Below are 56,536 nucleotides of genomic sequence, written 5' to 3' on the forward strand. Positions count from 1 at the left end.
ATGAGCCTGCCGCGCGCCCGGCGCACGACACTCGCGGCCACTCGTTCCAGCAGGTAGGTGCCCCACGCGGCCGAGAGCGCGCTGAGGAAGAGTGGTTTTTCGCAGGTGGACGCGAAGGGATCTCGCAATGGTCCGGGCGAGGCCGCGTTTGTAGCGTCGACCGGTGCCCATATTCAAGATCACAAATGGCCCGTTCCCCAAGCGCCTCGCGAGCGGCCTCCCGGCGGCCCGCGCCCTCACGCTCGCGACGCCCCTCCTCGCGGCGATAACGACCTTCGCGGGAACACCCCCGCCGTCCACGACCTCACCACCTGCGGCGCAGGCGTCCGTGATCCAGACATCCGTGTCGCGGACATCCCCGATCCAGACGCCCGTGGCGCGAACGTCCGTGGTTCAGACGCCGGTGGTTCAGACGCCGGTGGCACAGACCTCCATGACGCGAACATCCGTGGCGCGAGCATCCGTGGTCCAGACGCCGGTGACGCAGACCTCTGCGGTGCGAGCATCCGTGGCGCGAGCGTCGTTCGCCTCGGCGGCCTTCACAAAGACGGATCTCACCGCCGGGGAGATCGGCCCCGCGTCCGTCGACCGTTTCGTGAACGCCTACCGGGAGGCGACCGGCCTGCCGGGGGTCGCGGTCGCCATCACCAAGGGGGACAAAGTCATCCACGTCGCGGGTTACGGCCGTACCGCCTCCGGTGACCCCGTCACGGCGGACACGCCCATGGCGATCGCGTCGCTCAGCAAGTCCTTCACCTCCCTGGCCGTCATGCAGCTGGTGGAGAAGGGGACGGTCAAGCTCGACGAGCCGGTGCGCGTCCGGCTCCCCGAGTTCGTGATGGCCGACCCGCGAGCGGCTCGCATCACCGTCCGCCAACTGCTGGACCAGACCTCGGGCATGGCCGACGAGACCTTTCCCGAGAGGAGCCTGCCCCAGCCCGGCACGCTCCGCGAGGCCGTCGCGCGGCTGAGGGGAGCGAGACTGGCCGCCGACCCCGGTACACGGTGGAGCTACCACAACACCAACTTCCAGGTCGCCGCGCGACTGGTCGAGGTGGCGAGCGGCATGCCCTTCGCCGCTTACCTCGAAAAGCACGTGTTCGGACCGCTCGGCATGCGGAACAGCACCACGATCGACACCGAGCGCGACCTCCCCGCGAGCGCGCGGGGTCATCTCCACCTGCTCGGCGCCGCGCTCGCCCTTTCCGAGCCCCCGGGCTTCGGCAACGGCTCCGGCGGAGTGATCAGCAGCGCGAGGGACATGGCCCAGTGGATGATCATGCAGAGCGGTGAGGGGGCCGGTCCCGGCGGCGTCCGCGTCGTCTCCGCCGCGAGCGTCGCGGAGATGCGCACCCCGTCCAGGATCGACGACTCCTACGCCCTGGGCTGGTCGATCGGCACGACCGCGAAGGGCTCCCCGGTCGTCGAACACGGCGGCGACCTGCTCACCGCGACGGCCCAGCAGACACTCCTGCCCAGGTCGGGGTACGGCATCGTGGTCATGGCCAACACCGGCACGGCGTACGCCGACAGCGACACCATCGCGGACGCGCTGGTCGCCATGGCCGAGGGAGAGGAGCCCGAGCCCCTCTCGACCTCCCCGACCCTGATCATCGATCTCGCCATGGCACTGGCCGCCGTCGTGACACTCCTCCTCGCGGGCCGTGGGCTGGCCCGTTCCCGCCGATGGGCGGCCCGGCACGCCGGTCGCCCGGCGTGGCGCGCGGCGGCGCGACTGCTGCCGTACGCGGCACCGGGGGTGCTGTGCCTGACGATCACCGATGTCTTCGGGGTACTGGCCAGAGGGAAGGACGTCACCTGGATGCAGGTGGCCTACCTCTACCTGTCCTTCATGATCTGGCTCGTGCTCGCCACCGTCGCCTGCGCGGCCCTGATCCTCGTACGGACCGTCCACCTGGCACGGACGCACCGGGTGTCCTCACCCGACACCGGGTGAGGACACCGTCCCTTGACGTGGGCGCGGCCGGGTCCCCGAAGCGGCCGGGCCCTTGGCACGGGCACGGGCGGGTCCCCGACGCGGACGCAGGTGGGTTCCCTGACGCGGGCAGGTCCCCGACGCAGGCGCGACAGACAGCAGAACCGGGCTCCGGGCTCCGGGCTCCGGGCTCCGGGCTCCGGGCTCCGGGCTCCGGGCTCCGGGCTCCGGGCTCCGGGCTCCGGGCTCCGGGCTCCGGGGAAAGGCGATCACAGCGCCGTTCAGCCGTCCAGATAGCGCAGGATGGCCAGGACGCGCCTGCTGTAGCCGGGGGTGCGGGACAGCCCGAACTTGTCGAAGATCGCGTTGACGTGCTTCTCCACCGTGCTCTGCGATACGTGCAGCCGCTCGGCGATCGCGGCGTTGACCAGGCCCTGGGCCAGCTGCTCCAGCACCTGGGTCTCCCGCCGGGTGAGCCTGCCCAGCGGGTCGGCGCGGGTGGTACGGGCGAGCAGCCGCCTGACCACCTCCGGGTCGAAGACCGCCCCGCCCGCGCGGATCCGCTCCAGGGCCTCCAGGAACTCGCCCACCTCGGTCACCCGGTCCTTGAGCAGGTATCCCAGCCCTTCGGGGGCTCCGGCGAGCAACTGGGCGGCGTAGGCCGTCTCGACGTACTGCGACAGCACGAGCACGCCGACGTCCGGCCAGCGCTCCCGGATCGTCAGCGAGGCCCGCAGCCCCTCACCGGCCTGGCCCGGCGGCATGCGCACGTCCACGATCGCCACGTCGGGGCGGTGCTCGTCCACGGCTCTGAGCAACCCTTCGGAGTCACCCGCCGTCGCCACCATCTCGTGGCCCGCCTCCTCCAGGAGACGGACCAGGCCCTCGCGGAACAGTACGGAATCATCGGCCAGGATCAGGCGCACGGCCGCTCCTCGCGTTCGGACCCGGTTCGGGGCAGTGTCGCCGTGACCCTGGTCGGGCCACCCGGGGGGCTGTCCACCTCGAAGGCGCCGTCCAGCGCCAGGACCCGCCGCTCCAGCCCGGACAGCCCGCCACCGGCGGGATCCGCCCCGCCCCGGCCGTCGTCGGTGATCTCCGCGGTCACCGTGTGCCCGTCCTCGCTCAGGACCACCAGGACGCCCCGGGCACCCGCGTGCTTCGCGGCGTTGGCGATGGCCTCACGGGCCACGAAGTAGACGGCCGTCTCGATCTCGGAGACCGGGCGTTCCGTGAGGCCGTAGCGGACGGTCACCGGCACGCCCGCCCGTTCCGCCACCCCGGCCAGGGCCGCGCGCAGGCCCAGCTCGTCCAGGTCGGCCGGGTAGACCCGCCAGGCCACACCGCGCAGCTCGTCGAGGAGGCGGCGCGACTCCGCGTACGCCTGGTCCACGAGGGCGGCGACCGCGGCCGGGTCGGTACCGTGCCGCGCCCGGCCCAGCAGCATCCCCAGGGCCACGCCCCTCTGCTGGACGCCGTCGTGCAGGTCGCGCTCGATGCGCCGCCGCTCGTCGTCGACGGCCCGCACGATGCCGCTGCGGGTGGTGGTCAGCTCCGCGATGCGGCGGCGCATCACCTCCCGCTCTCCCGGACCGGCGAAGTACGCGGCCAGCCGCCGCTCCGCGGCCACCGTCGCCGCCCCCCACAGCGCGGACATGCTCAGCAGGGCCAGCCCGTAGGCGGTACCCAGCGGCCCACTGTCGACCGTCAGGCGCACACCGGGATACCTCAGCGGGACAAGGTACGACGCGCCGGAGAGCAGTCCCCCGACGCCACCGGCCAGGAACAGCAGTCCGACGAAGAGCCCGGCGAAGGTCAGGTAGCTCGCGAACGTGCCGAACGTCGCCCGCAGCGCGAGGTAGCCGTACGCGTCCCCCACCGGCACCCCGCCGGTGTCGTGGTCGAACCACGTCGCCAGCCGGGCGCGTTCCAGCGCGACCAGCCGTGCCGTCCCCGCCGCCGCGAACCGCCGGGCGGTGCGACGGCCCGCGGGCCACGCCGCCAGGACCGCGAACAGCCCGCCCGCGACGCACAGGAAGCCGAACCCCGCGACGCCCGTCACGGCCCCCGCGGCCAGGCCGACGACGCGCCGGGCGGCCCGCACGACCGGTGCCCCGGCTTGCGCGGGCCGGGGCACCGGTCGCGGCATGGCGTTTGTCCTCGGCGTCGTCGACATCGGACAAATTCTATTGACCTTTCTTCACCCCTCGAAGAACCCCGGGAAACGGCATTGACCACCGAAATGCAGGTGAGCCCCTCCGGTTCGGAGGCCGCAGGAACCCCGGCCCGGGAAAACGGTGAGACGTGACACCGGCCCAGCCCCCCCAGGGCCCCAGGGCATGGAGGCATGTAGGTCCAAAACCCACCGCCCCCGGAGGCCGAAGCCCTCCAAGCCTTCGGAACCCCCAAACCCTCGGAACCACGGGAACCCCCGGGACCCTCGGAAAACCAAGGACCCCTCCGGACCCGGAGGCCAAGGCCCCGCGAAGTTTCCGGAACGCCGAAAACCTCCGAAACCCCGGAGCCCTCACATCTCCCGGACCCGAAGGTCAAAGCCTCAGGAGCCCCTTGAACCCCCGGGCCCGGACGCCATGCGGATGATCGTTGACGGGCCTAATACCTGCCCAAAACCTCTAAAAGGCCGCCCTGGAAGCGAATTTACGTTGACCAGCCACCGGGGATTGGTCATATTTGCGCAATGATTCGTCTACGTCCCCTCGCGGGAGCGATCCTCGCGTCCATTCTGCTGACCGGCTCCGTCGTCGCCCCCGCAACGGCCTCGACCAGGGAAACCGTCGCCGTCTCCTCGACCGAGGCCGCCGCGCGACCGGGTAACGGAAAGATCCTCTACGACCGCATCAGCGGCGGGCGGGGCAAGCTCAAGGTCAAGAACGGCACCAGCAGGGACTCCGTCGTCACGCTGGTCCGTGGCAGGTCCAAGGCGATCAGCATTTACATCCGCGCCCGGTCCACCGCCTCCATCACCGACGTCAGGGACGGCACCTACACCATCTTCTTCACCTCCGGCTCCGGCTTCAGCACCTCCAGGGGCCGGTTCACCCGCACTCCCTCCTACGAGCGCTTCACCACCCGGTTGAGGTTCACCACGACCTCGACCAGCTCGACCATCTGGACCCTGACCCTCAACCCCGTCAGGGGCGGCAACGCCCGGACGACCGGCGTCAACCCGAACGACTTCCCGGCCTGATCCGGTCCGATCCAACCCGATCCAGCCTGATCCGGCTCGTTTCAGCCTGATCCAGCGAGGTCAGGCAAGGTCAGATCCCCGCTCCCCCACCCCGTACGCCCATCGTCACGGCAACGCCCGCAGCGTCGCCGGAAGAGCCGCCGGACCGTCCTCCCCAGCGGGGAGGGCGGCCCGGCGGCCACTCGGCGGCGGAACGGGACGGTCGCGCCCCTCACGAGAGCCTCAACCGGCGGAGGCTCTCCGCTCCCAGCGAAGGACGCGACGGCGAGCCAGGCGCCACAGCACACCGTCGCGGGACGTACCTTGAACTGCACAGGTTGTTGTATCTGACCAGACCTGGGGAAGGTGTGAACGCCATGGAAGCCGCCACCGTGGAAGGCACCGTCGAAGTCGTCGAGGCCGAGGAAGAAGAGCTCGTCCTGACCGACGACGACGAGGCTCCCGCAGCCCTGGAAGCGAGTGTCGGAGCGAGCACCGACCCGGTCAAGGACTATCTCAAGCAGATCGGCAGGATCCCCCTCCTCAACGCCGAGCAGGAGGTCGAGCTCGCCCGGCGCATCGAGGCCGGGCTGTTCGCCACCGAGCGGCTCAACGACGGCGACCGGCTCCAGCCCGACGTTCGCGCGGAGCTCGAATGGCTCGCCGAGGACGGCCACCGGGCCAAGAACCACCTGCTGGAGGCCAACCTGCGCCTGGTGGTGTCGCTGGCCAAGCGCCACACCGGCCGGGGCATGCTGTTCCTGGACCTGATCCAGGAGGGCAACCTGGGGCTGATCCGCGCCGTGGAGAAGTTCGACTACACCAAGGGGTTCAAGTTCTCCACGTACGCCACCTGGTGGATCAAGCAGGCGATCACCCGGGCGCTCGCCGACCAGGCCCGCACCATCCGCATCCCCGTGCACATGGTCGAAGTGATCAACAAGCTGGCGCGCGTGCACCGGCAGATGACGACCGACCTGGGCCGCGAGCCCACCCCGGAGGAGCTGGCCGTGGAGCTGGAGATGACCCCGGAGCGGGTCGTCGAGGTCCAGGGGTACGGGCGGGAGCCGATCTCCCTGCACAGCCCGCTGGGCACCGAGGGCGACAGCGAGTTCGGCGACCTCATCGAGGACTCCGAGGCGATCACCCCCGAGGACGCGGTGGCCTCCGCGCTGCTGCAGGAGCAGCTGCACACGATCCTGGAGGCGCTGTCCGAGCGTGAGGCCGGGGTGGTGGCGATGCGGTTCGGGCTCGGCGACGGGCGGCCCAAGACCCTGGAGGAGATCGGACGCGCCTACGGGGTGACCCGCGAGCGCATCCGGCAGATCGAGTCCAAGACCATGACGAAGCTGCGCCACCCCTCGCGCTCGCGAGCCCTGCGCGACTATCTGACCTGATCGCCCTCCGGCCCCCGCCGAAGCGCCACACGGGGAGGACCCGCCCTGATCACTCCCCTGCCCCGCTGAAACACCGCACGGGGAAACCTCCGACGAACCCACCCTGACCGCTCCCCGACCTCACCGAGCACCACACGGGGAGAATCTCCGACGAACCCACCCTGATCGCTCCCAGGCCCCACCGAAGCACCGCACGGGAAAAACCTCTGACGAACCCACCCTGATCGGTCCCCGGCCTCCGTACGCACCCGCTGAAGCGCCGCGCGGGGAGAACGCCTGGCGAACCCGCCCTGATCATCCCCGTCGGCCCCGAGCCGACCCGTGTTCGGACCGTACGGCCGGTGACGCTAGCCAGCCGTACGGGCGATGAGGGCGGTGACCGTCTCCTCCAGGCCGGATGGCGGCCGGTCCAGCAGGCGCGCGAGGTCGGGGCCGGTCGCGGTGAGGGCACCGGCGCGCACCGCCGGGAACACGGCGCCCAGCCAACCGGCCTCCGCATCGGTGACCTCCCGATGCTCGACGGGCCTGCCCAGCACGCGGGTGAGGACCTCGGCGAGCTCCGGATAGGTCCAGAGCGGGCCGCGCAACTCGTAGGTCGCGTTCTCGTGCCCGGAGCCGGTCAGGGCGGCACTCGCCGCCAGCGCCAGGTCACGGAACCTCGCGGTGTTGAGCGGCTGCCCTTCGGAGGAGGAGGTGATCTCACCGCTCTGCCCCGCCTGGGCCAGCGCGGCGCCCAGGAACGCCTCGGAGTAGAGGGCGTTGCGCAACACGGTGTAGTCCGGCCCCGCCTCGCGGAGCGCCCTCTCCGTCACCGTGTGGTCGGCGACGGGGCCCCGGCCGTCCTCCGCGCCCGCGCCGCTGGTGTAGACGACGCGGCGCACCCCCGCCCGGACGGCGGCGTCGACGACGGTGCGGTGCTGCCGTACGCGGACCCCGGGCGTCATGTCCGACCCGGACACCAGGAGCAGCACGTCCACCCCGGCGAGCGCGGCGTCGACGGACGCGGCGTCGTCATGATCGCAGTGCCGCACCTCGACGCCACGGCCCGGCAGGTCCCCCGCCTTCTCCGGGGTACGGGCGAGCGCGACGAGATCACGGGGAGGAATCCTGGTGAGCAGGTCCTCGATGACGAGGCGTCCGAGATTGCCCGTGACACCGGTCACAGCGATCATGGTCAATGGTGTTCCCTTCTCTATCCGCGGCGGCCCGGTGGCCTTCCCGTGGGTCCCCCGCGAGCTTCCCGCCGTTCCGTACCGGATGCCGTCCCGGTCGGCGCGGGCGCCCCGTCGGCGACGGCGAAAAGACGCCCGGGGAGCGTACCGACGAAGGCCCACCGGCCGCCTCAGATTTAATTCCCACCACCGCGGACACCTCGGCCCCCTCGACACGAGGCCCGAGACACGACCCTGCGACCCTGCGACCAGGGGACCCCGCGAGCCTCGCGAAACATATACTTCCGGGCGCCAGCGCTTCGACGAGTATCACGCCAGACCTGCCAGGGGTTACATGCCGGTCCAGCTGAGATCCTGGTCGGCGTGCTCTCGCTGAAGATGAACGATGCGGCGGTCAAGACCCTTGGTGTCCTGACGGGACTCGGTGGGGTGGAGCCGCCCGGAGGCCTGGCGCCGGGCCTGCAAGAATGGGCGGCCCGCGGTATCACCCATCATGGAGAAGTGCTGACCTGGGCCGACTCCACCGGGGTTGAAAACGCACGGTTGTTCCTCGACGATCTCAACCGGTGGGAATGCCACGACAGTTCCCTCCACCTGGAGGACTTCGTCCCGGTGGATATCACGACCGTCGACGACGCTCCAGTGATCACCGAGGATGACCAGCGGATCCTGCTCCTGCATGCGGTCGCGTTCGCTCTGGAGTTCTCCAAGCTCGTCTACGCCCTCGAACCGCTCACTCCGGTGCGCTGCATCATCTCGGCGGGCGATACCAACGCAACATTCAGGTTCCATCAAATCCGCCCAGACCAAGGCTGGTACACGCACCTGGACCGCTTCCGCCAGGAGAAAATGATTGTCCTGGACGTCGAGCCCTTCCAAGGATGAGGCCCGCGAGATTCCTCGCTCTGGGTTAGTGCAGAGAAGCATCTTTGCCTCCGGTGGTCAGGAGGCGTTCTTCGAAGGACACGTCCACGCTTTCAGAGTGCTGGGCGGGGTGCCAAGCGGCAAGGTCCACTACGACAATCTCAAGGCCGCAGTCGCCCAAGTGCTGGGGTTTTCCCGAGCGCGGGTGGAGACCGAGCGGTGGACGGCGTTTCGCTCTCACTACGGGCTGGAGGCCTTCTACTGCCAGCCGGGCAAGGACGGCGCCCATGAGAAAGGCGGGGTGGAGGGCGACATCTGCTGGTTTCGCCGCAACCACCTCGTCCCCGTCCCCGAGGTCGATTCCCTGGCGGAGCTGAACGCGATGATCGAGCTTTGGGATGAACAAGATGAGGCTCGCCGAATCGGGAGCCGACCGCGGACGGTGGGCGAGCATTTCGCCATCGAGCGGCCGTTACTCAAGCCGGTGCCCGACGAGCCGTTCGAGACCGGCCTGCTGCTGTCGGCGCGGGTGGACCGCTACAGCCAGATCAGCGTGCGCACCAACCGCTACTCGGTACCGGCGCGGTTGATCGGCCGCAAGGTCCCGGTAATGCTGCACGCCTCTGAGCTGGTGGTCTACAACGGACAGGAGGAGGTTGCCCGGCACGAGCGGCTGATGGCCAAGGCCTCCTGCCGCCTGGAGCTGGATCATTACCTGGAGGTGCTGGTCCGCGAGCCCGGCGCGCTGCCCGGGGCGCCCGCGCTGGAGCAGGCGCGTGCGGCGGGCAAGTTCACCCCCGTGCACGACAGTTGGTGGGCGGCGGCCTGCAAAGCCCACGGCGACAAAGACAGCACCCGGGCGTTGATCGAAGTGCTGCTGCTGGGTCGGCACATGACGCACGAGCACCTCGTCGCCGGTCAGGCCTCAGCACTGCGCGTTGGCGCGCTGAGCGCTGATGCCGTCGCCCTGGAAGCCCGCAAAGCAGCAGAAGCTGACGAGCTTGCTTCTACCGAGTTCTGTGACCAGTCGCAGGAAAAGGCGTTGCCGGACGGCGCGACGGTGACGTTCTTGACCGAACGGCGGCTGACGCGGCTGCCGTCCGATACCCGGCCGCTGCTCTCGGTGGCGGTTTATGACCAGCTGCTGCGACGCACCCGCTCTGGCGCCGGGCGTCTCGAATACGAGGGAGAGATGCCGTGACCGTTCAACGTCACCGCGGGCTGACTGAGCAAGCTGCCACCGCCGCCGTCGATTCCGTCTGCCGGATGTTGCGCCTGCCCACCATCCGCGCCCAGTTTCCCGAACTCGCCGATGCCACTGCCCGCGAGCAGATGTCCTATCTCGGGTTCCTGGCAGAACTGCTGATGGCCGAGTGCGACGACCGTGCCCGCCGTCGCTCCGAGCGCCGGATCAAAGCCGCCGCTTTTCCCGAGACAAGTCATTGCGAGCCTTCGGCTTCGACGCCAACCCTAATATCGACCCGGCCGTGATCCACACCCTGGCCACCTGCGAGTGGGTGAAGAAAGCCAGCCGCTGTGCTTGATCGGCGACTCGGGCACCGGCAAGTCCCACCTGCTGATCGCGCTGGGCGCGGAGGCCGCGATGAAGGGGTTCCGGGTCCGCTATGTCCTGGCCACCAAGCTGGTCAACGAGTTGGTCGAAGCCGCCGATGACAAGCAGCTGACCAAGACCATTGCCCGCTACGGCCGTGTCGATCTCCTTTGCATTGACAAGCTGGGCTACATGGAACTTGACCGGCGCGGCGCTGAGCTGCTGTTTCAGGTTCTGACCGAGCGAGAGGAGAAAAACAGCGTCGCCATCGCCTCCAATGACAGCTTCGGCGGTTGGACCAAGACCTTCACCGACCCCCGCCTCTGCGCGGCCATCGTCGACCGGCTCACCTTCGGCGGCAACATCATCGAGACCGGCACCGGCTCCTATCGGCTGGCCCAGACCCGCGCCCGCGCTGAGCAACACGTCGCGGGCCGACGACCAGCACGGGGCATTCCCGGCCAGGCCGTGTCTGGGGCGATCATACGAGTCGTCGACAAGCCCTAGTATGAGGTGGCTCCAGACCCCACGAGGAGGTTGATCATGTCGTTCCCACCGCCCGGCATGGTTCTCGGCGACGCCTCGGCGCGCACTTCCTCGCGGGAGGCCGCCACAGGCTGATCTGCCGCGACGAAGTGCTCTTCATGACCATCACTGGTTCAATCATGAGGAGCCTGAGTGCTCGAGATCTGCTGGACCGAAGACGGCGAAACCCGGTCCGCCCGCTGGCGTTCCGAGAACGGCTCGCCGCCACCTGCCCGCGTGGTGATCGCCGATGACCACTTCACCGCCGACGCCGCCTACCGCCTGACCTGTGAGGGCACCGCGCTGTTGTGGCGCGGCGATTTCTATAACGCCCGTCAGCTCCTGCGCGCCATGGCACGGCGCGCCGAACGCCGTCCGCGCGGCCCCGCCCTGTCGCCGGCCCAGGCCTTCCATCGGCACCGTCAGGCACGCTCCCAGCGCGCCCGCACGCTGGGCAGGCTGCTGGTGCCGCTCGACCACGACTACACCGTTCCCCTCCGACGCGCCCCGGACATGCGACAGGCCTGCGCGGAGGTCTACGGTCCCGCAGCGGGACCGTCGGTGACCTCGCTACGCGAACTGCTGGGCATCGCCGGGGCATACGAATGGCGCGACAAAGGCATCGACGTGCCCGCACTGGGCGGTCGCATCCATCCGCACTACGGCGTCTTCTCGCCGATCCGCGGTGAGTATGTCGACCTGGTGGCCCGGGCGCCGCTGGTCTCGCGCTCCAGGGCGTTCGACATCGGCACCGGAACCGGCGTGCTCGCCGCGGTCCTCGCTCGCAGGGGCGTCGAGCGCCTCGTGGCCACCGATCAGGACCCGCGCGCCCTGGCCTGCGCCCGTGACAACCTCCAACGGCTGGAACTGGTCGGCAGGGTCGACGTCATACACGCAGATCTCTTCCCACCCGGCCGCGCGCCACTCATCGTCTGCAACCCGCCGTGGATCCCGGCCAAGCCCGCCTCACCCCTCGACCACGCGGTCTACGACCCCGGCGGCCGCATGCTTGGCGGCTTCCTTAACGGTCTGGCCGAACATTTGGAACCGGACGGAGAGGGTTGGCTGATTCTGTCGGACCTGGCCGAACATCTCGCGCTGCGGACCCGCGCCGAGCTTCTGTTCGCCTTCGCAACCGCAGGCCTGCGGGTCGTGGACCGGCTGCAGGTGCGACCGAGACACCCGCGTGCCCTCGATGAGACTGACCCTCTCCACGCGGCCCGCGCCGCTGAGGTCACATCCCTATGGCGGCTCGGCCAGGCCTGAGTCGCCGAATCTGTCACCGCAAAAACGGGTCAAGGTGGAGCATCTGCAGGTGAAGGCTGCCAGCCGAACCACCTTGGCCCGTGATGAAGGACGACCGTCATCACGACGTCGAGGGAGGCATCCGCGCCGTCGAGTGCTGTTGAAACTCAGCAATATTTTTTGGCTCACAGACCCGCTATCGCTGTCCGAACTCACTGATAAGTGCTGTCACCTGTCATCAACAGAGCCACCCTTGCACCGCACCGCCACGAGCAACCCCAGATCTGGCACGAAGCGCCGGGCCGGTAGGTGACGGCGCGCCCCCAGCGCACCGCACCGCCCACGGGGTAACTCCCAGGACAAACAACAGCCACCCGGGCCTGCCCGCCCAGAACGCCGTCGCGGCGTACTTGGCGGCTCAGGTGCCCCTGACACATCCTGCGGACCGCCATCACCGGCGGCAGCGGAGAAGCTCAAGCATGGCGAGCCATCACCACGCGCTTCGACAGGCTCGCCAGCCGCTATCTCGCGGGCGGTACCCCGGCATCCCGCCATATTCTGGCTTCGCCACTCCACATTGTCAGACAATCCCTAGTGAGGGACGTGCGGGCCGCGCTCGAAGAAGCTTTCCAGCACCATGATGGTCCGCGTTCCGGCCACGCCCTCGATCTCGAAGATCCTGCGCAGTACGTCCTGCAGTTCTCGCGTGCTCGCCGTGCGTACCTTGGCCAGCAGTGACGCCGGGCCCGCGACGACGTGTGCCTCCTCGATCTCGGGAATCGCCAGCAGCGCCCCGCCCGTCGCGCCCATCCACACCTTCCCCTCCACGAGGACGAACGACAACACTCCCCTGCCCGCGGCGACGGGATCGACCTCGATGGTCGTCCGCCGGATCAGCCCGCTTTCGCGCAGTTTGCGCACCCGTTCGTGCGCGGCGCCACTCGACAACCCCACCGCGGCGCCGAGCGCGGCGTAGGACTGACCGGCGTCGGCCTGGAGGAGACCGATCAACATCTTGTCTATATTGTCCATAGCCGTATCATATTCTGTGATCAAGGAGGTTTACATGATGGAATCCATTCCAGCGGAGTTCGAGGTGCTCGACGAGCGATTCGTCGGCGTCGGGGGCGACGAGTGGATCGAGCGGATCTATCACGGTTGCCGATGGGCCGAAGGCCCCACCTACGTCCCGGCGGGCCGCTACCTGCTGTGGAGCGACATCCCCAACGACAGGATGCTCCGATGGGATGAGATGACCGGGAACGTGGGCCCCTTCCGCGTCCCCGCGGGCTACAGCAACGGTCACACCCTCGACCGGCAGGGCCGGCTGATCTCCTGCGAGCAGGGCAACCGGCGGGTGACCCGCACCGAGCACGACGGCTCCATCACCGTCGTCGCCGACAGCTGGCAGGGCAAGCGTCTCAACAGCCCCAACGACGTGGTGGTCAGGTCGGACGACTCGATCTGGTTCACCGACCCCAGCTACGGCATCAACAGCGACTACGAGGGGTACCGCGCCGAGAGCGAGATCGGCGGTGACCAGGTCTACCGTGTCGATCCCGGCACCGGGAAGGTCACGGTGGTGGCCGACGACTTCGTCCGCCCCAACGGCCTCGCCTTCTCGCCCGACGAGTCCCTGCTCTACATCGCCGACACCTACCGCAAGCACCTGCGGGTCTTCGACGTGCGCGGCGACGCGCTGGAGAACGGCAGGGTGCTCGCGGAGTGCTCGGCGGGCAGCTTCGACGGGATCAGGCTCGACACCACCGGCCGGATCTGGGCGGCGACGCAGGAGGGAGTGCACTGCTTCGACCCGGACGGTACGTTGATCGGCAAGCTCAGGCTTCCCGAGAAGACCTCCAACCTGGTCTTCGGCGGTCTCAAGCGCAACTGGCTGTTCATGACGGCCACCAGCTCGGTCTACGCGATCATGACCAACGTCCGCGGAGTGTGATCCCTCCTCGCCCACCGCGCGCGGCCGTACGAGCGCGTCCCGGGTCCGAGCCCGCTCACGTCGCCGGGGTGCCGGAAGACGCGGCTCTCACCGAGGGATGCGGATGGAGCGCGAGGTCGAGACGCTCCGCGCCCACCTGCCCGTACGCCGGGACCGGCCGGACCGGTTCCGGCGTACGGTCGTGCCGGACGAGGATCAGCCGCCCCGCCGGTCCACCAGACCGGCCAGCCGCTCCAGGCTGTCGTCGAGCGCCCGGTCGGCGGCGTCCCCCGGCGGGGCGTGCTCCTCGTTGAAGAAGGACAGGTGGATCGTCACCTCGCTCTCGGCGTCGCCGATGCCCGCCACCTGGAGCCATCCGGCGTAGCTGCCGTCGTCGCGGGTGCCCCACTCCATTCGGAGCTGGTCGCGCTCGGCGCGCAGCAGCGCGCGGGCGTCCTGCCCGGTGGCGTCCTCGCGCACCGTCACCGCGGGCGGCTCCCCCGGCTGTACGTGCAGGTCGTGCGGGAGCCACTCGTCAAGGCTGTCCAGGTCGCTCGCCCGATCGAACGCCACCTCCGGCGGCGCGGCGATCGTACGGGAACGCTGGTATTCGCTCATCTCGATCCCTCCGGTGTGGAGACTCCGGCTTCGGCCCCGGGAAGGTTGCCCGCCGGTCGTGGACGTTGATCGACGACCTACCCCACCCCACGGGGTCCATCCACAAAACCCCAGGTCAAACCAGATCCGAAGCGCCCAGGCCCCCGTACCCCTCGAAAGGGAACGACGCGAAGCCGAGGCTCTTACCGGGCACTCGTGGCGTCCGCGGGAGAAACGGCGCGGGGCCGAGACGCCCGAGAAAGGAGCGGCGCGAAGCCGGGTCCCTCACCAGACGTCCCCGGCACCCTTGGGACGAAACCGGATATCTTCGGCACTCTCTGGACGAAACCAAGCGTCCCCGGCCCCCGGTGTGGAACCGAACGGCGCCGGGTGTCGTTGTGCGGGGAGGGGTACCGAGATCGCGGGAGGAGCGTCGAGCGCGATGAGGCGCGTCCCACCCGCCGACCTCATAAGCTCCGTGAATCCATCGAAACGGAATGAAGCCATGCACGTCCCCCAGGACCCCCGGCCCTCGGCGGGGCCCCTCCAACCTCCCGGCCCGCCCGATGCCTTCGGCGTACCCATGGAGCACGTCCCGCCTCCGCCGAGGCACAACCCCTGGCTGGTGCCCGCACCGCCCGGCAGCCGCTACGACCGGCTGGCGCGTACCCGCCTGCACTCCTGGTGGCGGCCGGTGCTGGGCACGGTCGCGGGTATCGCGGGCCTCATGCTGGCCGGACTCGCCGTCATCATGGGCGGCGTGACGCTCGGCGTGGTCGTGGGCGCCAAGACGGGCGGATCCGACGGGCAGATCTTCACCGATCCGGTGCTCGACCTGGGGATCAACCTGCTGTCGATCGCGGCCGTCCTGCCGGTCGTGTACGGCGTGGCGGCGTGGATCCAGCGGCGCCCGCCCGGCACCCTCTCCTCGGTCACGGGCCGTCTGCGGTGGCGATGGATGGCGCGGTGCGCGGCGGTGGCGCTCGGCGCCGTGGTGCTGGGCCAGGCCGCGGTCGCCGTCACCTACGTCGCCACCGGGGAGGACCTCGGCGACCTGTTCGGCTGGGTCGGCTGGGAACGCTTCCTGCCCGCCCTGGTCGTCACCCTGCTCCTGGTGCCCTTCCAGGCCGCCGCCGAGGAGTACGTCTTCCGGGGGTGGCTGATCCAGGCGTTCGGCGCCTTCCTCTCCAATCCCTGGCCGGGCATCCTGCTGAGCACCGCCGGTTTCACGGCGGTGCACGCCTATATCGACTGGGGCATTCTTGACGTTTTCGCCTTCGGGTTGCTGATGGGCTGGCTGGCGGTGCGGACCGGCGGCCTGGAGGCCGCCATCGCCCTGCACGTGGTCAACAACGTGCTGGCGTTCGGGGTCAGCGGCGCCGACGGGAGCCTCTCGGACGCGCTGAAGCAGGGGTCGGTGCCGTGGCAGACCCTGGCGGGGACGGTGGTGCAGCTCGGCCTCTACGCCGTCGTGGTGCCGGTCATGGCCAGGAGGCGGAGGATCGAGACAGTCTCCCGCTGACGTTCTCCCCGGATCGTCCTCCGCGCCCGAGGGCGTGCGGGAGAACCTCCCCGGCGTCTCACAGCAGCCGCCTTTGCACGACATCGGCGATGACCGTGGTCACGACCCTGTCGACGGCTCCGGCCTCCGGCGGGACGCCCGTCCGTCCGGCGAACAGCAGGTGCCCGCCCCCGACCAGTGAGAGCGCGAGCGAGTCGACGTCAGCGTCGACCGCGATGCGGCCCAGCTCGCACTCGTCGGTGAGGTAGGAGGCGATCATGGCCGCGGCCTCCGACAGGACCGGGACGCCGTGGGCAGGCCCGGTTCGGCGTAGCCGGGCGCGCAGCTCGTCCCGGAAGATGACGAGACCGACGATCGCCACGGCGACCGCGTCGAACAGGCCCACCAGCGCGCCGGTGAGGTTGCCCGCCACGGTGCCGGTCCCGGCGGAGCCGCGCAGGGCGGTGGCCTGGTCACCGATCCGGGCGATGCGCTCCCGTACGAGCTCGGCGAGGAAGTCGTCGAAGTCGGCGAAGTGCCGGTGCAGGACACCCTTGGCGACGTCCGCCTCGGTGGTGACCGCGCGGCTGGTCAGCGCGTTCGGCCCGTCCCGGAGCAGGACGCGCTCGGCGGCGTCGAACAGCTGCCGTCGCGCGTCGCGGATGTGCACCCCGGTCGGCACAGCGTGTCCCTCCGTCCCTCGGCGGCCCCCACCCGATTATTGACGAGTGGGCATCCGCCCATTACAGTGGGCGCATGCCCACTATATCGCGAGAGCAATCACACCCCTCCGGGAACGAGCCGCACAGGGCCAGGGGGGTGGCGGAGTCGTTCGGGGTGGACGCCGAACGCTACGACCAGACCCGGCCCCGCTACCCCGACGCCCTGGTGGAGCGGATCGTCGCCGCCGCCCCCGGGCGCGACGTCCTCGACGTCGGCTGCGGCACCGGCATCGCGGCCCGGCAGTTCCAGGCGGCCGGCTGCCGGGTGCTCGGGGTCGAGCCCGACGCGCGGATGGCCGGGTTCGCCCGGCACAGCGGGGTCGAGGTCGAGGTGGCGACGTTCGAATCCTGGGAAAGCGCGGGCCGGACGTTCGACGCGGTCGTCGCGGGCCAGGCCTGGCACTGGGTGGACCCGGTCGCCGGCGCGGCCAAGGCGGCGCGGGTGCTGCGCCCCGGCGGCCGGCTGGTGGCGTTCTCGCACGTGTTCGACCTCCCGCCCGTCGTCGCGGAGGCCTTCGCCACGGTCTACCGGCGGGTGGCGCCCGACTCTCCGCTCAACCTCCAGCCGCCGGGCGGCGACCGGACGCCGAGGCAGGCCGAGACCCTCTACCGGGCGATGTTCTCCGGGTTCGCCGACGGGATCCGGGAGGCGGGCGGGTTCGGCGACCCTGAGCAGTGGCGATTCGACGGCGAGTGGTCCTACACCCGCGACGAGTGGCTGGACCTGGCGCCCACCACCGGCGCCCTCACACAGCTTCCGCCGGACAAGCTGGCCGAGGTGCTGGAGGGCGTCGGAGCCGCCATCGACGCGATCGGCGGCGGCTTCACCGTGCCGCACACCACCCTGGCGGTCACCGCCGTACGACCATGACCTGACACCACGCAGGTCCACGGGTCCGTACGACCATGATCCGACACCACGCGGATCCACAGGTCCGTACGACACCGCCACACGATCATGACCTGACGCCACGCGGATCCGTACGACGCCCGCACGACCATGGCCCGACAGGTCCGTGTGGCGATGACTCGACGCCGTGCGAGCCCGCACGGCCATGGCCCGGCACCGCGCGGGTTCGTCGAGAGGCGCGGCGGGGGCGGGACGCGGGCCGGACCCGGCTCAGCCGCAGGTGCCCCAGGACTTCCAGCGAGCCGTGGCGACGGCGGCGGCGTCGCGCCCGTCGTCCCAGATCGTGCCGGAGTACTTGACGCACCGGCCCCTGCCGTAGACCTTCACCGGGCCCAGGTAGTGCTTGACCTGGCGGCCCTCGTTCTTGCCGCCCGCGCGTGAGCGCGTCTGCGTCGTGATCGCGGCCGAGACGAAGGTGGCGACGCCGACGTTCGAGGTCTTGATCGTGGTGGCGCAGTTGTAGCCGGTCCTGCGGTTGTACAGCAGGTAGACGTGACCGAACACCTTCCCCGAGGGGGTCTTCACGGCCTGCTTGCTGTGGGCGACCCGGGCGAAGCCGGAGCCGCACACCCGCTCCGGAGTGAGGGCGGCGGCCGCGTGCGCGGGACTGGCGACGATCCCCCCGGTCGACAGTGCCGCGGCGAGGAGGATCGTCTTCGTGAACCCGCGCATTCGGTCATCCCTTTCCAGCCGTCTCCCGCCTTCCGGGGGACCAACGGTTGATCATTCTGCCGAAGGATTCGACAGCAAATGACCGAAATGGTCAAAGCCGGAGGAGGGATCCGTTGTGCCCGGACGATGTCACCGGGCCGTCGGTCAGGACCGCCGGATCGCGGCGACGGCGAACTCCAGCGTCACCTTCTCGCCGATCAGCACCCCGGTCGCGGCGTTCCAGTTCACTCCCCGTCCCTGCGGCCGACCGTGACAGTGCCCTCGAAGCCGCACCGCAGATTGCCCAGCGGATCGTTCTCCGCGCCGGGCAGCCACAGAAAGGAGCCCAGCGGTCACGGCCCCGGCGACCGTCACCAGGCGTCACCAGCCCTCATCAGGCGCAGCTCGCGGCGTGCCCGGTGACGGCTGCGGCGACGCTCTTCGCGGCGAAAACGGGCCCCTCCCGGCCCGCGTGGCCGTACCCGAACAGGTAGTAGGCGTGGGCCGTGACGCTCCTCGGACACGTTCGATTCGCCCATGAGGTCCTGGTCAGACGTAGAGCTGACCAGGATTCTTCTTTTGCTGGGATGATAGGTCAGCCGAACGCCGAGCCCGGCGTACAGCCGGGCCTTCCTGACCGGCTCAGCCTTTCCCAGAAGCCGTACCGCGTCACCCATGGTGTTCATCACCTTCGCAAGATCGTCTCGGGTGAGCTGCCGCCTGCGGTTCGGTTCACGGCGTAGCTGTGCTTCGGCTCGGATCTTCTTGGCCTGTTCCTCTCGGATCCAGCCGGCGACCACGGCAGGGCCCGCGCCCGCCTCCAGCGCGGCGCGATGCTGGGCGAGCTTTCGATCGCATCCAGCCAGTTGACGCCGCGCCACGGCGAGGCTCTCATGCTCCGACGGCTCGATCCGCTGGGCTTCGACCAGAAGGCCGAGCGTCTCATCGACTCGATGAGGAACGAACAACCTCCCCAGCCAGCGATCAAGCTTCGGAACGATCGCGTCCTCTCGGATGTAGACGTTGCGAGGGTGCATGACCCGATTCGCCAAGGCGTACTCCTCGGGAAAGCGGCACCGGTAGTACGGCGCCTCGTTGGACCAGTTGCCCTGCATCCGTCGATCACATACCCCGCAGAAGAGCAGCCCTCGGAGGATGTACGTGTGGCTCGCGGCCTTGAGGCCGCGGCCGGTCTGCCGCCCCCCGCGCCCGGCGAGCAACTCCTGGACGACCTCGAAGTCCTCTGCGGTCACGATCGGCGGTTGCGCGATCTCGTCGGACCACACCCACTCCTCGCGCCTGTTCCAGCGGAGCTTGGTGGCGTGGCCGAGGCCGACGTCGTCGACGTCGATGAGGACCTCGTCCTTTCTCTGCCGGTTCCAGACCTGGCGGCCGGTTTAGCGAGGATTGATGATGATGGCCCGTATTGCGCTCTTGGACCATGCGATCCCGGATCTGTGACGGTTGCGGCCCGGGTCATGGGCCGAAGGGCAGGGAACGCCGTCGACGCTCAGACGTTCGGCGATGGCGTAGAGACCACGGCCTTCCAGGAACTCATCGAAGATCCGGGCCACGACGGCAGCGGCGAACTCGTCGAGTTCCAATCGGTGCTGTCGCTTGCCTTCGGCCGCCTTGGCGGGATTGGGATGGGGGCTGGCATCAGCCAAGCGATAGCCGTACGGCGGCCTGCCCCCGAGGAAGCGGCCTTCCACCTGGGCTTGGGCCTTCATGGCGCTGCGCACGCGGATCTTGATGCGGTTGCGTTCGCCCTTGCTCATCCCGGCGAACACGCTCATGACCAGGTCATGGGCCTCGTTGTTCGGGTCGATGGGGCCGCCCACCTCGGGCACCCAGAGCGGAACCCTGAAGTGCTCGAAGACGGGGAAGGTCAGGCCGTACTGGTTGCCGTAGAAGGCTCGTTGCGGCTCGCCGATCATCACCGCGTCGAAGCCGCGGTCGGGGTTGCGTAGTTCGGCGAGCAGCGCCGCCGCGTGCGGGCGGCGCTGCCAGGGGATCGAGCGGGACTTGTCGACGTCGAAGAACTCGGTGACGATCACGCCCCCGCGCGACTCGATGAGCGCGCGGGAGCGGGTGATCTGCCAGCCTCGCGAGGACTGGGGATCCTGCTTGTCCTCGGTGGAGACCCGGCCGTAGAAGGCGAAGCGGATGGTGTTCATGGGTCCTATGCGACGTTGGGGCGGTTGACGAGCATGGTTTGGTGAGCCTCCAGCAGGATGGCGAGCAGTTCCGTGGCGGCGCTGGGCGTCAGGCGGGGCGGTCCACTTGGTAAGACGATGTGCGGAGTCCGCTGTTTACGAGTGGTGGATGTGGTCATGATGAGAGGCGCTCCTATGCGTTCGTTGCTGGCGGGTAGGGGTACGGCCCCGGTGACGTGCTTGGCGGTACTGGAGTCGGGGCCGCTTTGCCGCCGTACCTTGGCGTAGATCCGCACGTTGCGGCTGGCACCTCGGCAGGGCGGCGGGTCGGATGTTTCCGTGACGTCGAAAGCGCAGGCTGCCTGCGGTGCTTTCTCAAGCAGGACAGTGCTTTGCGTCTTGGTCATGACGCAGGTCTCTTAGCCACGAGTGGGTGGCACGCCGGGCAGCGCGCCATAGTGTTGTCGCGAATTTCTATCTGCCGGGTGCGCTCGTCACAGTGACCGCACCAGTCTGGGGTGATCCTCAGCGACGGACTGGGCTCGACGCCCTCGATCGCAGGGCTCAGGACAGGCGCCGCTCAGGAGGGAAAGATCCGGGCTGACCTGGCGCCGCGGCGGCCATCGAGAACCGGTGGTTTGCTTTCTACGGCGAATAACATGCCGTCGGCTACCGGCCCGTTTCCCGTCTGCGGGAGGCGGGCCGTAGCTGTCGGGTTGTCCACCGCCGCTTGGACGCTGGGGTGCCGCTGGCCGACGTCTAAGAGCTCCTCGATCACGCCTCCCCGGTCACCACCCAGCGCCACAACCGGGGACGGCGCAAACTCGACTCCCACGCCGCCAGCACACCGTGACCCGGTTCACCGCGATGTGGTCACTGGGTTCGTCTCTGGCCCGGTTCCTGTACTGACCCTCACCGAGCAGAAGCATGGCTTAGAAAGTCGAGGACGACATGAGCGCCCGCTACAGCGCCGCCCAGGTCTACGACATGGCCACCCATATCCGTACCTGCCGCGTCTGCGGAGACGGCGGGCAGGACCCCGAAATCACCAAAAGCTTGACCGAGGACTTCTCGCCCGAGGACATGGCCGACTTCATCAGCACCGGCCACCACCCGGCCTGGCTGGCTCTGATGACCCATGCGATCTGAAGCGATGACGCAGGGCGATGACGAGCGCTACGCCGACGCGGCACTCCTGGCCCTGTGGGATGGCCTGAGCCGCAACACAACCATGCGCAACGGGGTGCTGGCGGAGATGGACCCGGCCGCCCGCGAGGACATCTAGCATCAGGTCGCCGAAGCTCGCGGACGCATTGCCAAGCGCACCCGGCAGGGATAGTCCCGCCACCGGCGAACAAGGGCTTGAAAGCCGGGGGAGGGCCAGACGGGCGGCAAGGTCGCCATTGTTGACCAGCAGGGCAGGTTCTCCTCATCAGGATCGTCGATGGCCTGCTGCTGTGGCCCGTCGAAGCGCCCGGCCAGCACCAGTTCGCCGTGGTGACCTACTGCCCCGACCAGCCGTACGAGCCGCGCCCAACCCTCAATCGGGTCGTGCACAGCCCAGATGAGCGACCGGTCTCCGGGCCGGAGCGGGGCCGGATCCGGGAGATCGTGGCGCTGTGCGGCGCCACGATCTCCAGGGCGGTGAGTCTTGGTGCTGACTCAGTACACCGTTCCGTTGGCGCGCTGGCCAGGCGACCGCGTCAGCGAGCTGATCGTGTTGTGCTTGACCCACGTGCCGGTCGCCGAGCCGTCAGGGCTCCGGTTGATCGAGACGCCATCAGAGCTCGCCTGGCTTGAGGTGTAGGTCATCGACTGGACCGTCGCACCGGCCGCATTCCGGAGGGTCACCTGGTCACCGCTGTTGGCCAGGTTGAGGTCACCGGTGCTCGCCGCCACGGCCACGATGCCTCCGGGGATGCTGGAGGCTCCCCCGAACACGGTGATCGCCTTGCCTGGCTGCAGCGTCGTGCCGGCCGCGAAGGTGTGTCGTAGGGCCGTGCCGTCTCGGACCGTCCAGCCCGCGATGGAGATTGCGGTGCCACCGATGTTCACGATCTCGACGGCCTCGCCGGCGGTGCCGCTCCCCGGCTCGTTGGCGAGGACCTCGTTGATGATGACGTTGGCCGGAGTGCCGCCGCCCGCGGTGACCGTGACGTTCTGGGTCGTCGTGTGCGTGGCGCCGTCGTTGTCGGTCACGGTAAGGCTCACCGGGTAGGTGCCCGCCGCGGCGTAGGTGACCGAGGGGTTCGTCGCTGTCGAGGTCTGGCCGTCGCCGAAGGTCCAGCTGCGGCCCGCGATCGTGCCGTCAGCGTCGGTGCTGGCGTCGGTGAAGGTGCACGTGAGGTTGGTGCAGGAGCGCGTGAACGCGGCCGTGGGCGGCTGGTTGGTGCCGCCTCCGCCGCCGAGGGTGAAGTTGTACCGGGCCAGCACCGGGTAGTGATCGCTGGTCGTGGTCGCGTAGTTCGGAACGTAGGCCTGGGGCTGGAACGCGGTCGCCGAGCCCGCGACGTACTTCGCGTTGACCTCGTTGGTGTTGAGCTGGTGGTCGATGAAGTCCGGGTAGCCTGTGGTCGAGGCGACTCCGGCCAAGGACAGCGCCCGCGTCGGGAAGCCGTAACGCGCCGTGTTGTTCACGAAGTTGGCGTACGGCGACGCGTTCCCGGTCGTGATGGACGTGTCGACGTCGTCGTTCCAGTCGCCGATCACGAAGACGTCCTGCGTCGGGTACGTCGAGTCGAGGTAGGACTTGAGGGCCTGGGACGCGGGGTTGCGCAGGTTCCAATCGCCCTGGGTGGAGCCGGCCTTCGCGTGCAAGACGATGAAGACGAGGTCACGGGTCGCGCCGTCGAAGGTGCCGCGCAGCGTGAACTCGACCGGCGGGCGACCGGCGAAGTTGCTGTTCTGGCTCGTCAGGATGACCTTCGCGCTCACCAGGCTGGCCATGCTGCTGCGCCAGACGAGCGCGACCTTCTGCTCGGCGTTGCTGAAGTCGGAGTAGTACTGCGGCCCGTTCGTCACGACCGGGTTGTTGGCCAGGACACCGGTGAAGCCGGGCATACCAGAGACAAGGGTGGTGAACGCGGACGTGCTGACGACCTCGGACAGGCCCCAGACATCCATGTCGGCACCGGCCATGACGTCGCGAACGTTGGCCTGCTGCAGCGCCTCGTTGGTCGGGCCGGAGCCCGTGTCGCCGAACCACTCGACATTCCAGTTGCCAACGTCGAGCTGAGTGGCGGACCCTTGCGACGGCACGGTGGCGGCGTGCGCCGCCGGGGCGAAGCTGATCGGCAACGCCACGAAGACGACGATCGCCCCCATGAACGCGCGGAGACTGGTCTTGATCAACAGGCAACCCTTCGAGTAGGCGTGCTGGACGGGGTCCCGCCTTCCTCCCGGAGAGCAGGCCCGGATCGAGTGTCCGTCCCCGGTCCATAGGCGCCCGAGAACGACTGCCGAATTCGAAGAGACACTTGTGCGAACTGCGCGAGCGCCGACCCTGGAGACTGGCGCCCGGGCGAGGATCGCGCTGATGGCGACCCAGCTGCTCCGGGGCGTCGACTCTTCGCTCATGCACCACCCATCCATCATCAAGAGCATGGTCATCAGATTTTTGACGATTGGAAGTGGGTGTTTCCGTTGGGCTGATGACCGGCGACGGTGAACCAGGCGCTGGCCGCGGTGACGCGGTGGCAACGATGAAGAGCGTGCGCGTCCTGACTCCATCAGAGACCCGTAACGCGTCGGTCCGACAAACGGCTGAGTTCTATGCACCGCCTCGATCTCCACCACCGGTTGGTGTGCTGCCCTCATCACCCCGTGTGCACGTTTTGTGCATTCTGGAGGTCTACCGTGAGCTGGCTGCGCTGACCGGTCGGCACGCCGCGGTGACCGCATACACCTGAGCCACTGTGTTGAGAGGCAACACCCGCCTGGTGAAGGGTTAACGCCCTATCCTCAGTCAGGTCGCGGCTACGACCGTCATCCCCGACATGTCCCCGCAGCGCTCCCTCGTGTCGTACCCCTGCAGGAGATGGATCGTGAACGCGGTGACCGTCTCCTTCTGCGACCACCAGCGCGAGGGGTTGTGAGGGTGATGAGCCGGCCGGTGTGGTTACTGGACGTCGACGGGGTGATCAACGTCTCGCGGCCCGGCTGGGGCGCCGCCCCTCGCACCGGCTATGCCTCTTCCGCCGGTGAGGAGTATCGGATGCGCTGGGCCCCGGCTCTCATCGACCGCATCCGCGCGCTGCACCACGCGGGCAGCGTCGAGATCTGCTGGTGCTCAACCTGGTGCCCTGAGGCCGAGGAGGTGGAGCGACTGTTCGCCCTGCCCCGGCTGGAGCGCGCCTGGTCCGATCACCTCACCGGCGCCGCCGCGACGGCGGCGAAACTCGCCGCCGCCCGCCACGTCCTCGCTCGCGGCCGGCGGCTCATCTGGACCGATGACGTCGAAGTGCCCACCGGCGGAGTCGTGCACGATGAGCTGACCCACACCGGCCAGGCGCTGCTGATCGCGCCCTCACCACGCCGCGGGCTGCAGCCCGACCATCTGGACGCCATCGAGGCGTTCATCTCCTAGGACCGGGGGCCGCTGAAGGGGAAAGCGTCGGTCGCCGATCGTCGCGGGGCCGGTTGTGTGCGGGGAGCACCTCGTGGCCCATTGGCCGTTCACCGTCTTCGCAGCCATCGCCTCCACACTGAACGTCTGGCGTGCTTCGCCCACTGGGCATGGTCGGCGCGAACGGCCAGCGTGGTGGGATGGTCAGGTCCCAGCAGTCGCTCCATCACCGGCCCCAGCACCGCCAACTGGTCTCGAGCATCGACGGTGTTTCCCATCTGACCTGTCAGGGAGGCGAAGAAGAAACGGGCAAGCAGCGTGGTGGGGTGTTCAGAGCCTAGGACGCGTTCGATCGTCGGCATCAGCGCCGCCAGCTGGTCCATCCCGCCGGCCGTATCCCCCGCTCCGCTCATCCACATAGCCAGGTGGAAGCGACCGGTCAGCGTGGCCAGGTGCTCAGGTCCCAGCACTCGCTTGAACACCGGTATCAACATCGTGAACTGGTACCGGGCGCCGGCCGCGTCTCCCGCCTCTCCCGTCCAGCGGGCCAGGCTGAAACGAGCGGCCAAGGTGATGGGATGTTCAAGGCCCACGACCTGCTCGAGTATCGGTATCAGTGCCGCCGATCGATCCCGGGCGCCAGCCGCGTCCCCCGCCTCTCCTACCCAGTCGGCGAGAGCGCTGCGGATCTCCAGGGTGGCGGGGTGCTCAGGGCCCCGTACTTGTTCGACCAGGGGAAGCAATGCCGTGTACCGGTCCCGGGCGCCGGCTGGGTCGCCGCTTTCCCCACTCCAGCGGGCAAGGCCGACGCGGGCGTTCAGGGTGAAGGGGTGCTCACAGCCCAAGGCCCGCTCCAGTACCGGCACCAGTGCCGCGAACCGGTCTCGGGCGCCGGCTGGGTCGCCGCTTTCTCCGCTCCAGCGGGCGAGGTTGACGCGGGCGTTCAAGGTGATGAGGTGCTCGGCGCCCAACGCTCGCTCCCCTAGCGGTATCAGCACCGCGAACCGGTCCCGGATCTCAGCGGCCGGAGTTCCTGCCTCCCCCGCCCAGAAGGCGAGGTTGGCGCGGGCATTTAGGGTGACCGAATACTCAGGGCCCAAGGCCCGCTCCAGCACCGGTACCAGCGCGGTGAACCGCTCTTGGGCCTCGGCGGCGTTCCCCACCGATCCGACCAAGCCAGCGAGGTTGGTGCGCACATCCAGTGTGGTGGGATGCTCCGGCCCCAGCAGCCGTTCGGTTACCGGTTCCAGCTCCGCCAACCGATGCCGGGCCTCGGCGATGTTCCCCATCGCCCCGGCCAAGGTGGCGAGATCGGCGCAAGCGGCCAAGGTGTCGGCGTGTTCGGGCCCCAGGGTGTCGTACATGACGGCGTGGCGCCGCTGTTGCAGGGACAGCGCAGTGCGGTACTCCCCCTTGTCATGCAGGTACTCGATGACGGAACCCATGGCACCAGAGTCAAGAGCCAAGACCGTGCGGGCGTGCGCGAGCAGGCTCGCATAAGCCGGCCAGGAGGAAGGCTGCCCGGAATCAGAAGGGAGCGCCGCCTGCACCAAGGCGACCGCGGTGGCCTCGCAGGCGGCGCGCTCGTCCTCGGTCAGTCCTGCCACGATGACGGCTTGGACCTGGCGGTGCATCCTCACCAGCAGACCATCCGGCGCCCGGTCGATCACGCCGTAGGAGACCAGCAGATCCAGCGCGCCGTCCAGGCCCCCGTCCCGGGCGCTGTCCTGTGCGCTGTCTTCGGCGCCCTGGAGCCCGTTCAGCACCGCGCGCGGCAGGTCCTCAGCCGCATAACAAGCCAGCACGCCCAGCACGCGAATCGCCAGGGGGTCGGCCTGCTCGATCTGAGGGCACGTCAGCGCCCACACCCGGGCCATCGCCCCGCCCGCGCCCGGGACGCCCCCAGAAGTGGCGCGCAGCAGGCGCAGGTAGCCGGCCAGGTTCACACCAGGGGTGGTGGCGATATAGGCACCAGCCAGCCGAAGCGCCGACGGTGATCCTTCCAGCTCCGCAGCCAACCGCCCGGCCTGCTCCTCAGCCTGAACACGATCGGGTCCGGTCGGGGCACCGACCGTGGACAGCACCAGTTCCACCGCATCCGCCAGGGACAAAGAAGTCATCACGCCCCAACCCTGTCGCCCCAGGACGACAACCCACCACGATGACGCATATCCGTTACCACACACGCCTCGGCCGCCAGGTTGAACCGAGGCGATGTGGTGGCCCCCTGCTCTGCCGCCCGACGTCAAGTCGGCCTGCAACGTCACGCGTACCTGGGCGGACACCTATCCGCAGTCGGCCAGATGCCGGTGATGGGAGACGGTCAACGGTTCGGGGGTACCGCTACTCGCACCGCTGGCCGTCATGCGGTTTCTGCACGAAACATCCTCAATCAACGCGACATATCTCCACCAATATCAACACCTTCCGCGATCTTGCTCTGCGAGAATGCCCTCATTCCTTCACACGGGGTGAGGGCATTTCCGGGAGCATTCACGTGAAGCGTTTCATCGCCGGACTCGTCGGGCTCACCGGCGCCGCGACCGCCGTCGTGGCCCTGCCCGCCTCCCCCACGACCGCACCCGCCCAGGCGGCCACCGTCTCCTTGGCCGCGGTCGATCCGGTGAACGCGCTCAAACAGCAATTCCGCACCGGGCGCGGCGTGCGGCTCACCGAGACCGTCCGTCTCGACTGGAAAAGGGATGCGAGGACCATACGCCGCAAGGGCACGCTGCAGTTCGGCCCCTCCGGCGTCGTCGCCGCCGACGTCGTACGGCGCGCCAGCAGCAGTCAGCCTGTTGATAAGGACATCCCCGTCTACGTACAACACATGATCAACGTCGATGGGAAGCACTACCACTGCGACGTCACCCCAGCCGACGCTCACCTTCCCGCCGGCAAATCGTGGGTGCGCGCCAGCTTCGACAGACCCTTACAGAAATGGGGCACCGTCTTCGGTGATCAGGAGATCAACGTGTTCGAACCGGCCACCTTGGCGCTCTTGCTGCGCGCTTCGACTCACCGTTTGCCTGATCAGGGCGGTACCCAGTACCGGGGCACGATCACCCTGGCCCAACTCCGCACCGCTTCTCGCTCCTACAGTGAGACGACCTCCTTCGGGCTGGACGGCAAGGACAAGCCGGGGAAAATCACCTGGCGGCTCTGGACGGACAACAAAGGGCTGGTGACCCGCCTGGTGACCCGCGACGCGTTCGCCGACCTGATCGACGACTACGCAAGCGACACCCGCTACACCGACTGGGGAACCAGCGTCACGGTGATGGCCCCACCCGCCGACCAGGTCATCGACGAAGACGACGTCGACTACTCCACCACGCCACAGACCCCACCCCACGCAGTGATCGAACAACCCCCGGGCAACTGAATTCCCGCTCCGTTCGTTCAAGTATCCGGACGCGGCGGGCCCATCGTCCACGACTCGTGACCTCGCGTTCCGGCCGCGAATATCGATCCTCGCCGACGGCACCGGCGGTGGACGCACCCCTGAGCGACCCCTTGTTACCCGGGAGAGCTTTCCGGGGTTGCCTCTCGGCCCGGATGTGATCTTCAGAGCTTGATGGCCGGTAGCGCACAGCACTACCTGACAAGTTCAGGTTCGGCGGCAGGCGCGCCGAGCGTGAGAGCGATCCGGCGACGGGCGATGTCGACTTCAGCGATCTTCACGGTGAGGACATCGCCGGCTTCTACGCGCCGTCGACCGTCAGCCGTCCGCGTTGGCCGGCCCACAGTCCTTCACCGGCCACCTCGGCCAGGGTGGGCCGTGCGGTCAGCAGCTCGGCGCGCACCTTCAGCCAGGCGGTCAGGCGTTCGCGGGCCGGGACCGGCAGCGGAACGGTGCGGACTTCATCCCCCTTGCCGTGCAGGCGGGCGGTGCCGCTGCGCGCGGTGATGGGGACATCGGCGACGCGGAGACGCTGGGCTTCCTCGGCGCGGGCTCCGGCCCCCAGCAGGACGGCGATGAGGGCGGCGTCGCGGGGACCGCGACGGTCGGCGGCGCGGCGCACCGCGTTCTCCTGTGCCCGCGACAACGCGTCGGGGGCGCCGGGCTTGGTGACCCGGGCGCGTTTGACCGCCAGCCGCAGCGCGGGCCCGTGTTCATATAACAACGTAACGGCGGCCAGTGCCTGGTTCACCGTCGCCGGCGACGCGCCCGCGACGTGCCTGCGGCGAGCAGGCGGCGGCGCCAGGCGGTGACGGCGGCTTCGGCGCCGACCAGGTCGACGAACACGTCCGCGTGCTCGGCCGCCCGGGCGAGCAACCATTCCCGGTAGGCCAGATTTCGTGTCCTCGGCTGGTCATCCACCGGTTTATTGGGAAGACCTGGAGTGATCCAAGCACGGTGCCTAGCAGCCAGGCTGACCGGCACGTCGAGGAGGCAGCCCGGTTGCCGAAAGACTTCAAGGGGCAACCTCTCGACGATCCCCCGAACAGAGGAGATGCCACGGGCGCGACCCCAGCTCAAGCACAGTCGCCACCAGAGCAGCGCGCTGTCAGTCCTGAACGCCCCCCCGAGACGGCACAGGTGCTCGCCATTCTCGCGCTTGCCGCAGCGGTCAACGCCGTCACAGGGTTTACCCAGAGCTACTTTGGGGCTGGGGTCACGTTCGGGAGAAAACCCCCAGGATGACGGGATGATAGGAGAACAGAGCCTTCCTAGTACTCCAGCCGCACATCGGGATCTTGGCTGAGGTGTGCGCTCATGTACGTACGTACGCGCAAGACGAGGGAACGGCCACCGCTGTGATCATTCAGGTGTGATGGATCTGAAGATCATGCGGTGGCCGCATTGGCCAGGGTAGAACACACTGACCCCGCTCGTTTGCGCTCTGGCCTGGATGATGCCTTTGCTCATGTCGCAGGCCGATTCAAACGGCGAGAAGTACGCCTGCGCGCCCGCGCCTGCATCGAGGGACTACTGTCCGGGCTGGAACGTAAGAACGGTTGGTCACTGGCCGAGTACGCCGGGGAGGCTACCCCGGACGGCATGCGACGACTGCTGAGCAGCGCCAAATGGGACGCCGATGGGACGCGTGACGATGTCCGCGACTACGTAATCGACCACTTGGGCGCAGCCGACGGAGTGCTGGTCGGCGACGACACTGGCTTCGAGAAGAAGGGCACCTGCTTGGCCGGGGTGCAGCGGTAGTACACCGGTACCGCCGGGAAGATCACCAACTGTCAGATCGGGGTGTTTCTCGGCTATGCCACCTCCCGCGGGCACGCGCTGGTGGACCGGGAGCTCTACCTTCCTCGTGCCTCATGGATCGCTGATGCGCGGCGCCGCAGCACAGCGAAGATTCCCGAACAGGAGGAGTTCGCCACCAAGCCCCAGCTACTGCAGGCGATGATCAGCCGTGCGATCACCGCGGGGGTGCCGTTCGGCTGGGTGACGGCCGATGAGGCCTACGGCGACAACGGACCGTTGCGCCGGTTCCTGGAAAATCAGCAGCTCGGGTACGTGCCGGCAGTGGCGTGCGACCATCAAATCACCATCGGCGCGGGCAAGGTCCGCGCGGACGTCATCGCCAAACGGCTCGGCAAGGCCGCCTGGCAGCGGTTGTCGTGCGGCAACGGCGCCAAAGGGATGCGGCGCTATGACGGGGCACTGGTCGCCACCGCCAGCCCATCACACCGGCTGCTGATTCGCCGCTCGATCGGCAGGCCATCAGAGCTGGCCTTCTACCTGTGTCACACCGTGAATCCTGCGCCGCTGCACCGTCTGGTGGCGGTGGCTGGCATCCGCTGGACGATCGAGGAGTGCTTCCAGACCGGCAAGAACGAGGCCGCTTTTGATCACTACCAGGTCCGGCTCTATCCGGCCTGGTATCGGTATATGACGCCGGACATGCTCGCTCTGGCTTTCCTCGCCGTTACCCGAGCCGCATTCAGTGACGAACCGGACCCGTCCGACCGAAGAGAGCGCCAGAGGTCTCCCTTCGGCAACGACATGAATCCCGCAGGTCCAGCGACCACGATCTCCACCAACGAAATCCGCCGCCTGTTCGCGTCATTGACCCGGCCGCCCATCAACGAGCACCACATCATGCACTGGTCCATGTGGCGGTTACGTCACCAAGAGCGCGCTCGTCGATCCCACTACCAGCGACAACGCACCAGAGATCATTAAGTGCGGCTGGAATACTAGGGGCTTCACCACGTCTGCGGCCAGACGCCCGACCCGCGATCATGCTGTGACCAGCCAGCCCTCGCACGGGGATGAAAAAGGCTGATGGAATGGGCATATTTCGGTGGCCGGCCCCGGGCGTGCCCCGGTAAAGCGCGCGCCGCCGCATTCCGCTGGATACGAGGATTCATCCAGGCGGCACCAGGTTTCGGGCGCCCCGAGTCCTGGTTCGCCCGACCTTAAATAGACGGCGGTCGTGGGCGCGTCCATACTCGATTTGTCCCGGGCTTCCCAACGCCCTTTCCGGAGGAATCTTGAACACACTAATCCGTAGAACGCGATTACGCCGGGCGCTGACCTTGCTGATCGCCATCGTGGTCGCCTCGACCGGGACGGTGGCGGGCACCGCCTCCCCGGCCCAGGCAGGACTCATCGACTGGGTCGACAGCCTCGAAGGACCGACCCCCTGGACCACATGGGAGGGAGGCGGCCAAGGAGACGGCGTCGCCGGTTACGACATCAACGGAGGGGTGGCCTATTCGGGACTAAACGACGGCTGGCTCTACGTGGGCAACGGCTGGGCCGCCAACCGGATCCGCAAACCCCTCGCCAGTATGAGCCCCCGCTTCAACTGCTCGGCGGCCGTCTGGTTCAACGTCCTGGCCTCCGGCGCGCAGGTCGGCCTGCAGATCTGGGACCCGAACGGGTGGCGCGTCATCGCGGAAACCTATCCGTGGGTCGCCGGAGGCGGCTACAGGCAGGTCTACATAACCGGACTCAACTTACAATCCTACGGGGAAATCTACCTGCAGGTCATCTACGGCAACAACAACGGCGTCAAAACCTACATCCGCTTCGACCACATGCAACTCCAGTGTTACTACTGAACAGTTTTCACCCGGACCGTCGACAGAGGTTCGATGGTCGGCCGATTCTAGAAAGGTGGTCGTCGGACTGCCGATCGAAGGCTCCATGGCCAGGCCCTTTGCTCAGGACAGAACTCTGACCAGGTAGTTGAGGTTGAAATATGTTCATTCTTGGACATCTTAAAACCGGCATTTATGGCCCGAGTGATATAATTGAGCAGGCTCGAGTACGGACAAACACAAGACCTTGCGGCTTTTAATCCGTAGGTTCAGGATTCGAATCCCTGGCGCCCCATCACCTCACACACCAGATCGCTTTTGCCCCAAGCTGAACTGCTACCTGGAGTCACCTCCTCCATTAAGGCGGAGAATCTCCAGCCTGTCGGTGACGTATCCACACGAATGATTGCCGTTGCTTCGGGCGCACGAATCCTCTAGTCGCAAGCGGAGTTCAGCTGCACGCGCCCATGCTCCGCGGAACACAAACTGATCTTGGCGTCAATCCTGGGTCGCGATAAATTTCTTATCGCGACCCAGAACCTTGATCGTTTCAAGATGGGGAGACCGCCCGATGATCGAATTGGGCGATTGGAGGACGACCCGACCACCCCGTTACCGATGTCCTTTACTAAGCGCCACAGGCCTCGCTCGTGCCGGTCGAACGGAGGCCTCCCGGCGGCGGCACGACACTCTCCGAATCGGCCACCTCGACGATGGCGTGAGCCCGCTCCTTCTCCACCTCGGCGATGATCTCCTCGGCCTCACGCTGTTCCAGTTCCCACCGGCTCATCAGCGGGCGTCGGCCGACCCGCTGATTGCCCTCACTGAGGCTCTCGATACAGGTCAGCCGCGCCGCCTCGTACCGGTCGGTGGGCAGCAGCGGCACCACGCGTTCCACCTCAACGAGAATCTCAACGGGCTGGCGTGCCGCTCACCCAGAGCGATCGCCAGACCGTAGAAGTGGTGGTACGAGACGTAGGCGGCCGCGCCGGCGACCGCCAGCAGGACAGCCACCGCACAGCCCAGGATGATCCGGTCCCCAGCCCGATCTCGCTGGGTGCGCTCCGCCGGGACCGTTTCGACCAACAGCGCCCCGGCTATCGGTGGTGTCGAAGGGCGGCGCACGGCCTCACCCCTGAACTGATCGGGTTGCTGAGTCACGGGCCGGGTTTCGGTGGTACAGCCGCCGAACCTCGCCCGCCGTGCTGCCCCTGCCCCCGGCGCATCGGAAATCGCCTGCTGAAGGTCCTGAACCAGCGGTTGCTGAGGTTCCCCGGCATGAGCGTGTGTCGCGCTGTCAGATCCGATTTTGTCGAGCTGAGTCCGGGCGTCAGCTTTTTGGGCGCTCATTCCGGGCATGAGAGGTCCAGCCACGGAGCGTCGGTGCCGCTCAGGAGATGGGCGAACGGTTCAAGTCCCCCCAGTGACAGCCGCCCGTACGGTGGCTCAGGGACGCGTTGTCGGCGGTGATCTCGTCCGGCAGCGTGCACGACCCGAAGCGATGGTCGTGCACGGGCAGGCAGGTCACCATCGGCGCGTCGGCCATCCGCACCCACCAGGGCCGGGTCTTGTCGGTCTTGCTCATACGGTCACCTTTCGGCTCCGTGACGCCCCGGGCTGGGGCTGTCATGGGACCGGGCGCACCGTGATCACCTCCGACTTCGCGTACGACATGTCAGGACCGAAAGGGAAACCCAGGCCGGGGACGTCGGAGCCCCCGCGTTCGCACAGGACACACGGTAATCGCTGGACAGGCGTTTCGCGGGCCCGCGACGATGTCGTACCCGCCGGTCGCCGGGTGGGGCTAGCGTGTCGTACATGCGGTGGGGCGGATCATGAACGAGGCGGGGGCCGAGGAGAGCGCGCTGGTCGCGGCCGTCCTCGCGGGCGACGACCGGGCGTTCACCGGGCTCGTCGAACGTCACCGGCGGGAGCTGCGGGTGCACTGCTACCGGATGCTCGGCTCCTTCGAGGAGTCCGAGGACCTGGTGCAGGAGACCTTCCTGCGGGCGTGGCGCGGGCGCGGGACCTTCCAGGGCCGTTCCAGTGTCCGCACGTGGCTCTACCGGATCGCGACGAACACGTGCCTGGACTTCCTCGACCGGTATCCCCGCCGCCCGCGACCTCGTGACGTAGGACCGGAACAGTGGCCCCAGCCGGGCTCGCCACCGGCGGACGTCCAGTGGCTGCAGCCCTACCCGGACCGGCTGCTGGAGCCGATCGCGGCCGACGGCATGGAGCCGGACGCGGCCGTGGTGGGCAAGGAGACCATCGAGCTGGCGTTCCTCGCCGCCATACAGCACCTGCCGCCCAGGCAGCGGGCCGCGCTGATCCTGCGCGACGTGCTCGGCTGGTCCGCCAGGGAGACCGCCGAGCAGCTGGAGGTCAGTGTCGACTCGGTGAAGAGCGCCCTGAAACGCGCACGATCGACCCTGAGGACCCACCTTCCCGAACGACGTCTCGAATGGGCCCCGTCGACGGCTCCGACCGTTCAGGAACGGGAGCTGCTGCGACGCTTCATGGACGCCCACGACAGGACCGACCCCGCCGCCCTGGTGGAGCTGCTGAGCGAGGACGTGCGGATGACGATGCCTCCGCTTCCGTTCTGGCTCTTCGGTCGCGACGCGGTCGAGGCCTTCGCCGCGCACGCCTTCGGCCCCGATTCCCCGCTGTACGGGGGGCGGTGGCGGAGCATCCCGACGCGGGCGAACCGGCAGCCGGCGGTGGCCGGTTACATCCGGCTGCCGGGCGAGCCCGCCTACCGGGCCCAGGTGCTCAACGTGCTGAGGATCGCGGACGGCGAGATCGCCGAGATCGCCATCTTCGAACCGCACCTGCTGGCCGCGTTCGGGCTGCCCCCGGCGCTGCCCCCGGACAGTGACCCCTTTTGGGAACCGCACCCGTCTCAACGGTGGTCGACCTCGGCAAGCGCGGTCGACCACCGATGAGGAGCACACACGATGACGATCGACGAAGACGCGATGACGCTGCCGCAGGGCGACGTACGCCTGCTGGACAGTGACGTGGCGCGGCGCCTGCTCGCCTCGACGGAGCTGGCACGGCTGGCGTACGTGGCGGCGGACGGCACCCCGCGGGTGTTCCCGATGCTGTTCCACTGGACGGGCACCGACGTCGTCATGTCCACGTTCGCGGGGGCGGCCAAGATAGCCGCCCTGCGGGCCAGGCCCGACGTCGCCATCACCATCGACGCCGCCTCGACACCACCGCGGGTGCTCCTCGTCCGCGGCCGGGCGTCGGTCACCGACGTCGAGGGGATCGTGCCGGAGTACGCGCTGGCCCAGCACCGCTACGCCGGGGCGGAGCAGGGCGCCGCCAACGTGGCGGCGGTGGACCACCCCGGTACGAGGATGGCCCGCATCGCCGTCCGCCCCGCCTGGGTGGGGGTCCTCGACTTCCAGACCCGGCTGCCCGGCGGCGCGAGCGTGGCGGACTTCGAGCGCCGGGGCCGGTCGTGACCACCTACGTGCTGGTACACGGTGCCGCGTCCGACTCGTGGTACTGGCATCTGACGGCCGCCGAGCTGCGTGCGCGCGGCCATGACGTGATCACGCCCGACCTGCCCTGCGACGACGACTCGGCCGGGCTGTCCGAGTACGCCGACGCGGTGGCCGACGCCGTCGGGGACCGTACCGGCCTCGTCGTGGTCGCCCACTCCTTCGGCGGCTTCACCGCGCCGCTGGTGTGCGCGCGGCTGCCGGTCGAGCTCCTCGTGCTGGTGACGGCCATGGTCCCGGCACCGGGCGAGCCGCCGGGCGACTGGTGGGCCAACACCGGCTGGGAACGGGCGAGGCGGGAGCAGGACGAGCGCGACGGCCGGGCACCGGACGACGACACCGCCCTGTTCTTCCACGACGTCCCGCCCGGCCTCGCGGCGGAGGCGGTCAGGAGGGGCCGCGACCAGTCGTCCACCCCCTTCGCCGACCCGTGGCCGCTTCCCGCCTGGCCGCCCGTGCCGACGGTGTTCCTCCTGTGCCGTGACGACCGCTATCTTCCCGCCGGGTTCGTACGCCGCCTCGTCAAGGAACGCCTGGGCGTGGTTCCTGAGGAGATCGGCGGGGGCCACAACGTCGCTCTCAGCCGCCCCGGGGAACTCGCCGACCGGCTGGCGGCGTACCGCCTGACGTGAGCCCGGCGCCCGGTCGGGCCACCGCGCACCGCGCACCGGGCACCGGGCACCGGGCACCCCGGGTACGTGACGACCGGCCGCCGGTCGTCACGTACCCGGGCCGGTGGCGGTCACGGCCGGACGGGTGGCCCGGGGGCCGTCACGGCCGGGCGGGTAGGCCGGTGACGGTCACGGCCGGGCGGGTGGTCCGGGGGCCCGGACGCCCTCCAGGAGGGTCCTGGCCAGGGCGGTGGCGAACGCGTCGACCGGCTGGGCGGCCGAGCCCGACGGCGGGCGCCCCTCGGCGAAGGAGCTCAGGAAGGCGCGCTGGAAGCACGCCCCGAGGAACAGGGCCGCCGCCGCGGCGAGGTCGGCGTCGGCGCGGACGCGCCCGGCGTCGCGTTGCCTGTGCAGGTAGGCGGCCAGCGCGTCGAGCGGCTTGTGCGGGCCCAGGTCGAGCTTGTCCAGTTCCTCACCGTGCCGCCGCAGCAGCACCGGGTCGGAGAACAGGGAGGCGCCGATCGGGAAGCTCGACGTGTAGAACGCCACGGCCTGCCTCGCGATCTCGGCCAGCGTCTCCTCGACGTCGTCCTCGTCCCTCGGCCCCCCGGTCTCCAGCTCGGCCAGGAGCGGCGCGAACCGGGGCATCCGCTCCTTGAGGACGAACACGAACAGCTCCGCCTTGCTCTCGAAGTGCTTGTAGAGCGCGGCCTCCGAGCATCCCGCCGCGCGGGCGATCTCCTTGGTGGTGGTGTGGGCCAGGCCGATGGTCCGCATCAGCTGGTCGGCGGCGTCCAGGATCCGGACCCGCGTCGGCTTCATGCTGGGCGCTCCTCGGATTGCGTGGATTGACGGATGGTGGGTGAACACTCACTATAGTAGTTAGTAAGCATTCACCAACGTACGGGTGGGAGAGACGCCATGAAGCTGACCGTCTGCGGAGCGACGGGCGGCACGGGGCAGGAGGTCGTGCGGCAGGCGCTGGAGGCGGGGCACGAGGTGACGGCGGTGGTGCGCGACGCCGCGCGGCTGCCGGAGGGCCTCACCGGCGTGCGGGTGGTCACGGCCGACCTGGCCGACCCGGAGTCGCTGCGCCCCGCGATCGAGGGGCGGGACGCCGTGATCTCGGGCATCGGCCCGCGCAGCAGGAAGCTCGCCCGCGACGGTGTCGCCGCGCCGGCGACGCGGAGTGTCCTGGCGGCCATGGAGCTCTGCGGGGTGCGCCGGTTCGTCGCGGTGAGCGCGACCCCGGTCGGCCCGTCGCCGGAGGGCGACCCCTTCCTCGACCGCAGGATCATGACCCCGCTGGTGGGGAGGATCCTGCGTGACGTCTACGCCGACCTGGGGAAGATGGAGAAAATCATCCGCGACAGCGACGCCGAGTGGACGGTCATACGGCCGCCCCGCCTGCTGGACAAGCCCCTCACCGGGAAGTACCGGCTGGTCGTCGGCGGCAACGTCCCTCGCGGACGCACGATCGCCCGCGCCGACCTGGCCCACGCGATCCTCGGCGTGCTGGACGACCCCGCGACGGTACGGCAGCCGGTCGGCGTCGCATACTGACCGCCCCTTTCTCGCGCCCAACCGGGTCCGGCGTCCACGGCGCCGGACCCGGTGCCTATCCGGGCTCGTCGGTGAGCGCCCGTACGAAAGCGCCGTGGGTGGGTGTTCCGGGGGCGTCGTCGAGCACGGCGAAGACCACCCGTTCGAAGCGCCCGCCGAAGGCCCCCGAAGGGCCGAGGTGCGTGGCGAAGCAGGCCGCCACGAGCGCGGGCGAGTTGCGGAACACCCCGCACCCCCACGCGCCCAGCACGAGCTCGCGCAGCCCCACAGCGGCGAAGAGGCTCAGGATCCTTCCCGAGCGCTCGAACAACACCTTCGGCAGGCGGGCGCGCCGCCTGTCGCTCTGGTCCATGGCACCCGCGTTCGGCGCGGCCACGGTCAGGAACGAGACGGGGTACGGGCGGGCGAGCAGGTCACCCCGGTCGTCCCTGAACACCGGGACCGCTGGCGAGAAGATCGCGCGATCGCTGTAGAGCGGATCATGCCGCTTCCGGTGGAAGGCATAGAAGTCGGGCACCTCGACCAGGCAGCGGTAGAGCCCCGACGCGTACGCCAGGCTCTCCTCCTGCGCCTGGGTCCCCCTCAGGAAACCGCCCCCGGGATTCTTCGCCGAGGCGAAGTTCAGGCAGCCCACGGCCCCGGCGGCCCCGGTCATGCGGCGGGCGGCCGACAGGGAGGTCTCGTTGACGACCTCCACCGAGGTCGCGACGGCCGGAGACGCGGCGAGCGGGCCGACCGGCTCGTCGTGCCCCCACGACCGCGTGCCCGCGACGGCCCCCGCGAGCTCTTCCTCGATGGACACCCGCCCCTCCGCAGGGTGGTCGTACCAGCCGCGTTCCAAAATCTCCACGGTCTGCGCGGCGAGCGCCCGGCGTGCTTGCTTCATCTTTCCTCCCGGGCACAAGTTATCCTCATGCTGAGAAATACTCAATACGAGAAAGACAGGGATGCATCGGCCGCCCTATCGGGGGTTCTCCGCTGCCGGCAACCGGTGGGCGACCCAGTCCCTGCCCGCGCGGGAGACGAGCGAGACGAGCCTCCGTACGAACCTGTCGGCGGCCAGGGGGCCGATTCCGAGGTCGCGGACAGCGCGGGCCACCAACTCGGCACCGCCCGCCGGGACGTCCGCGCAGATCCCGGCCAGCACCCCCCGGTGGCAGACGCCCCGGCCCGCCGAACGTTCGGCGGCGATCAGCGTGGACAGGGTGCGGCGGGCGAGCTCCTTCTCCTCGCCGAGGATGAGCAGGTCCTCGGGGTTGTGGTCCAGCCGGGGAAAGAGCTCGGGAAAGAACTCGCCCTGTTCCACAAGGACGGTCACGTTGGCCATGAAGAAGCCCGGCCGGAGCACGCGGAGGCGGTCCAGGGCGGCGCGGAGCGAGCGCCGCGCGGCGAGCGGGTCGAGGCGGTGGCGGTCGAGCAGACCGGCGGGGATGTCGTAGGGGTCGCGGGCCCCGTTCCGCAGCCGGGTGACGGCGTCGGTCAGCAGCGCGAAGGACGTGCCGTCGTCGCGGAGTGGCCGCGCCCAGTCGGACTTCCCGAGGTCGCGGAGCGGTTGCGCGGAGGCGCCGCGCCCTACCGCGTCCTCACGGCACGTGCGGGCCTCGATGTTCCGCAGGGGGTGGTGGACGAGCTGGGCGCGAGCCGCGCGAACCCCGGCGGGCTCCCCGTCGCCGGGCCGCCTCCGGATCAGACGCGCCATGAGGTCGATCCGGTCGACGGCCGCCTGCGGCGAGGTCACCCAGCGGACGACCGCGTCCATCTCGCGTACCGCCTCCCCCGCCCTCGTCCGGGGAGGTGTCCCCGCCAGGGCTCCGCGCAGCCTGGTGTAGCCGCCGAGGAGGTGGTCGTCGATCGTCCGCTCGCAGTCGTCGCACCAGCGCGTCCCGTCGGCCCCGCCGCACGGCCTGCCGCCGTGGCGGGCCCTGCGTAACGGCCCGCGCGCGACGTCCCGCATCGCCGGGGAGACCAGCGAGAAGTAGGCGAGGAAGGCGAGCGGCTCGGGTGCTGCGGCGACGGCGGCGAGGTTCATTACGGCGTCCTTCCAAGGCATGACAGGAGAACGCGTCCACAGCGGACGGTCTCGACATCGGCCTCGGCATCCGAGGCCCTCAGAAGGAGCGACACGAATCGCTCAAGCTCGCGGGCGGCAGCCGTTGAACGGAACCAGATTGACAGGAGGCATGATCAGCGTCAACCGCTTTCGCGATACGCCTGATTGAGCTGGTTCATGACCGATCTGTAGTGGTCGACCAGCTCGCCGTCGCCTCCGCGTGTTCCGTCAAGCTCACGCGCGGCGCTCCTGAGCAGCTCCCGCACATCGCCGCGTTCGCCACCGGCCCCCCGGCGTTCCCCGCGGACCCGATGGTCGAGAGCGTGTCCCTGCAGGGCGGCGTTGGCCAGCCTGGCGAGGGCGTTCAACGCGGGGTTCTCCGCCCGCAGCTCCTTCCAGACCGTCCAGGTGAACAACACCGGCCGGATCGCCTCCACCGCGAGGTAGGCGGCCAGGGCCCGATGCTCCCCGCACACCTCGGCGACCAGCAGCAGGCGCCGTCCGGCGGCGGCGCGGCGCTCCCCGCCGGGACAGGAGTCCGGCAACGGGCCGAAGAGATCCTCCTCAAGCCTCACCAGGCCGGGGAGCGTTTCGCGCAGCGGGCCGGACCCGCGCTCGATGAGCCGCCGGGCCGTCCGCAGGTCCAGGCGCCCGACGGCGCTCGTCGCCAGCCCCGCCAGCACCCGGTCGGCACCGAGCCGCGCCGCCACCGGCCAGCCGGGACGCACCTCGGGCGCGACACCCTGCCCCCGGGCCAGTTCGGTCACCCAGAGCGGGCACGCGGCGGTCAGCGACCACTCCACCCCGGCCGCGATCATGCCGTAGTTCGTCATCGGCGGGCCGGGGTTGAGCACGATCACGACCTCGTCGACGTCACGCGAACTGCCCGATCCCGTACGGCCGGTCGGTGCCGCCTCGGCCCGCAGCGCGCCGACGACGATCTCGTGGATCGCGCGCAGGTCACCCGAGACGCCGTCGACCACCCGCGCGTCGACCCGCTCGCCGGAGGTCTCGGCCGCCCACCGGGCGAGCCGGTGCGCCCGCTCCCGCGTCTCGGCGCTGGCCAGCAGCCGGAGCCGCAGGGTCCCCCGGCGAAGCAGCGACTCGCGCCGCTCCCTCAGGACCGCCAGGACCGCCTCCACGGCCGCCCGGTCCTCGGCGTCCCTGCCCTCCCGGTCCAGTCCGACGGCCAGCAGCCCCAGGACGTCACCGCTGCCCAGGACCGGCCATCCGGTCCTGCCGGTGCCCGCGACGAGCTGGAAGCCGGGGTCGTCCTTCTCCCAGCGGTCGGCGGCCCGCAGCAGGGTCGGCGGCAGCGGCCCCGGCTCCAGCCGCTCCGGCATCAGGTGCGCCCGGTGGGTGGAGGCCGCGGTGTAGAGGCCGGTCAGCGCGTCGTCCCTGATCATCTGGACGCAGGCGGCGTCACCGCCCGCCTCGACCGTACGGGCTGCGGCGCGAATCCGCGCGGACAGCCCGCCGTCTCCCCCCGCCCGGTCGCCGAGCGCGGCGACGAGCTCCCCGACCTCGCGTTCGGTGCGCGCCGTCAGGACCTTCCGCTCCTGGTCGCGCGTGAACGACCTGCGAAGCTGCTCGGTGAACCAGGCGCGCAGCAGGCCGTAGTCGGCGGCCTCTCCCCGTCCGATCCGCTCGAACAGGGCGGCCTGCACGGTGGGCCACTTCTCGGTGAACTTGGTGATCTTCCCCGGGGTGAGGCCGGGGACCCCGGACGTCCGGGAACCCGCCCGCAGCCGCGCGGCGGCCCCCAGGTTTCCGGCCTGCCGGGCGGCGAGCAGCTCCCAGAGCACCCGGTTGGCCGGGTCCACCTCGGCGAGGCCGTCCCAGAAGCGGTAGCGGAGCAGCCAGGCCGCCAGGTGGGCGTCCAGGTCGTGCGGCCGGTCCAGTGCGTACGGCCGGTGCGGGGTGTCGAGGTGGACGATCCGGGTGGGCCGGCGCGTCTCCAGGGCCGCGCACAGGGCGCCCGCGCCGAGCGCGAACGCGCCCGAACCGCAGCTGATCAGGATGTCGTCGGGACGGCGCCCCGCCAGCCACCGGCCCAGGGCGTCCGAGGTGTCCCGCAGCGCGGGGCCTTCGAGCCGGACCACCGAGACCGCGCCCGGCTCGAAGCGCGCGCCGCACAGGCCCGTCTCGGAGGTGAGCAGCCTCCGCATGGCGTCGGCGTGGTCGGCGAACGCCCCTCCCCCGGGGGCGCCGGGAGTGTTCGTCGTGCCCAGCAGGACGACCAGGGACACCGGAAGACGTGCCGCCGCCAGGCCCTCGAAGATCTTGCGCAGCGGCCGGCGGTCCCTGCCCGTCGCCCCGGGGTCGCCCTCGAAGTCGGGAGCCGTCCCGCCCGGACGCCGCGTGCCCTCGTACGCCGGACCGGCGACGCGGACCCCGGCGAATCCCAGGTCGCCGCCGCCGACCGCGTGGACGAGCAGCGTGCCCTCCGTCTTTCCCCGAGTCGTCTTCTCCAGAACGGTGTCCTTCCATCGGCCGCGGAAACCCGGTCAACCGCGCCGACGGTAACCGACCCCGGTGACATTCTCGGCGGAACAGTCGAGCTGGACGAGGGATGCGAGGAGACTACGGTTTGGCGGGGGGCAGTGTCGGGCGGTCGGCCGGGTAGAGGCTGACGACGAACACGTAGGGATCGTCCCCGTCGCGGGGCAGCTGGCTGAAGTCGTCCATGAGCGCGATGACCCGTTCCCAGAACTCCCCGGCCCGCTCGTCGGAGATGTGCACGTGCCGGCGCAGGGCGCGCATCCGGTCGGCCAGGTAGGCCGGTGCGGACTCCTCGGCGGCGTCGGCGAGCTCGTTGGGCCAGGGGGGTGGCGTCACGTCCTCCGCGCGTACCCGGCCGACCTGGTAGTTGCGCGCGGTGCGCCCGTAGAAGCGCTCCTCCATCGCGCGCACCCGGCGCGTCCGCACCACCCGCAGCATCCCCGCGTCGACGAGCACCTTGACGTGGTGGGCGACCGTGCTCTTCGGGCGGCCGACGGCCTCGGCGAGCTCGCTGACCGTCGCCGCCCGTTCGAGGAGGAGGTCGAGGATCGTGCCGCGCAGCGGCTCGGCGATGGCACGGAGCTCGTGGGGCGCGGTCACCGTCATGCGTTCCGTGAGGAGGTCGTAGTCCGGGAACCCACTATTGCTCGACAACATCGGAACATTCTAGTCTCATGGATCATATTTACATCCATATCAGACGGAGGTGGCCGCGATGGCCGAGGTGGTCGTCTTCCATCACGCCCAGGGCCTCACCCCGGGCGTCATCGGCTTCGCCGAGGAGCTCAGGGCAGAGGGACATACCGTGCACACGCCCGACCTGTACGAGGGGCGGACCTTCGACACGTTGGAGGCCGGCCTGGCGTACTCGGAACAGGCCGGTTTCGAGGAGATCCTCGATCGCGGCGCGCGGGCCGTCGCGGACCTACCGGCCGAGGTCGTCTTCCTCGGGTTCTCCCTCGGCGTGCTGAGCGCGCAGAAACTGGCCCAGACGCGGCCGGGCGCCCGCGGTGCCGTGCTCGTCCACTCCTGCGTCCCGCCCTCCTACTTCGGGCCCTGGCCCGCCGAGGTCCCGGTGCGGATCCACGCCATGGACAAGGACCCCATCTTCCACGGCGAGGGTGACGTCGAGGCGGCCTACGCGCTCGTCGCGGAGGCTCCCGACGCCGAGCTGTGCCTGTACCCCGGCGACCAGCACTACTTCGCCGACAGCTCGCTGCCGTCCTACGACCCGGAAGCCGCGGGGCTGCTGCTGCGGCACACGCTGACCTTCCTCAGGGGACGGTGACGGAGCGCGGTGGACGTCGTCGTCGAGGTGGCCCTGGACTGCGCGAACGCTCCGCGCCTGGCCGCCTTCTGGACCGGTGCCCTGGGGTACGTCGACCGGTCGCCCGATGGGGACCCCGGGCGCGGGTTCGCCTGGCTCGCCGATCCGCGCGGCCGGGGCCCGCACCTGGCCCTGATCGAGGTGCCCGAACCGAAGACCGGCAAGAACCGCATGCACCTCGACCTGAACGTCTCCGGCGACGGCTCGCCGGACGAGCGGTGGCGGCGGATCCGCGACGAGGTCGGCCGGTTGTGCGCGCTCGGCGTGAGCGTGCTCGCCGAGTCCGGCCATCACGTCACCATGGCCGACCCCGAGGGCAACGAGTTCGACGTCTGCTGATCCGACCGTGCTTACCGGTCACGCCCCCGGCGAGGGGAGGCGGGAGGCGGTTTCCGGCCGCCGCCGTTCCCGTCTCCCTTCCACGACGGGGACCCGTTCCGGGGCGGAGAAGCGTTTCGTGATGGGGAAGCGTTTCGGGGTGGGGAACCGTTTCGGGGTGGGTAGACGGTGAGCGGCTCGGCGGGGAGCACCGGACCGGGCAGCGAGCGCCCCCGCCCCGGCGCGATCCTCCCGCTCTGCTGCCTCTCGTTCTCGGCGAACCACTCGTAGTTCCTGCCCCGCGGATCCGGCGGCGCGGGAACGTCGCCGTCCAGCCACTCCGGCCGGGTGCGGGGATAGTGCACCGGGAGTTCCGGATTGCCGCGCGACACGGCCAGCACCGCGTCGCGGACCACGGTCAGGGCGGGCGTGCTCTCCACCATGCGGGCGAACGTCTCCCGCGCGCCGTCCAGGACCTTCGTCGCGTCCGTGTCCGGGAGGGCGCCGGAAAGGTCGCGGTAGTACGCCGCGTACTCCGCTCCGGAGTGCAGTTCGGTGTTCGCCTCGTCGACGTCGAGCCGCACGCTGCCGAACCCGAGAGGCCGGCCGAAACCGAGCCGGTGGAAGTGCCCCGGCGGCAGGGTGAGCAGCCAGGCGAGCGCTCCCAGCTCGTGGTCGTCGAGGTCGCGGACCTCCACGGTGAACCGGAAGGTCGTCTCGCGGCGCACCCAGCCGCCGATCGAGCGGTTCTGCGTGTCGCGCTGCTCGGGGGCCGCCGTCAGATAGCGCCTCCCGTCAGGGTCCGGGGCTCCGCCGTCACCGGGCGAGGTGCGGGAGCGGCGGTACTCGCGGTAGTGGCCGCTGACGCGGACCTGCGCGGGATCGAGTTTCCCCTGGCCCTCGCTCCAGTGCTGGCTCCGGTCCAGCCCGGCGTGATGCCAGTACGCCTTCCGGCCGCGAAGTCCCTGACCGGGCTGGTACAGCTTCTCCCTGGGCGTCCCGTCCCTGACCGGCAGGTCGGTTCTGGCCGGGGACTCCGCGAGATAGAAGCGCCCCTGCTGGGGCTTGGGCCCGCCCAGGATCGCGAGCGGCAGTCCGTCGCCGCCGAACCGCTCCACGGCCCGCTCCGCGTCCTGCTCACAGGTGACGGGACCGACGCGCACCCTGCCGCGATAGGCGGCGGGACGTACGCCGGAGCCGTTGGGGGGAGCGACCCAGCCGAACACCCGGTCGGCGGGGGAGAGCCTGTCGTAGGAGGGCGCGGGGGCCAGCGAGTGGTGCAGCAGCTCCGACGGGGAGGCGGGGTAGAGGTCCCTCGGCACCAGGACCGGGTAGAGCCGGTCGACGCGTCCCCCGTCGAGACGGGCGTAGCAGAGCATGCCCCCCTTGAGCCTCTTCCAGGTCTCGTCGTACAGGTGGGGACTCCAGGCGAGCTGTCCCGGACCGGCGCCGACGCGCTCCCCCGGCCCGGCGACGGAGCCGTCCGGGCGCCGCCGCTCGTGCAGTTCCGCGCCGTCGTGCGTGTTTCCGTAGTCGCGGATCAGGTCGTTCCACTGCTTCTCCAGCTCGCTCCACGGCCTGGCCAGCGGAAGTTTCACGAGTTCCCTGCCCGATTCCACGTAGAACAGGCGTTCTGAGGATTTGCCTTCGATGTTGGGGCCGGTGACGTAGGCGATCCCCTCCACCAGCCGCTCCCCGTTCCCCGGGATCAGTTTCTCGGTGGCACCCTTGCGGACGAACCTGCCCACGGTGGTCGCCTTTCCCCGTTCGCTCCTGACCAGTGCCTGGAGCCGTTCCAGATGCCGGGGAGCCTCCTGGCCCTGACGGGGAAAGAGGCTCTCACCGGTCTTCGGGTCGTACATCTCAAGCGTCGCCTGCTGGAACCGGTACAGCACCCCGCCCGCCCCGACGAGGACGGGGACCATGCCCAGGGCGTAGTCGGCGCTGCGGCGGAAGCCCAGCGGGGTGTCGTGCCTGTCGAAAACACCGAACCGGGAGTTGGTGACGGTCTCGTACGCGGCGCGCAGCATGCCCTTGACCGAGGTTGCGGGCAGGTGCGGCCGTCCGTCCCTGAGCCGGACGGGATAGACCAGGTGACCGTCCTTGCCGTCGGCCGGGGGCGTCCCCCGCGTCGTGTCCAGGAGCAGCAACGGCGTCTCGACGGTGAGCGTGACACCGACCCGGCCGGTCCAGCAGCCGGGGCGCAACCGGTCGCGGGCGGGCGGGGAACCGTCGCGCAGCGGCTCGGGCAGGTCGTCCCGGGGAAACGCCGGGACGAACGTGTAGGGGTTCAGGAACTTCGTGGCGCCGCCCATCGAGCGATCTCCTCCCGTCACGCGACCTCCTCCGGCGCGTAGGGTTCGAAGCCGATCAGGCGTTCCTCGGCGACGTAGGCGTTGCCGTGGGTCCTGTCCGCGACGACGTACTCGCGGGCGGCCAGCCGCACCCGGTCCTGGGGGGCATGGGTCGTCATGGGCACGGTGACGGCGCCGATCCGGGCGGAGCGGAGCGTGACCCAGCCGGGCCCGGACGCGGCGACCGGCGCGGCGGGGGCAGGCGCGCGGGCCGACGAGGCGGAAGGCGCGGTGGAAGCGGGGGGCGGCGCGGTGACCTTGCCCCAGACGAGGTAGCGGGCCTCCAGCGTCGTCCCGGCATTCAGGGGATCCACCGGTTCACCGAAGGACGCGGGCAGCAGGCTCCCGTCCTCGGTGAGCACCACCGCGTACCCGGCCTCCACCCAGCGCAGCTCCACCTCCGGGGTGAAGACCCGCGCCTCGTACACGACGGACAGGTCGACGGGGCCGGTCGGGGTGACACAGCCGCGCCCCTCGACGCGGGCCACGTGGTACGCCGAGGGCGCGGTCAGCAGGGCGCATCCCCCCGCGACCCCGGCCGCCTCCAGCGCGTCCGCCAGCGTGACCCCGGTGGCCGCGGCACCGTACAGGACGGTCATCTCGCTCCTTTCTTGTGAGAGTTCGCCAGGTAGTCGGCCCAGGCCCGGGTGACGGGCGAGATCTCCGGCCCGCTCATCGCCCGGGGCAGCGTGACCGGCTCCGGCCACGGGCCTCCGGTCAGGGTGATCTCGGTGACGTCGACGTCGCCGAATCCCCGGTTGACCAGGGCACCGAGCGGGATCCGCCCGTCCGCCAGGTCCCGGAGGGTGAGGAGCAGCAGGGCGAGGCCGGTGTTCCGCTCGGCGCCCAGCCGGGTGAGGTCGACCGAGAGCCGGATGGGCTCCCACTCCACCGCGTGCGGCTCCAGCACGCTGAACAGCCTTCCGTCGGCCGCCCCGCCGGTCCACCGGTCGAGCGCGACGTGGTCGGCCCGCGTCATGCCCAGGTCCTCCAGCCGGTCGCGTACGGAGTCGGCCAGGGCGGGCGACCGCCCCTCTTCCTCCAGGCCCCCGCCGGTGGCCGACTCCCAGAGGGCGTCGGGAACGGTCAGCAGGGCGGTGCACTCCTCCGCCCGCAACGCCCCCGCCCACCGGTCCCCGGCGTCGTCGCGGGCGGAACCGAACAGTGCCCGTACGACACGCAGCTGGTCGAGCTGTGCCCGGAACGCGGCGCTGTGCTCGACGGCGGACGCGGCCGTCTCGGCCGACCGCGCGCCGACGTTCCGCGCGGTGCGTTCCACCAGCTCGGCGTGGCCGCGCAACGCGCCCTTGATGGACCCGCCGGGCAGGACCAGCGTGAGGTGACGGCGGTCGACACGCGTGGTGAGCGGCAACATGTCGACGACCAGGCCCCTCGAACCGGACCTGACCATCACCGGAGCGCGAGGAGTCCACGTGACGCGGACGTCGAGAACCTCCCGGCGGCGCGGAAGCCCCGCGTCGGCGGACCGCAACGACGCGGTCGTCCGGGCCCTGGCCGGGTCGCCGCGCAGCACGGCCATCAGAGCGGCCGGGGAGTCGAACCGGTCCGCGACCAGCTCGAACGGGTCGTCGAGCAGCCGTACCGCTCCCAGCCCCCGGCCCGTCGCCGCGCCGACGCGCACCTCCCCCGCGCTCAACGCGGCGAGCAACGCCCCCATCCGGGCCTCGTCGACGGCCGCGTCGTCCTCCGGGCGCGACTCGACGTCGATCTCCAGCCGGAGGTAGCAGCCCGCGGGCACCACGGTCCTGCCGTACAGGAACTCCTGCGCCGCCGTGCCCGTCACCCGGTCGATGCCCACCGACTGCCGGAACTCCAGGGCCCCGGGGTCGAGGGGACTGGCGGGCAGCCCGTGCTCGTCCAGGCGGTGGTCGGTCGTGACCACCGCGTCGGCGACGATCACTCGGCTGGCGCCGCCTTCCCTGGTTTCCCCGGGCCCCTTGGGCCCTTCGGGAAGGAAACCCCACAGGTCGTCGAGGAGCGGGGAGTCCGCGTCGGCGCCGCGCGACCAGTTTCGCAGGACCCCGGCCAGCGTGGTGCCGGGGACGTAGAGGCGGCCCAGCCCGTCCAGGGCGATCGGCAGCGGCTCGGAAGGATCGTGGCCGAGACCGCCGACGTGCAGCGGCGACTCGGTACGCAGCCAGCCGCGCGCCCGGAGCCTGCCGGTCATGTGCCGTCCCACCCTGGTGGTCATCCCTCGCTCCTCACGCCCGCCGCGACGGCCCCGCCGTTTCGCGCGGTCCTGTCACGACCGTCACCGCCCGTGTCACCGTCCGCGGTACGACGGCCCGCCGCCTCGTCACGGCTGTGCGCGGCCAGGCAGGCGCCGACCAGGACCCGTACCGCCTCGTCGTGGAGTTCGGCCCGCAGGATCGCGGCTCCGTCCCCGGTCACGACGAGGCTCTCCTCCGGCAGGGCGAGCAGTTCCCAGATCGGATCGGGAGTGGTGAGCAGGTCCCGCAGCCGCGACACCGCCGCCGGAGGCCAGTCGGGGCGGCCCGCCCTGTTTCTGGTGAGCCACAGCAGACGGCCCTCGGCACGTCCCCGTGGCAGTTCCCCGACGATCTCCCGCAGCGCGTTGAGCTGCGTGCCGGGCACCCCGGCGGGAATGACCAGCGACCGCCTCTCCCGGTCTCCTCTGATCCGTTCGCAGGCCCGATGGATCTCGGCCCGCCAGGCGGCGCGCTCGAAGAGCCTCGCGGTGTCGTAACCGCCCTCGCCCGGCATGAGGAGTGCGGGCTCGTGCGTTCCGGTAGGCGTGACGGTGAGCACGTCGTCCGGCGGGGCACCGGTTACCGAGGCGACGGCCGTCGGAGCGATGACCGTCGGGACAGCGGCCGAGGGCGAGAGTCCGTACGGCTCCGAGGGCCCGACGGGCCGCAGCAGGAGGTCGTGGTCCAGCTCCACCTGCCCGAACCCCTCGGCCCTGCGCTCCCCCACCCCCGCGGCCCGGACCTCGGCCAGGACGTCCGGGGCGATGGGCCCGCCGGTCACCTCGAAGGTCAGGCAGCTCCCGGCGGCCAGGCCGTACAGGGTAGGGCGGGGCAGGCCCCAGCCGCGATGCCAGCTCTCCGTCCGGTGGACGCCCAGCGCGACGCCGACCCGTCCGTCCCGGCGTCCGGTCACCGGGGTGAGGCTCACCCCGGTGGCGCCCGCCCTGACCAGGGCCTGTTCCAGTGCCCGCCCCACGTCGCCGACCTCCGTACTGGGCCGCAATCTCAGGTCACGGACCAGCAGGTCCGACAGCAGCCAGACCCGCAGCAGACCGCTTCCCGCCTCCGCTCGCCGCCCGTCGGCGACCGGCCGGGCCACGACCCTCACCTGCCCGTAGTCGTCCTTGGAGGACCGGCCGACCCGCCAGCGCCCGTTCAGCCTCCTCTCCCAGCCCTCCTCCAGCACGCCCGCCCTGACGCGCACCTCGGCGCGGAGCACCGTCCCGGCGGCCAGTGCCCGGTAGACGTAGACACCGCCGACGTCCCGGGTGGGCCGCTGGACGTCGTCCCGGATGCTGTTGTGCATGCGCAGCATGGACGGAGGATCGACGACCTCGTGCACGTCCTCACCGTCCGGCACGACGTATCCGCCCCGGTACGGCTTGCCGGACGACACGGCTCCGGCCATCCGGTTCCCGGTCACCACGCCCGGCCTCCCCTTCTCGTGGACGAGGACCCTGGGCACCGGCAACGTACGAACGCCCCCGGCCGACTCCGGGGTGGCGGCCGTGACCAGCAGGTCCCCCGTACGGACCAGGGCGTGCGCGGCGCCGCCGAGCCGCCGGGCCACCTCCGGCATCAGGCACCAGCCAGGAATGTGCTCCGCGCCCTTCACGACGTTGCCCAGGACGGTCGCCGCGGCGAGAACGGCCTCCTCCACCGTGATGACCAGCTCCGCGCGCTCCCAGCCCGCCCGCGCCGGCCGGGGCGCGGGAACGGGCCGGTCCGCGACCGCGTACGCCGGGCCCGACGGGGGTGCCACCACCCGATCGGGGGGCGGCATCGTCCAGACGGGGCCGAACCCGGCCCCTTCGACGGTCATCCTGCACCGCCCCGATCCCCGGCGGCGCTTGCCCCCGATGCCCTCCAGCAGCCGCGCCCCCGCCCCCAGCAGCGCCACGGCGACGTCCCGCTGGTCCCGGTCCAGCTCCGCGAAGCCCTCGATCCGCGCCCGGCCCGTCAGCGTGACCCCCGCGCGGGCCATCTCCTCGAACCGCAGCATCCCCGCCCTGGCGGTACCGGTGCGGGGGTCGATCGCCACCCCCGGCTTGCGGAACGTCGCGGCCCAGGCGACCTGCGGCCTCGCCCGCAGGAGCCGGGCGAGTCTCACGGGAAGCCGCAGGGGGCCCTCGACGACCAGCGCGGCGGGCCGGGGCGCACTCCCGGCGAACCTGCCGCCGAACAGGAAGCCCACCCAGTCGTGCCACACCCCGCCGGGACCGCTGTCCAAGGCGTGCGCCGCCAGCTCGCAGGAGTCGCGCCAGACCCCGACCAGCGTCTTGGCGGGCACGATCGGCGCGGCGGGAGCGGGAGACGCCTTCGTACCGTCCAGACCGTCCTGCCGGACAGTCCCGGCGGCACGGCCCTCGTCCCCGCTCCCACCCTGAGGACCGCTCCCACCTTCGGTGTCGCGCCCGCCCTGGGGACCGTTCCCTGCGCCGCTTCCCCCCTGAGGACCGCTCCCGTCCTCGGTGTCGCGCCCGCCTTGGGGATCGTCCCCCGCGCCGATCCCACCCTGAGGACCGCTCCCACCTTCGGTGTCGCGTCCGCCCTGGGGACCGTTCCCCTCCTCGGGAAGGACAGGTCGGCTCGCCGCCTCTCCGTCTCGCTGGACGAGCCGGTCAGCATACCCCTGAATGCCCGCCCCGGTGCCCACCCGCCAGTCGCTGACCATGAACAGTGAGATCGCGAAACTCCCGGCCTCGTTCATCTCACCGCCTCCTTCGCCTTCAGGAACCGCTGCGCCGTCATCGCGTCCAGCAGGCCCGTCACCTTCCTCGTTCCGTGGACGCGGTCCTCCCACAGCAGCGCGCCCTCCTCCGTCAGCTCCATGAGCGCCCCCCTGCGCTCCGGGTCCCCCTCGAACCGCCGCAGCAGCAGGCCGAACCGGGACGCGGCGACCTCCTCGCCCAGGCACACCCCCTCGCGGAGGTCGTGGGCGGCGCCCCGGGGAATGAGCGGTTCCTCAGAGCCGGGCTCACAACGGCTCAGCGCCCCGATCCGCCGTTCCAGGTCCGCCCAGCGCCGCCCCCGGGCCCGGACGTCGCCGCTGCCCTCCCCCACCAGGTACGGCGAGGCGGATCCTCCCGAACCGCCCGACAGGGTGACCGACGCGCGGATCCGCCTCAGGTCGGGGGCCGCGCTCTCGAACAGCACGACGAACGCGAGCGCGGAGCCCCAGGCCTTGACCTCCTTCGCCTCGACCTCGGTCAGCTTCTCGGCCAGCTCGTACGCGAAGTGGAAGGGGTAGTTGCGCTTGACGATCGCCACACCGGCGCCCGCCCCCAGACTCGCGCGACCGCCTTTCTCCAGCATCGGCCGGAGCAGGGAGTCGTTCGCCGTCTCCTTCTCGAACGCCTCCAGGTAGTGCCGGGTGAAGGGCAACGCCACCTCGCCCGCGCACACCACGGTCAGGTCGTCGCCACCGAGCACCAGCGGCAGGACGGGCAGTGGATCGTCCTCTCCCAGTTCCTCCGCGGTACGGCGCAGCGCCTCGCGGAACGCCCCTTTCCCGCAGCGGTCCACCCCGAGGGAGAACGCCCGCAGCGCGTCCGCGTAGGCGCGGTCGCCCTCGCCCCGGTACGACTCGCTCGTCTTCTGGAAAAGCTCGCCGAGCCCATTGCCGTCGGCGTGCACCACCGCGACCCACTCGGCGTTCAGGCCGAGCTCGTCGACGATCCCCCGCATGGCCCGTCGGCCGGTGTGAGCGTCCTTCACCCGCCGGTCACCACCGGCGTCCTCGGCTTGTCGGCCTGCCGGGACATCCGCGGCTCGCCGAGCCGCGGGGGCGCCCTTCACCAGCGCCAGCCGGTCGAGGGCGGGCCGGTAGGCGGCCAGCTTCGCCATCGCCGCCGCCGACCTCGGCTGTGCGGGCCCTCCCCTCCCCTCGAAGTGGATCGCCGTGGCGGGCAGCCCGCTCGACGCGCAGTCCTCGACCAGCGGCAGCCTCGGGAACCGCGCCTGCGGTCCCGGCCTGGCCTCCCGTACGGCCGCCAGCTCCGTCCGCGCCCTCCCGATCGCGTCGGCCAGCTCACCCGGGACGTACCCGACCACGACACCGCAGACGTCCAGCCCCGGCGCCTCCTTCAGCGCGCGCCGGGTCAGCTCCGTCACCAGCCGCCGCCCGGCCTCCCGCTCCCTGACCAGGACGGTGATCCCGCCCGCGCCCGCGACCAGAAGCTCGGCGTCGTGGCTCTCGACACGCCACCCGCTCTTCACGAAACCGCGGAACACCTTCTCCAGGGCTTCGTCGGCCCAGATCCCGTCCACCCTGGCGATCAGGTCGGACGCCCCGACGATCTCCTGCCGCTTTCCCGAGGAGAAGATGTAGCGCTGGTTGCCCGCCGTACCGATCATGACGACGTACATGGCTCTCCCGCCTCGTCCGTACCGCCCTCGTGTGAGCCGGTCTCGTAGGGATGCGGGATGGCTTTCACCGTGTGGCCGAGCAGCCAGCCCAGCGCGAAGGCGACGCTGGCCGGAGCCGCGATGAACAACCGGGGGCTCAGGGCGGCGTACTGCGGCCTGGCCGTCACCCACGTCCGCCACGCGGCGTAGACATGCCGGATGACCAGCTCGAAGTCGACGGCCGCCTCGGGAAGGTTGGCCGATCCCCCGTCGACGACGAGGGCCGCCCGGCACCGCTCCCGGCGTCCTTCGGTGTCCGCGCAGCCGTCACCCGCCGCCCGCAGCGCCTGGGCGACCATCATCGGGTTGTCCGACAGATGCACCACCAGGGCGACCGCCCGCCCCTCCTCCGCCGCCTCGAACTCCGGCTCCTCGACCACCGTGGCCAGCCGCGCCGCCCGTACGGCCTCCGCCGGGCTCAGCGGCTCCTTCAGCCGCCCGCTGATCCGTACCGCCGTGAAGAAGTCGGACCGGCCGCTCTCCGAACGCTGCGGCAGTACGGGAGCGATGTCCGCCTCCGCTTCCCCCGCCCGCTCCCCCAGGCTGGCGCTGACTCCCCGCAACTCCCGCTGCACGTTGAACTTGAACCGCGTACCCAGCTCGAAGGCGTCGGGCAGCGCGGCGTTGACGTAGAGCGACACCGGCGTGGAGGGGTCGGCCTCCGACAGCTCGGTCAGCCGCGCGGTCACCAGCTCGTAGGCCAGGTCCAGGGTGTCCCTGCGGGCCTCCCGCGCCGCCGCCCGCTCGGCCGCGTCCGCCCCCGGTCCCGCCACCTCGACGTCACGCCGTACGGCGAAGCAGGAGTCGTGGTTGCGCCGGGCGTGGTCGGTGGCCGCGCCGATCCACTGGGCGCTCCACGGCGCCCGCCAGTTCGCTCGCGGCAGGGCGATGACGATGCCCACGCCCTTGCTGCGCTGCTGCCACAGGTTGATACCGGCGAACATCGCGGCCGCGACCACGCACAGCACGGTCAGGAGCAGCCGCTGGTCACCCAGCCAGCCCTTGATCACATCCGGTACGGTCCCGGCGGCCACCGCCGCCGCCACCCCGGCCACCGCCGCCACCATCCACCGAGAGACGCCCTCCCACAGCCCCTTCACCCCGCCCGCCCTCCCTGTTCTTCTTCCGCCTTCACCTAATACAGATGGACGACGGAAAAACAGCAGGTGGAACCCCTGCGGGGGCGACGAGGAACGCGGGTCGGCCCAGGCTTCCCGCCCAGGGTCACGAGCCATCGCCCCCGGCCGCCCGTCGATCGCCCGGGCCGCGCGAACGCGTCGGAAAAGCCGTCGTCCATCTGTAGTAGATGAGAGACGAACCAGGGCGGGAGGGAAAAGGTGAGGTTGCGGATCGAGGTCGCCACGGCGGCCACCGAGCTCGCGTGGGCGAAGGTGCTGGCGCCGGGGCGGTCGCTGGTGTACGACGTGCTCGCCCGGGAGGCTCCGGCGCTCGGGCGGCAGCTGCACAACCACGGAGCGGGGCCGTACGGCATGGTGCCGCTGGGGCATGGGGCGCCGGTGTTCCCGCAGGCGGAGAGGCGGCGGGGAGCGTACGCGGCCGGTGGGCGGGGCTGGGTGGAGCTGGGCAGCCCGCTCTTCGACGTGGTGGCCGTGCTGGCGCAGGGGATCAAGCGGCGGGAGCTGCTGGACTGGGGCGGCGTGGCCTTCCGGGTGCTGAACGTCGTGGCGGTGGAGCCCCCGGGGTTCGAGCCGGGGCGGGGCCGGTTCCGGACGAGTACGCCGGTGGTGATGAAGGGAACCGGCCGCGACGAGTCGGGGCGGCGGACCACCCGCCAGTCCTGGCTGCTGCCGACGGACCCGGAGTTCCCGGTGTTCTTCCAGCGCAACCTGCGCCGGAAGGCCGAGACACTGGGGCTGGACCCGGAGGTGTCGCTGACGGAGATCTCCTGGGTGGGGTCCAAGCGTTCCTTCGCGGTGGGCCAGGGCGCGAAGCCCGGGGCGCCGGTCGAGGTGGAGCTGACCGGGCCGCCGGAGACGCTCCAGGCGATCTGGAGCTGGGGCCTGGGACAGGCGAACGCGGCGGGCTTCGGCTGGGTGACGGCATAGGCGGTCGTCCTGTTCGGCGGTGCCGTGCCCGGGGTGTCGCCCGGTCGCGTCCGGTCCCGCGAGCGGTCCTCGGCCGCACCGCCTCTCGCGGGAGCCAGGGCGAGAGCCAGGCGTGTCAGCCAGGCGCGTCGGCGCGAGGAAGCGCACTCCTCGCGCCGACGCTGGTGCTCAAGGTGGGTCCACCGGCCCGACGCGCTGCTCAGGGCGGGTTCACCGGTCCGACGCGGTACTCAGGGCGGGTTCACCGGCTTCGCGTGGTGTTCACCGAGTCGTTCGGCGATCCTGGCCGCGACCCGCGTCAGGTCGTCCACCGAAGCGTGGTCGGCGGGCTCCTCCTGGTAGGAGGCACCCCAGCGGAAGACAGTCCCGGCGCGGTCGGCCCATACGGTCAGCTCGGCGCTGACCACGAGGCGAGGGTGGCCCTCGTCGTAGGAGATCGCCGGATAGATGCGGTGGGCGTGCAACTCGACGCGCAGGCGCTGCAGGGCGGTGACGGCGGCGGGCCGCCAGGTGGCCGCGTTCAGCCGGTCGTTCACCGGCGTGCCATACGACGGAATCAAGCCAAATCCCTTCGTCCGGTTGAGGGCATATCCCGGGAATTCGTCACCGCGGGCCTGGCGGATGGCTTGGATGCCGAAAAATTTTTTCCGGCGGCCCCGGGCCCGGTTGACCGGGGTGATTGACGGCGGTGAGCGCGGGTGCCACGACGCCGCCGGGCACGGTTCGCCACGGGTCGGGTTTCGCATGAGGCGTCCGGTTCCACGGATCAGGTTTCGCCTGACGCGCCCAAAGCCGAAGGGGGCGTATTTCAAGAGAAGCCAGGAAAGCCGGATGACATTTCCGGCAGGCGCGCGGCCGACCTGAAAACCGGGGTGACCGTCGATCATCGGCCTTTCGCAGGGTGGGAAGAAAAAAGCATGGACGGTCCGGGAGACACCTGGGTGGTGCCCTCGGACCGTCCAGCCTCCGCGTTACCGCGGGACCTCGGATTCAGCGCGGCTCCCGACGTGAACCTGAACCTGATGCGCCGCGAAAACCCCGGCTACAGGAAGTTGCCCCAGTATTCCGGAGTATCCAGCGTTATCGTCCCCGATCCCGTGGGGCGGGGCAGCTGTATCCGGCCGAAGAGCTCGTCACGGTCGTCGTCGTCCTCGTCGAGGAGCGCACGATTCGTGAACCTCGTCCACTCGACGCTGTATCCGCTCTCCTGCGAAGCCCCCTTGGACGCCTGCGCGTTGGTGAACACGATGAGCTCGTCGTCGAACCAGTCGGCACCGTACAGCCAGCCCGCCACCGGGCGGTTCACCATGGCCTGAGCCTGTGCCAGGGTGACGGCCCGGTAGTCCAGGCCGAGGGTGACCTCGTACCGGTCGTTGTTAATCTTGGTGATCGTCAGGCAGATGTTGTACAGGGACGTTGAGCCGCACTCCTGCCTGGCCTCGGCGGGCGTCGCCACAAGGGCGAGCGCGGCCACCGGAATCATGGTGACGCCCAGTACTTTTGCGAGAAGACGCTTTCCCGGACGGTTTTCACGCCGCCGATCATCCTTCTCGACCCCGTGCTTGTTCATCGACTTCCTCTCCTTGACCTTCCGATGTTCATGCCTCCCCCCGGCAGTGGCCCATTGATACGGGACCTTGCTTTCACACCGGTTGCGGAACGCTTGACA

52 protein-coding genes and 4 pseudogenes are annotated in these 56,536 nt (G+C 70.1%); 26 read left to right on the forward strand and 30 right to left on the reverse strand.

Features of this window, described 5'->3' with window-relative positions:
• Nucleotides 1-105: 105 nt before the first annotated feature.
• Nucleotides 106-423, forward strand: a pseudogene (locus tag ACW9TB_RS25715) (hypothetical protein); the annotation flags it as partial.
• Nucleotides 424-496: 73 nt separating this feature from the next.
• A complete protein-coding gene (locus ACW9TB_RS25720) occupies nt 497-1,957 on the forward strand; it encodes a serine hydrolase domain-containing protein (protein ID WP_472750622.1) in 1,461 nt (486 codons plus the stop codon).
• Nucleotides 1,958-2,217: 260 nt separating this feature from the next.
• On the opposite strand, the gene ACW9TB_RS25725 is transcribed toward ACW9TB_RS25720, so the two are convergent.
• Together ACW9TB_RS25725 and ACW9TB_RS25730 are read right to left on the reverse strand one after the other, a co-directional pair.
• Complete coding sequence (locus ACW9TB_RS25725; RefSeq protein WP_472750623.1) at nt 2,218-2,862, reverse strand: response regulator transcription factor; 645 nt, start codon at nt 2,860-2,862, stop codon at nt 2,218-2,220.
• Nucleotides 2,853-4,112 carry a sensor histidine kinase gene (locus ACW9TB_RS25730; RefSeq protein WP_472750624.1) on the reverse strand — a complete coding sequence of 420 codons (1,260 nt, stop codon included), beginning with the start codon at nt 4,110-4,112 and terminating at the stop codon, nt 2,853-2,855. Before ACW9TB_RS25730 ends, ACW9TB_RS25725 begins: the two co-directional genes overlap by 10 nt.
• 522 nt (nt 4,113-4,634) lie before the next feature.
• Here ACW9TB_RS25730 and ACW9TB_RS25735 point away from each other — a divergent pair.
• Both ACW9TB_RS25735 and ACW9TB_RS25740 read left to right on the forward strand, forming a co-directional pair.
• Complete coding sequence (locus ACW9TB_RS25735; protein ID WP_472750625.1) at nt 4,635-5,144, forward strand: hypothetical protein; 510 nt, start codon at nt 4,635-4,637, stop codon at nt 5,142-5,144.
• Nucleotides 5,145-5,557: 413 nt separating this feature from the next.
• Nucleotides 5,558-6,520: pseudogene (locus ACW9TB_RS25740) on the forward strand (RNA polymerase sigma factor); the annotation flags it as partial.
• Nucleotides 6,521-6,867: 347 nt separating this feature from the next.
• Here ACW9TB_RS25740 and ACW9TB_RS25745 read toward each other — a convergent pair.
• On the reverse strand, nt 6,868-7,683 hold the full coding sequence (locus ACW9TB_RS25745; RefSeq protein ID WP_472750626.1) for an NAD(P)H-binding protein: 816 nt from the start codon (nt 7,681-7,683) through the stop codon (nt 6,868-6,870).
• Between the two features lie 372 nt (nt 7,684-8,055).
• Here ACW9TB_RS25745 and ACW9TB_RS25750 point away from each other — a divergent pair, with 372 nt between their 5' ends.
• The 5 genes from ACW9TB_RS25750 (at nt 8,056) to ACW9TB_RS25770 (ending at nt 11,899) form a co-directional block, all read left to right on the forward strand.
• Nucleotides 8,056-8,577 (forward strand): hypothetical protein, encoded by a 522-nt coding sequence (locus ACW9TB_RS25750; RefSeq protein WP_472750627.1) that lies wholly within the window; start codon nt 8,056-8,058, stop codon nt 8,575-8,577.
• The gene (locus tag ACW9TB_RS25755; protein WP_472750628.1) at nt 8,546-9,757 is read left to right on the forward strand and encodes a Mu transposase domain-containing protein; all 1,212 of its coding nucleotides are present in this window, start codon (nt 8,546-8,548) and stop codon (nt 9,755-9,757) included. Before ACW9TB_RS25750 ends, ACW9TB_RS25755 begins: the two co-directional genes overlap by 32 nt.
• Nucleotides 9,754-10,047: an ATP-binding protein gene (locus tag ACW9TB_RS25760; protein ID WP_472750629.1), complete on the forward strand. Its 294-nt coding sequence runs from the start codon at nt 9,754-9,756 to the stop codon at nt 10,045-10,047. Before ACW9TB_RS25755 ends, ACW9TB_RS25760 begins: the two co-directional genes overlap by 4 nt.
• 22 nt (nt 10,048-10,069) lie before the next feature.
• Nucleotides 10,070-10,615, forward strand: a complete 546-nt coding sequence (locus ACW9TB_RS25765) for an ATP-binding protein (protein WP_472750630.1) — start codon at nt 10,070-10,072, stop codon at nt 10,613-10,615.
• A 171-nt stretch (nt 10,616-10,786) separates the two neighbouring features.
• Complete coding sequence (locus tag ACW9TB_RS25770; RefSeq protein WP_472750631.1) at nt 10,787-11,899, forward strand: methyltransferase; 1,113 nt, start codon at nt 10,787-10,789, stop codon at nt 11,897-11,899.
• Between the two features lie 570 nt (nt 11,900-12,469).
• Here the strand turns inward: ACW9TB_RS25770 and ACW9TB_RS25775 are convergent.
• Complete coding sequence (locus ACW9TB_RS25775; RefSeq protein ID WP_472750632.1) at nt 12,470-12,910, reverse strand: Lrp/AsnC family transcriptional regulator; 441 nt, start codon at nt 12,908-12,910, stop codon at nt 12,470-12,472.
• A 37-nt stretch (nt 12,911-12,947) separates the two neighbouring features.
• Here ACW9TB_RS25775 and ACW9TB_RS25780 point away from each other — a divergent pair, with 37 nt between their 5' ends.
• Nucleotides 12,948-13,832 carry an SMP-30/gluconolactonase/LRE family protein gene (locus ACW9TB_RS25780; RefSeq protein WP_472750633.1) on the forward strand — a complete coding sequence of 295 codons (885 nt, stop codon included), beginning with the start codon at nt 12,948-12,950 and terminating at the stop codon, nt 13,830-13,832.
• 195 nt (nt 13,833-14,027) lie between these two features.
• Here ACW9TB_RS25780 and ACW9TB_RS25785 read toward each other — a convergent pair whose 3' ends face one another.
• Nucleotides 14,028-14,429 carry an SRPBCC family protein gene (locus tag ACW9TB_RS25785; RefSeq protein WP_472750634.1) on the reverse strand — a complete coding sequence of 134 codons (402 nt, stop codon included), beginning with the start codon at nt 14,427-14,429 and terminating at the stop codon, nt 14,028-14,030.
• 484 nt (nt 14,430-14,913) lie between these two features.
• Here ACW9TB_RS25785 and ACW9TB_RS25790 point away from each other — a divergent pair, with 484 nt between their 5' ends.
• Nucleotides 14,914-15,930: a lysostaphin resistance A-like protein gene (locus ACW9TB_RS25790; protein WP_472750635.1), complete on the forward strand. Its 1,017-nt coding sequence runs from the start codon at nt 14,914-14,916 to the stop codon at nt 15,928-15,930.
• A gap of 58 nt (nt 15,931-15,988) precedes the next feature.
• Here the strand turns inward: ACW9TB_RS25790 and ACW9TB_RS25795 are convergent, their stop codons facing one another.
• A complete protein-coding gene (locus ACW9TB_RS25795) occupies nt 15,989-16,591 on the reverse strand; it encodes a TetR/AcrR family transcriptional regulator (RefSeq protein ID WP_472750636.1) in 603 nt (200 codons plus the stop codon).
• A gap of 74 nt (nt 16,592-16,665) precedes the next feature.
• On the opposite strand from ACW9TB_RS25795, the gene ACW9TB_RS25800 reads away from it, so the two are divergent.
• A complete protein-coding gene (locus ACW9TB_RS25800; protein ID WP_472750637.1) occupies nt 16,666-17,502 on the forward strand; it encodes a class I SAM-dependent methyltransferase in 837 nt (278 codons plus the stop codon).
• A 249-nt stretch (nt 17,503-17,751) separates the two neighbouring features.
• Here the strand turns inward: ACW9TB_RS25800 and ACW9TB_RS25805 are convergent, their stop codons facing one another.
• From ACW9TB_RS25805 to ACW9TB_RS25825, 5 genes are all read right to left on the reverse strand, one after another.
• Nucleotides 17,752-18,213 carry a hypothetical protein gene (locus ACW9TB_RS25805; RefSeq protein WP_472750638.1) on the reverse strand — a complete coding sequence of 154 codons (462 nt, stop codon included), beginning with the start codon at nt 18,211-18,213 and terminating at the stop codon, nt 17,752-17,754.
• 144 nt (nt 18,214-18,357) lie between these two features.
• Entirely contained in the window at nt 18,358-18,486 is a 129-nt protein-coding gene (locus tag ACW9TB_RS25810) for a hypothetical protein (protein WP_472750639.1), read from the reverse strand.
• A gap of 77 nt (nt 18,487-18,563) precedes the next feature.
• Nucleotides 18,564-19,478, reverse strand: a complete 915-nt coding sequence (locus ACW9TB_RS25815; protein WP_472750640.1) for a recombinase zinc ribbon domain-containing protein — start codon at nt 19,476-19,478, stop codon at nt 18,564-18,566.
• A gap of 111 nt (nt 19,479-19,589) precedes the next feature.
• The gene (locus tag ACW9TB_RS25820; protein ID WP_472750641.1) at nt 19,590-20,369 is read right to left on the reverse strand and encodes a recombinase family protein; all 780 of its coding nucleotides are present in this window, start codon (nt 20,367-20,369) and stop codon (nt 19,590-19,592) included.
• Between the two features lie 5 nt (nt 20,370-20,374).
• Nucleotides 20,375-20,755 carry a hypothetical protein gene (locus ACW9TB_RS25825; protein ID WP_472750642.1) on the reverse strand — a complete coding sequence of 127 codons (381 nt, stop codon included), beginning with the start codon at nt 20,753-20,755 and terminating at the stop codon, nt 20,375-20,377.
• Nucleotides 20,756-21,299: 544 nt separating this feature from the next.
• Between ACW9TB_RS25825 and ACW9TB_RS25830 the strand changes: the two genes are divergently transcribed.
• Together ACW9TB_RS25830 and ACW9TB_RS25835 are read left to right on the forward strand one after the other, a co-directional pair.
• Complete coding sequence (locus ACW9TB_RS25830; protein ID WP_472750643.1) at nt 21,300-21,497, forward strand: hypothetical protein; 198 nt, start codon at nt 21,300-21,302, stop codon at nt 21,495-21,497.
• Nucleotides 21,498-21,501: 4 nt separating this feature from the next.
• Nucleotides 21,502-21,633, forward strand: coding sequence for a hypothetical protein (locus tag ACW9TB_RS25835; protein WP_472750644.1), 132 nt, complete (start codon nt 21,502-21,504; stop codon nt 21,631-21,633).
• Nucleotides 21,634-22,010: 377 nt separating this feature from the next.
• On the opposite strand, the gene ACW9TB_RS25840 is transcribed toward ACW9TB_RS25835, so the two are convergent.
• Nucleotides 22,011-23,699, reverse strand: a complete 1,689-nt coding sequence (locus ACW9TB_RS25840) for a lamin tail domain-containing protein (protein ID WP_472750645.1) — start codon at nt 23,697-23,699, stop codon at nt 22,011-22,013.
• 760 nt (nt 23,700-24,459) lie between these two features.
• Here ACW9TB_RS25840 and ACW9TB_RS25845 point away from each other — a divergent pair.
• Nucleotides 24,460-24,933, forward strand: coding sequence for an HAD domain-containing protein (locus ACW9TB_RS25845; protein ID WP_472750646.1), 474 nt, complete (start codon nt 24,460-24,462; stop codon nt 24,931-24,933).
• A gap of 89 nt (nt 24,934-25,022) precedes the next feature.
• Here ACW9TB_RS25845 and ACW9TB_RS25850 read toward each other — a convergent pair whose 3' ends face one another.
• Nucleotides 25,023-27,005: a tetratricopeptide repeat protein gene (locus ACW9TB_RS25850; RefSeq protein ID WP_472750647.1), complete on the reverse strand. Its 1,983-nt coding sequence runs from the start codon at nt 27,003-27,005 to the stop codon at nt 25,023-25,025.
• Between the two features lie 404 nt (nt 27,006-27,409).
• Between ACW9TB_RS25850 and ACW9TB_RS25855 the strand changes: the two genes are divergently transcribed.
• Complete coding sequence (locus ACW9TB_RS25855) at nt 27,410-28,297, forward strand: hypothetical protein (protein ID WP_472750648.1); 888 nt, start codon at nt 27,410-27,412, stop codon at nt 28,295-28,297.
• A 319-nt stretch (nt 28,298-28,616) separates the two neighbouring features.
• Here ACW9TB_RS25855 and ACW9TB_RS25860 read toward each other — a convergent pair whose 3' ends face one another.
• Both ACW9TB_RS25860 and ACW9TB_RS25865 read right to left on the reverse strand, forming a co-directional pair.
• Nucleotides 28,617-29,066 (reverse strand): tyrosine-type recombinase/integrase, encoded by a 450-nt coding sequence (locus ACW9TB_RS25860; protein ID WP_472750649.1) that lies wholly within the window; start codon nt 29,064-29,066, stop codon nt 28,617-28,619.
• Nucleotides 29,063-29,236: a hypothetical protein gene (locus tag ACW9TB_RS25865; RefSeq protein WP_472750650.1), complete on the reverse strand. Its 174-nt coding sequence runs from the start codon at nt 29,234-29,236 to the stop codon at nt 29,063-29,065. The genes ACW9TB_RS25860 and ACW9TB_RS25865 overlap by 4 nt, the downstream gene beginning before the upstream one ends.
• Nucleotides 29,237-29,752: 516 nt before the next feature.
• Between ACW9TB_RS25865 and ACW9TB_RS25870 the strand changes: the two are divergent.
• The 3 genes and pseudogenes from ACW9TB_RS25870 to ACW9TB_RS25880 all read left to right on the forward strand — a co-directional run.
• Nucleotides 29,753-30,811: pseudogene (locus ACW9TB_RS25870) on the forward strand (IS701 family transposase); the annotation flags it as partial.
• A gap of 99 nt (nt 30,812-30,910) precedes the next feature.
• A pseudogene (locus tag ACW9TB_RS25875) lies at nt 30,911-31,060 on the forward strand (IS701 family transposase); the annotation flags it as partial.
• Between the two features lie 356 nt (nt 31,061-31,416).
• Nucleotides 31,417-31,944 (forward strand): hypothetical protein, encoded by a 528-nt coding sequence (locus tag ACW9TB_RS25880; RefSeq protein WP_472750651.1) that lies wholly within the window; start codon nt 31,417-31,419, stop codon nt 31,942-31,944.
• Nucleotides 31,945-32,551: 607 nt separating this feature from the next.
• Here the strand turns inward: ACW9TB_RS25880 and ACW9TB_RS25885 are convergent.
• On the reverse strand, nt 32,552-32,812 hold the full coding sequence (locus tag ACW9TB_RS25885; RefSeq protein WP_472750652.1) for a hypothetical protein: 261 nt from the start codon (nt 32,810-32,812) through the stop codon (nt 32,552-32,554).
• Nucleotides 32,813-33,313: 501 nt separating this feature from the next.
• A complete protein-coding gene (locus ACW9TB_RS25890) occupies nt 33,314-33,508 on the reverse strand; it encodes a hypothetical protein (RefSeq protein WP_472750653.1) in 195 nt (64 codons plus the stop codon).
• A gap of 250 nt (nt 33,509-33,758) precedes the next feature.
• Here ACW9TB_RS25890 and ACW9TB_RS25895 point away from each other — a divergent pair, with 250 nt between their 5' ends.
• The 3 genes from ACW9TB_RS25895 to ACW9TB_RS25905 are packed head-to-tail and all read left to right on the forward strand — an operon-like array spanning nt 33,759 to nt 36,070.
• Nucleotides 33,759-34,871, forward strand: coding sequence for a sigma-70 family RNA polymerase sigma factor (locus tag ACW9TB_RS25895; protein ID WP_472750654.1), 1,113 nt, complete (start codon nt 33,759-33,761; stop codon nt 34,869-34,871).
• Between the two features lie 12 nt (nt 34,872-34,883).
• A complete protein-coding gene (locus tag ACW9TB_RS25900) occupies nt 34,884-35,399 on the forward strand; it encodes a pyridoxamine 5'-phosphate oxidase family protein (RefSeq protein ID WP_472750655.1) in 516 nt (171 codons plus the stop codon).
• Entirely contained in the window at nt 35,396-36,070 is a 675-nt protein-coding gene (locus tag ACW9TB_RS25905) for an alpha/beta hydrolase (RefSeq protein WP_472750656.1), read from the forward strand. The genes ACW9TB_RS25900 and ACW9TB_RS25905 overlap by 4 nt, the downstream gene beginning before the upstream one ends.
• A gap of 168 nt (nt 36,071-36,238) precedes the next feature.
• On the opposite strand, the gene ACW9TB_RS25910 is transcribed toward ACW9TB_RS25905, so the two are convergent.
• Nucleotides 36,239-36,871 (reverse strand): TetR/AcrR family transcriptional regulator, encoded by a 633-nt coding sequence (locus ACW9TB_RS25910; protein WP_472750657.1) that lies wholly within the window; start codon nt 36,869-36,871, stop codon nt 36,239-36,241.
• A gap of 99 nt (nt 36,872-36,970) precedes the next feature.
• Between ACW9TB_RS25910 and ACW9TB_RS25915 the strand changes: the two genes are divergently transcribed.
• Nucleotides 36,971-37,612, forward strand: a complete 642-nt coding sequence (locus tag ACW9TB_RS25915) for an NAD(P)-dependent oxidoreductase (RefSeq protein WP_472750658.1) — start codon at nt 36,971-36,973, stop codon at nt 37,610-37,612.
• Nucleotides 37,613-37,667: 55 nt separating this feature from the next.
• Here the strand turns inward: ACW9TB_RS25915 and ACW9TB_RS25920 are convergent, their stop codons facing one another.
• The 4 genes from ACW9TB_RS25920 to ACW9TB_RS25935 form a co-directional block, all read right to left on the reverse strand.
• Nucleotides 37,668-38,498, reverse strand: coding sequence for a TIGR02452 family protein (locus ACW9TB_RS25920; RefSeq protein ID WP_472750659.1), 831 nt, complete (start codon nt 38,496-38,498; stop codon nt 37,668-37,670).
• A 75-nt stretch (nt 38,499-38,573) separates the two neighbouring features.
• Nucleotides 38,574-39,641, reverse strand: a complete 1,068-nt coding sequence (locus tag ACW9TB_RS25925) for a hypothetical protein (protein ID WP_472750660.1) — start codon at nt 39,639-39,641, stop codon at nt 38,574-38,576.
• Between the two features lie 161 nt (nt 39,642-39,802).
• Nucleotides 39,803-41,911, reverse strand: a complete 2,109-nt coding sequence (locus tag ACW9TB_RS25930) for a hypothetical protein (RefSeq protein WP_472750661.1) — start codon at nt 41,909-41,911, stop codon at nt 39,803-39,805.
• Between the two features lie 334 nt (nt 41,912-42,245).
• Nucleotides 42,246-42,821 carry a helix-turn-helix domain-containing protein gene (locus tag ACW9TB_RS25935; RefSeq protein WP_472750662.1) on the reverse strand — a complete coding sequence of 192 codons (576 nt, stop codon included), beginning with the start codon at nt 42,819-42,821 and terminating at the stop codon, nt 42,246-42,248.
• Nucleotides 42,822-42,879: 58 nt separating this feature from the next.
• On the opposite strand from ACW9TB_RS25935, the gene ACW9TB_RS25940 reads away from it, so the two are divergent.
• The gene (locus tag ACW9TB_RS25940; RefSeq protein ID WP_472750663.1) at nt 42,880-43,452 is read left to right on the forward strand and encodes a dienelactone hydrolase family protein; all 573 of its coding nucleotides are present in this window, start codon (nt 42,880-42,882) and stop codon (nt 43,450-43,452) included.
• Between the two features lie 9 nt (nt 43,453-43,461).
• Nucleotides 43,462-43,830, forward strand: a complete 369-nt coding sequence (locus ACW9TB_RS25945; RefSeq protein WP_472750664.1) for a VOC family protein — start codon at nt 43,462-43,464, stop codon at nt 43,828-43,830.
• Between the two features lie 11 nt (nt 43,831-43,841).
• Here ACW9TB_RS25945 and ACW9TB_RS25950 read toward each other — a convergent pair whose 3' ends face one another.
• From ACW9TB_RS25950 to ACW9TB_RS25975, 6 genes are read right to left on the reverse strand one after another with little or no spacing between them, the layout of a single operon-like run.
• Entirely contained in the window at nt 43,842-46,145 is a 2,304-nt protein-coding gene (locus tag ACW9TB_RS25950; RefSeq protein ID WP_472750665.1) for a TIGR03986 family type III CRISPR-associated RAMP protein, read from the reverse strand.
• Nucleotides 46,142-46,762: a type III-D CRISPR-associated protein Csx19 gene (gene csx19, locus ACW9TB_RS25955; protein ID WP_472750666.1), complete on the reverse strand. Its 621-nt coding sequence runs from the start codon at nt 46,760-46,762 to the stop codon at nt 46,142-46,144. Before csx19 ends, ACW9TB_RS25950 begins: the two co-directional genes overlap by 4 nt.
• On the reverse strand, nt 46,759-48,375 hold the full coding sequence (locus tag ACW9TB_RS25960; RefSeq protein WP_472750667.1) for an RAMP superfamily CRISPR-associated protein: 1,617 nt from the start codon (nt 48,373-48,375) through the stop codon (nt 46,759-46,761). Before ACW9TB_RS25960 ends, csx19 begins: the two co-directional genes overlap by 4 nt.
• Entirely contained in the window at nt 48,372-51,104 is a 2,733-nt protein-coding gene (locus ACW9TB_RS25965; RefSeq protein WP_472750668.1) for an RAMP superfamily CRISPR-associated protein, read from the reverse strand. The genes ACW9TB_RS25960 and ACW9TB_RS25965 overlap by 4 nt, the downstream gene beginning before the upstream one ends.
• Nucleotides 51,101-52,762 carry a Cas10/Cmr2 second palm domain-containing protein gene (locus ACW9TB_RS25970; protein ID WP_472750669.1) on the reverse strand — a complete coding sequence of 554 codons (1,662 nt, stop codon included), beginning with the start codon at nt 52,760-52,762 and terminating at the stop codon, nt 51,101-51,103. Before ACW9TB_RS25970 ends, ACW9TB_RS25965 begins: the two co-directional genes overlap by 4 nt.
• Nucleotides 52,747-53,901, reverse strand: a complete 1,155-nt coding sequence (locus tag ACW9TB_RS25975; protein ID WP_472750670.1) for a hypothetical protein — start codon at nt 53,899-53,901, stop codon at nt 52,747-52,749. Before ACW9TB_RS25975 ends, ACW9TB_RS25970 begins: the two co-directional genes overlap by 16 nt.
• Nucleotides 53,902-54,138: 237 nt before the next feature.
• On the opposite strand from ACW9TB_RS25975, the gene ACW9TB_RS25980 reads away from it, so the two are divergent.
• Complete coding sequence (locus ACW9TB_RS25980; protein ID WP_472750671.1) at nt 54,139-54,867, forward strand: CRISPR-associated endoribonuclease Cas6; 729 nt, start codon at nt 54,139-54,141, stop codon at nt 54,865-54,867.
• A gap of 230 nt (nt 54,868-55,097) precedes the next feature.
• Here ACW9TB_RS25980 and ACW9TB_RS25985 read toward each other — a convergent pair whose 3' ends face one another.
• Complete coding sequence (locus ACW9TB_RS25985; protein WP_472750672.1) at nt 55,098-55,427, reverse strand: hypothetical protein; 330 nt, start codon at nt 55,425-55,427, stop codon at nt 55,098-55,100.
• Nucleotides 55,428-55,909: 482 nt separating this feature from the next.
• Nucleotides 55,910-56,437: a hypothetical protein gene (locus ACW9TB_RS25990; protein ID WP_472750673.1), complete on the reverse strand. Its 528-nt coding sequence runs from the start codon at nt 56,435-56,437 to the stop codon at nt 55,910-55,912.
• Nucleotides 56,438-56,536: the final 99 nt, after the last annotated feature.

This window comes from Streptosporangium sp. H13245 (assembly GCF_055690525.1).

Excerpts from the sequence above, each read along its gene's own strand:
- ACW9TB_RS25910 (WP_472750657.1), bottom strand. The coding sequence starts at position 36,871 with ATGAAGCCGACGCGGGTCCGGATCCTGGACGCCGCCGACCAGCTGATG.
- ACW9TB_RS25970 (WP_472750669.1), bottom strand. The coding sequence starts at position 52,762 with ATGTACGTCGTCATGATCGGTACGGCGGGCAACCAGCGCTACATCTTC.
- ACW9TB_RS25780 (WP_472750633.1), top strand. The coding sequence starts at position 12,948 with ATGGAATCCATTCCAGCGGAGTTCGAGGTGCTCGACGAGCGATTCGTC.
- ACW9TB_RS25800 (WP_472750637.1), top strand. The coding sequence starts at position 16,666 with ATGCCCACTATATCGCGAGAGCAATCACACCCCTCCGGGAACGAGCCG.
- ACW9TB_RS25940 (WP_472750663.1), top strand. The coding sequence starts at position 42,880 with ATGGCCGAGGTGGTCGTCTTCCATCACGCCCAGGGCCTCACCCCGGGC.
- ACW9TB_RS25890 (WP_472750653.1), bottom strand. The coding sequence starts at position 33,508 with ATGAGCAAGACCGACAAGACCCGGCCCTGGTGGGTGCGGATGGCCGAC.
- ACW9TB_RS25730 (WP_472750624.1), bottom strand. The coding sequence starts at position 4,112 with ATGTCGACGACGCCGAGGACAAACGCCATGCCGCGACCGGTGCCCCGG.
- ACW9TB_RS25790 (WP_472750635.1), top strand. The coding sequence starts at position 14,914 with ATGCACGTCCCCCAGGACCCCCGGCCCTCGGCGGGGCCCCTCCAACCT.
- csx19 (WP_472750666.1), bottom strand. The coding sequence starts at position 46,762 with ATGACCGTCCTGTACGGTGCCGCGGCCACCGGGGTCACGCTGGCGGAC.
- ACW9TB_RS25990 (WP_472750673.1), bottom strand. The coding sequence starts at position 56,437 with ATGAACAAGCACGGGGTCGAGAAGGATGATCGGCGGCGTGAAAACCGT.
- ACW9TB_RS25735 (WP_472750625.1), top strand. The coding sequence starts at position 4,635 with ATGATTCGTCTACGTCCCCTCGCGGGAGCGATCCTCGCGTCCATTCTG.
- ACW9TB_RS25785 (WP_472750634.1), bottom strand. The coding sequence starts at position 14,429 with ATGAGCGAATACCAGCGTTCCCGTACGATCGCCGCGCCGCCGGAGGTG.
- ACW9TB_RS25895 (WP_472750654.1), top strand. The coding sequence starts at position 33,759 with ATGAACGAGGCGGGGGCCGAGGAGAGCGCGCTGGTCGCGGCCGTCCTC.
- ACW9TB_RS25935 (WP_472750662.1), bottom strand. The coding sequence starts at position 42,821 with ATGTTGTCGAGCAATAGTGGGTTCCCGGACTACGACCTCCTCACGGAA.
- ACW9TB_RS25830 (WP_472750643.1), top strand. The coding sequence starts at position 21,300 with ATGAGCGCCCGCTACAGCGCCGCCCAGGTCTACGACATGGCCACCCAT.
- ACW9TB_RS25820 (WP_472750641.1), bottom strand. The coding sequence starts at position 20,369 with ATGAACACCATCCGCTTCGCCTTCTACGGCCGGGTCTCCACCGAGGAC.
- ACW9TB_RS25825 (WP_472750642.1), bottom strand. The coding sequence starts at position 20,755 with ATGACCAAGACGCAAAGCACTGTCCTGCTTGAGAAAGCACCGCAGGCA.
- ACW9TB_RS25920 (WP_472750659.1), bottom strand. The coding sequence starts at position 38,498 with ATGAAGCAAGCACGCCGGGCGCTCGCCGCGCAGACCGTGGAGATTTTG.
- ACW9TB_RS25925 (WP_472750660.1), bottom strand. The coding sequence starts at position 39,641 with ATGAACCTCGCCGCCGTCGCCGCAGCACCCGAGCCGCTCGCCTTCCTC.
- ACW9TB_RS25900 (WP_472750655.1), top strand. The coding sequence starts at position 34,884 with ATGACGATCGACGAAGACGCGATGACGCTGCCGCAGGGCGACGTACGC.
- ACW9TB_RS25915 (WP_472750658.1), top strand. The coding sequence starts at position 36,971 with ATGAAGCTGACCGTCTGCGGAGCGACGGGCGGCACGGGGCAGGAGGTC.
- ACW9TB_RS25775 (WP_472750632.1), bottom strand. The coding sequence starts at position 12,910 with ATGGACAATATAGACAAGATGTTGATCGGTCTCCTCCAGGCCGACGCC.
- ACW9TB_RS25960 (WP_472750667.1), bottom strand. The coding sequence starts at position 48,375 with ATGACCACCAGGGTGGGACGGCACATGACCGGCAGGCTCCGGGCGCGC.
- ACW9TB_RS25965 (WP_472750668.1), bottom strand. The coding sequence starts at position 51,104 with ATGAACGAGGCCGGGAGTTTCGCGATCTCACTGTTCATGGTCAGCGAC.
- ACW9TB_RS25805 (WP_472750638.1), bottom strand. The coding sequence starts at position 18,213 with ATGCGCGGGTTCACGAAGACGATCCTCCTCGCCGCGGCACTGTCGACC.
- ACW9TB_RS25835 (WP_472750644.1), top strand. The coding sequence starts at position 21,502 with ATGACGCAGGGCGATGACGAGCGCTACGCCGACGCGGCACTCCTGGCC.